Below are 57671 nucleotides of genomic sequence, written 5' to 3'. Positions count from 1 at the left end.
TTATTTGATATTTAAAAGTTGGTTCTAGATTTAATTGAAGATGTCTAGAAAAATTGTAATATAATCCAACACCGAAGTTAGTAGAGAAACTCACAGAATTTAAATTATTAGCTTCTCCTATTTTAGTTTGATCTCCTTCAAATTCAGATATTAACTCGTTATCGTCTAAAAAGAAAGAACTAACGCCACCAATAATATTTAAACTAATTTTTTTATTTATTAAATTATATTCTACTTCTAAAGGAACTTCGAAATAAGATATACGTTGACTTAAAGAAACATTTCTAACAAAACCTATATTTGGTACTTGTAAAAAAGATTCGCTTCCGCTAATAACGTTTATATCTAAGTTGTTAATTTTATTTAATCTAACGTTTCTCATAACTTTAGGGTTGTTACTTACGTTTTGATAAACAATTACATCATCGGTATCATAACTTAAATTTAGTTTATTAATACCTGTTCTAATTTTAACTTTATCGTTAATAGCGTAACCAAACTTAAGTCCGTAAGCAGCATTTATTTCGCCGGTTTTATTATTACCCATAAATTGCTCATCTATAGAAGACCCATTACCAAAACTATTATAATAAACAGGTGCAGCATTAGCATAGATACTCCACCTGTTAAAATCTTCTTCTTTTTCATTATTTGATTCTTCGTTTTCTGCAATTGCAGTTTCAATTGCGTTTTCTTTTTGGTCTTCTTTTTCTTCTTTATTTAAATTATTTTTTTCTAAGCTGTTTTCTGCTAAAGCCTTACTGCTATCAAGTTTTAAATTATTGTTTTGTATGCCTTTAAGATTATTTGATGGCACTTTGCTATTATTAGTATTGTTAGAAGATTTTGCAATACCAGTTTGATCTAATTTATCTTCTAAAACAGCTTTTTTATTATTAGAAGTACTTTGTTTTTTTGTAGACGTTGTCTCAGAGTTATTTATTGCTGTTACAGCAGATTTTACACTAGAAGTAGTTAAGTTATTTGTGTTTTGGTTATTTAATGGTTCTTTTTTATTAAAAGATTCTGTTTTGTGTAAGTTAGATTCTGTAACAGAGTTCTTATTTTTTACTGTAGTAGTAATATTAGTTTCTTTATTGTTTAGCTCTGATTTAGGCTTTTTAGTTGTTGTGTTACTCTCTGTTTTTTGTGGAGAATCTACAATTATAGGTTGATTTTCTATATTAGTATTAAATAAAGAGTTGCCTAAAAACAACATTAATAATATAGAAACAGCAACACCAGAAAGTTTTAACCATAGTGGAATGATTAATACTGGCTTGTCGTTTTTTTCTTCTTCAAGTTGTTTTTTAATGTTTTGCCAAACATGTTTATCTGGCTTAGCATCAAAATCTTTAAACTTTTCTTGAAATAGTCTATCTAAATTCTTTTTACTCATCTATAAACTTTGCGAATTGTTACCGCTAGTATATGTTGTTATTTTTTCTTTTAATATTAGCCTAGCTCTTGCTAGGTTAGATTTGCTAGTACCTGTATTTATGTCTAGCATTTGTGATATTTCTTTATGAGAATAACCATCTAAAACGTATAAGTTAAAAACTAGCCTGTATCTATCTGGTAACTCTTGTATACAGTTTAATAAAAACTCAAGGCTTACGTTATTTTCATCTATATCTACTTCTTCTTCCTCTTCAATTGCATCCTCGTTAACAATGTCAAATACTTTTTGTTGCCTGTAACGCTGTAATGCAGTGTTAATTGTTATTCTTTTAAGCCAACCTTCAAAACTTCCTTTATTTTTATACTGTTTTATTTTGTTAAATATGGTAATAAAACTGTCTTGTAAATTATCTTCTGCTTCTGCGTAATTACGAGAATACTTTAAGCAGATTGAGAATAATTTACCTGAAAAAAGTTCATATAATTCACTTTGTGCTTTTGTGTCATTTTTTTGACAATTATATATGAGCTGGTCTAAACTCAATGCATATTTTTATTAATTAAAAAAAAATTATTGCTCAACAGGTACTTCAACGGTTAAGTAAATATCTTCTCCGCTATCATCAACACCTTGCCAAAACTTAAAAATATAGTTTTCTAATTGAGTTGCTTTAACTGTAAATGTTTTTTCTTCTATGCTTTGTAAGTCTACACAATTTACTACGTTATCCCATACTGTGGTCATTACTGCAACATTTCTTACATTATTGTTTTTTAAGAAATATATGTCATTAAATTCGTAACAAGTGCTAGGTCTAATATAGCTAACCGTAATTTCATGATCTTCTCCATATGTAAAAGATTCTGGCACAGTAGCAGACTCAACAGGTAGTATTTCTATATGATAATTTTCTGTTGGTGTATCATCCTCTACACTACAAGAAGTAATCATAAAGCTAAAGCTTATCAGTAATAATATTAATTTTTTCATCTATGTTTATTGCTATTAAGTACTTAATAGATGCATTAGTTGTAAAAAGGTTGCGTATAAAAATAAAAAATCCCGAATTAATCGGGATTTTATTTTATTGTTCTTCTTTTATTGCGGTTTTTATTTTGCCTTCTAGTTCTTCAAACAATTCTGGATTATCTTTTATAACTAGTTTTACAGCATCTCTACCTTGTCCTAATTTAGTGTCTTCGTAGCTAAACCAAGATCCGCTTTTCTTTACAATGCCTTTATCTACAGCTACGTCTAAAATTTCTCCAACTTTACTAACACCTTCACCGTACATAATATCAAATTCTGCTGTTTTAAATGGCGGTGCTACTTTGTTTTTAACCACTTTAACTCTTGTTTTGTTACCCATAACATCTCCGTTAGAGTCTTTAATTTGTGTAGATCTTCTAATATCTAATCTAACAGAAGCATAAAATTTAAGAGCGTTACCACCAGTAGTAGTTTCTGGGTTACCAAACATAACTCCAATTTTTTCACGTAATTGGTTAATAAATATTACGGTACAATTGGTTTTGCTAATAGATGCAGTTAACTTTCTTAATGCTTGAGACATTAAACGTGCGTGTAATCCCATTTTAGAATCACCCATTTCTCCTTCAATTTCACTTTTTGGAGTTAATGCAGCAACCGAATCGACTACAACAATATCTATAGCTCCAGAACGTATTAAATTATCTGCAATTTCTAAAGCTTGCTCACCATTATCTGGTTGAGAAATAATTAAATTATCAATATCTACATTTAGTTTTTCAGCATAAAAACGGTCAAAAGCATGTTCTGCATCAATAAATGCTGCAATACCACCTGCTTTTTGTGCTTCAGCAATTGCATGTAAGGTTAATGTGGTTTTACCAGAACTTTCTGGTCCATATATTTCTATAACTCTTCCTCTTGGGTAACCACCAACACCTAAAGCGATATCTAAACCTAAAGATCCAGAAGGTATAGCATCTACATCTACAACAGCAGCATCACTCATTTTCATTACTGTTCCTTTTCCGTAGGCTTTATCTAGCTTGTCTAGTGTTAGTTGTAAAGCTTTTAATTTTGCTTCGTTTTCTTTGCTCATTTTCAGTTCTTTTTATAAAATTTCAATGCTAAAATACTACTTTTTTAACCATTTTTATTTTTCTCACGCAACCTTTTTAAACTTTTTGCATCTACTTAACAAAAGAGGGAAAAAATAGCTATGAAAAAGAAAAAAATTTATTCCTCTTTATAGATATTAATTCTAAACTGCTAAGGAATGAAATATTTAAAAAAAATAATCTTGATTAATGCATTAGGCGTTTCAATCTCTATTTTCTTAAATAGCAGTTGTAAAGCCGATGGAGGTTAACTCGTAACATTTTTTAATAAAAAAATTAAAAAATTATTAACGAGTTAGTCTGTTAAAAGTCCTTTGTAAAACACAAAGGACTTTTTTCTTTTTATAGGTTAACTGTTTGTTTTTCATTAAAATAACATCAAAATGCAACCTTTAATCTTGCAATACTAATTTTAAATTCTACCTTTGCACCTCATTTATTAACTCTTAAAACGAAAGTATAGCATGCAACTGTACAACAAATTAAGTGCTAATGAACGTGCCGAACTTATTGAAAAAGCAGGTAAAGAACGTCTTACTCTGTCTTTTTACAAATATGCGCGCATTAGCAATCCACAAGAATTTAGAGACCAACTGTTTATTAAATGGAACAGTTTAGATGTTTTAGGTCGAATTTACGTCGCTACCGAAGGTATCAATGCCCAATTATCACTTCCAGCAGATAATTTTGAAAACTTCAAAACGCATTTAGACAGTATTGACTTTTTAGAAAATGTAAGACTTAACATTGCTGTAGAGCAAGACAACATGTCTTTTTTAAAGCTGAAAGTTAAGGTACGTGATAAGATTGTTGCAGATGGATTAAACGACGAAACTTTTGATGTTACCAACAAAGGAATACACGTTAATGCCGAAAAGTTTAACGAATTAATAGAAGACGAAAACACGGTATTAGTAGATATGCGTAACCACTACGAAAGCGAAATAGGTCACTTTAAAAACGCCGTAACACCAGATGTAGATACTTTTAGAGAATCTTTAGATATTATTGAAGACGATTTAAAAGCACACAAAGAAGACAAAAAATTAGTAATGTATTGTACTGGTGGTATCCGTTGTGAAAAAGCTAGTGCTTATTTTAAACACAAAGGGTTTAAAAACGTCTATCAACTTGATGGAGGAATTATAGAATACACAAGACAGGTCAACGAAAAAGCTTTAGAAAATAAGTTTATAGGAAAGAATTTTGTGTTTGACGAAAGAAGAGCAGAAAAAATTAGTGACGATGTAATTGCACAATGCCACCAATGTGGTAAGCCTTGTGATACGCACGTAAACTGTGCAAATGATGCTTGTCATTTATTATTTATCCAGTGTGAAGATTGTAAAGCTGAAATGGACAATTGCTGTTCATCAACGTGTAAAGATATAAACGCATTGCCTTACGAAGAGCAAAAAGCACTACGTAAAGGACAAGGTAACAGTAATGACATCTTCAAAAAAGGACGTGCAGACCATTTGCCGTATAAAAAAGACTTGCGTAATATTTTTGAAACTTTAAAAAGTAAACAAGACTAGTGCGATGCAAAAGATAGAATTAATGGCGCCTGCAGGAAATTTTGAATCCTTGCAAGCTGCTTTAGATAATGGCGCAGACTCGGTTTATTTTGGTGTAGAGCAACTTAACATGCGTGCTCGTGCGTCTATTAATTTCACTTTAGACGATTTAGAAGAAATCTCTAAACGTTGTCAAGCAAAAAATGTAAGAACTTACTTAACTCTTAATACTATTATTTACGATCACGATTTATCTATCGTAAAAACATTAGTAAAAAGAGCTAAAGAAGCTAATATTACTGCAGTAATCGCAATGGATCAAGCGGTAATTGCTGTAGCTAGAGAGTTGGGTATGGAAGTTCATATTTCAACACAAATTAATATCACAAACATAGAAACGGTTAAGTTTTACGCCATGTTTGCAGATACAATGGTGTTAAGTCGCGAGCTTAGTTTACGTCAAGTAAAACATATAACAGAGCAAATTGAAAAAGAACAAATTAAAGGACCATCAGGTCGTTTAGTAGAGATCGAAATTTTTGGTCATGGTGCATTGTGTATGGCGGTTTCAGGTAAGTGTTATATGAGTTTACACTCGCATAACTCATCTGCAAATCGTGGTGCTTGCAAACAAAATTGCCGAAAAAAATATACCGTTATCGACCAAGAAACTGGTTTTGAAATGGAATTGGATAACGAGTATATCATGTCTCCAAAAGATCTTTGTACTATCGATTTTTTAGACCAAGTAGCAGATGCAGGTATTAAAGTTTTAAAAATTGAAGGTCGTGGTCGTGCACCAGAATATGTTGCTAGAGTAATTAAATGTTACCGAGACGCAATTGATAGTGTAGAAAACGGCACTTACGATAAAGACAAAGTTATTGGTTGGATGCAAGAGCTAGAAAAAGTCTATAATCGTGGATTTTGGAGTGGTTATTATTTAGGACAAAAATTAGGCGAATGGAGTAAAGGTTCAGGATCTCATGCAACGCAAAAGAAAGTGTATATTGGTAAAGGCGTTCATTTTTATCCAAAAGCTAAAATTGGCGAATTTAAAATTGAGGCTTACGATTTGTCATTAGGTGATACTTTGCTAATTACCGGTCCAACAACAGGCGCTAAAGAGTTTGAGCTTAAAGAAATGTTGGTTAATGACCAAGCGTTAGAAAAAGGAACAAAAGGAGACTCAATCACTATTCCATTAGAGTTTAGAGTAAGACCATCAGACAAACTTTATAAAATTGTAGAAAATAAAGTAGAAGCCTAATGGTTGTTATTACCTTACAAAGAAACAAGTGTATTGGTTGTAATTACTGTGTAGAGTTGGCACCAAACCAGTTTAGGATGTCAAAAAAAGACGGTAAAACTGTATTATTACATTCAACCGATAGGAAAGGTTTTTTTACACTAAAATCTAACGATTACGAGATTTTAGAACCATGTACAGAAGCTTCAAAAGCATGTCCGGTAAATATAATTTCGGTTAAAGACGTGTAAAAACACCTAAATTTTATTATTTTAAAGTCATAAGAATAATCTTATCTTTACAAATTGAAGTGGCTCATTTTCCGCGAAAGCGAAAAGTCACAAATTATTAATCGTCATCTAAAGCTAACTCCTTTAGATTCAATATATACATAAAATAGTATGGCTTGTCAAAGTTGCGCTACAGGAAAGGATGGACAGCCTAAAGGTTGTAAAAATAACGGAACGTGTGGTACAGATAGTTGCAATAAATTAACGGTTTTTGATTGGTTAGCAAACATGTCTTTGCCTAACGGAGAAGAACCTTTTGATTGGGTAGAAGTACGTTTTAAAAACGGACGTAAACACTACTATAAAAATACCGAAAAATTAACACTTAGTATTGGAGATATTGTAGCTACTCAAGCTCAATCTGGTCACGATATTGGTATGGTTACCCTTACGGGCGAATTAGTGCGTGTACAAATAAAACGCAAGAAAGTAGATACCAAAAACGATGTCTTAAAAATATACCGTAAAGCATCACAAAAAGATATAGATATTTGGAGCGAAGCAAGAGACCGTGAAGAACCAATGAAGGTTAAAGCACGTCAATTTGCTATAGATTTAAATCTTAAGATGAAAATCTCTGATATCGAGTTTCAAGGTGATGCAAGCAAAGCAACCTTTTATTACACTGCTGAAGAACGTGTAGATTTTAGAGAGCTAATTAAAGTATACGCTAAAGAGTTTAGAATAAGAATTGAGATGAAACAAGTTGGCTTTCGTCAAGAAGCGTCAAGACTTGGTGGTATTGGTTCTTGTGGTCGTGAGCTATGCTGCTCTACCTGGTTAACAGATTTTAGATCGGTAAGCACAAGTGCAGCACGTTACCAACAATTATCACTTAATCCACTTAAATTAGCTGGTCAATGTGGTAAATTAAAATGTTGTTTAAATTACGAGCTTGATGCGTATTTAGATGCTTTAAAATCGTTTCCTAAAACAGACACTAAATTATATACCGAAAAAGGTACTGCAGTATGCCAAAAAACAGACATTTTTAAAGGACATATGTGGTACGCTTATGAAGGCGAATGGATGAATTGGCACTTAATTACCACAGAACAAGCCAACGAAATTATAGAAATTAATAAACAAAAAAAGAAAGTTGCTAGTTTAGAAGAATACGCAGCAGACCTTACTGTAGATACTAAAACCGAGTTTGAAAACGTTGTTGGTCAAGATAGTTTAACACGCTTTGATAAACCAAAACACAATAAGAAACGTAAAACTAATAAAAACCGAAAGCGTAATAGACCAAGTAAAGTAGAAGCTAAAAGTAATACAAACACTAATAGCAACTCAAACAATCAAAAAAGAAGACCTAAAAAACGTCGACCAAACAAAAACAAACCAAACAACAACAATGAAAACAAATAATATAATTGTTATATTACTATTTGTTTTAGCAATGTCTTGTGACTCTAAAGCTGTTTATGACGAGTATAAAAGTGTGTCTACAGCTTGGAATAAAGAAGATGTAGTAAGTTTTAAAATAAATCCACCAGATTCTATAAAACCTTACAACCTGTTTGTTAATTTAAGAAACACCAATGCTTATAAATTCAGTAATTTATATTTAATTGTTGAAATGAAATTTCCTCACGGAAAAGCAATAACAGACACTTTACAATACGCAATGACAAAACCAAATGGCGAGTGGCTAGGCGAAGGGTTATCTTCTGTAAAAGAAAATAAGTTGTGGTATAAAGAAGGTGTAATTTTTAAAGAAAAAGGAGAATATAAAGTAAACATACAGCACGCAATGCGCCAAAACGGAAATGTAAATGGCGTAGTAAATTTAGAAGGTATTACAGACGTAGGTTTTAGGATAGAAAAAACAGAATAAATTGGCATAGATGGCAAAAACTAAAAAACAAGAAACTACAGGTTTCGAAAAATACATCAGATGGTTTTGGATGCTTTTTTTAGGAGGCATTCTTTTAATCGTTTTAATATTCTTTTTAGCATCTGTTGGTGCTTTTGGTGAAATGCCAGACCATACACAATTAGAAAACCCAGAAACCAATTTAGCTACCGAAATTATTTCTTCAGACGGTAAAACATTAGCTAAATTTTATTTAAACGATAATCGTACTCCAGTTCGTTACGAAGACTTACCTCAAAATTTGATAGATGCTTTAGTAGCAACAGAAGATGCTAGATATTATGACCATTCTGGTATTGATGCAAGAGGTTTATTACGTGCAGTCTTAAAACCAGGAAGTGGAGGAGCAAGTACCATTTCACAACAGTTAGCTAAACAGTTATTTCATGGTGAAGGATCAAAAAATATCGCAGAGCGTTTAATACAAAAAATTAAAGAGTGGATTATTGCAGTTCGTTTAGAACGTCAGTATACAAAAGAAGAAATCATTGCTCAGTATTTCAACATATACGATTTTGGTAACAATGCAGACGGCATTAGATCTGCAGCAAGAATTTACTTTGGTAAAGAGCCAAAAGAGCTAACCGTAAAAGAATCTGCCATGTTGGTAGGTATGTTTAAAAATTCGTCGTTATACAATCCAAGACCAGATAAAAACCCAGTAGGTGTTAAAAATAGACGTAATGTTGTCCTTGCACAAATGACCAAATATGGTGTTTTAGATCAAAAAATTAAAGATTCACTTCAAAAAACAGAGTTGGATTTAAATTTTAATCCAGAATCTCATAACGATGGTACAGCTACCTATTTTAGAGAATACCTTAGAGCATTTTTAAAAGACTGGGCAAACGATAAGAAAAATTATAAAGCAGACGGTTCTAAATATAATATATATCAAGATGGATTAAAAGTGTATACAACTATAGATTCGCGTATGCAAAAATATGCAGAAGATGCAGTTGTAAAGCACATGAAAAAATTACAAGCAGAATTTTTTCATCAAAACACACCAGACCGTAACCCAACAGCGCCATTTTTAGATTTAGATAAAGATGAAATAGAAAGTCTTATGCAACGTTCTATGCGTCAATCAGAACGTTGGAGACACATGAAGTACGATTTGAAAAAATCTGAAAAAGAAATTATAGCATCTTTTAATAAGCCAACAGAAATGACCATTTTCTCTTGGGAAAGAGGAGAAATAGATACCATTATGAAACCAATGGATTCTATGCGTTACTACAAACACTTTTTACAACCAGGTTTAATGAGTATGGATCCACAAACCGGACATGTTAAAGCTTGGGTTGGAGGTATGAATTATAAACACTTTAAATACGATCACGTAAAACAAGGTAAGCGCCAAGTAGGGTCTACATTTAAGCCATTTGTTTATGCAACAGCAATTAATCAATTGCACATGTCGCCATGTGATAAATTACCTAAAGCACCATACACTATTGAAGCTGGTAAATTTGGAAACCAAAAAGCTTGGGCACCAAAAAACTCAAATGGAGATTATAGTGGAGAAATGACCTTAAAGGCAGCATTAGCCAACTCGGTTAACACCATTACAGCTAGGTTAATGGATAAAGTAGGTCCAGAACCAGTATCTAAACTGGCAAGAGATTTAGGAGTAGAATCAGAAATACCAGCAGTACCATCTATAGCATTAGGAACACCAGATATTAGTTTATATGAAATGGTAGGCGCATATTCTGCATTTGCAAATCAAGGTGTTTATACAAAACCAGTAATGGTTACTACTATTGTAGATAAAAATGATACTGTTTTATACCAATTTGTACCAGAAACTAGAGATGTTTTAAGTGAAGAAGCTGCCTATGTTACAGTTAAGCTTATGGAAGGAGTAACCACAGAAGGATCTGGAGCCAGACTACGTCGTACTTGGATGCCAAATAGTGGTGTTTATAAAGAAATTATCACAGGTTATCCATATGGATTTACAAACCCAATAGCAGGAAAAACAGGAACTACACAAAACCAATCAGACGGTTGGTTTATGGGTATGGTACCAAATCTAGTAACTGGCGTTTGGGTTGGTGCAGAAGATAGAGCAGCTCACTTTAAATCGATTACATATGGTCAAGGTGCATCTATGGCGTTACCAATTTGGGGTATGTACATGAAAAGTTGTTATGAAGATAAAGAATTAGATGTATCAAAAGATCAATTTGAAAAACCTAAAGACCTTTCTATTATTGTAGATTGCGATAAGTATGAGGAAGGAAATAATTCAAATTCAGGCGATTTAGATATGCCAGAAGAAGACGTTCCTGATGAATTAGAATTCTAAAATATTTCAACGATAAATTTTAAAAGCCATTCTTTTCAGAATGGTTTTTTTTATTCTTAAATTTAAACCACTAAAAAACTAAATGATGATAAAAAAAACCGTTAATACAGTTCAGGAAGCTTTAGATGGTGTCGAAGATAACATGACTTTTATGTTAGGTGGTTTTGGATTAAGCGGAATTCCTGAAAATGCAATAGCAGAATTGGTAAAACGAAACGTAAAAAACGTAACATGTATTTCTAATAATGCAGGAGTAGACGATTTTGGCTTAGGGCTATTACTTCAAAAAAAGCAAATTAAAAAAATGGTATCTTCTTACGTAGGAGAAAACGACGAATTTGAAAGACAAATGTTGTCTGGAGAATTAGACGTAGAACTTATTCCACAAGGGACATTAGCCGAAAGATGCCGAGCAGCTCAAGCTGGTTTTCCTGCTATTTATACACCAGCAGGTTATGGTACCGAAGTTGCAGAAGGTAAAGAAACCAGAGAATTTGATGGTAAAATGTATGTCTTAGAACATGCCTTTAAAGCAGACTTTGCTTTTATAAAAGCTTGGAAAGGTGACGAAGCAGGAAACCTAATATTTAAAGGGACAGCACGTAATTTTAATCCAGTAATGTGTGGCGCAGCAAAAATTACCGTAGCTGAGGTAGAAGAATTAGTACCGGCAGGAGAATTAGATCCTAATCAAATACATATACCAGGTATTTTTGTGCAACGTATCTTTAAAGGAGAAACTTTTGAAAAGCGTATAGAGCAACGTACAGTAAGACCAAAAAATTAAATGTTTATAAGGCTTATAGTTTTATAAACCACAACCTTAAACTAAATAAAATGTTAGATAAAAACGGAATAGCAAAACGCATTGCAAAAGAAGTTAAAGATGGTTATTACGTTAACCTTGGTATTGGTATACCAACTTTAGTGGCTAATTTTGTAAGAGACGATATTGAGGTAGAATTTCAAAGTGAAAACGGAGTGCTTGGTATGGGACCATTTCCTTTTGAAGGTGAAGAAGATGCAGACATAATCAATGCAGGAAAACAAACCATAACAACCTTACCAGGAGCTAGTTTTTTTGATAGCGCCATGAGTTTTTCTATGATTCGTGGTCAACACGTACACTTAACGATTTTAGGCGCAATGGAAGTGGCGGAAAATGGAGATATTGCAAACTGGAAAATACCGGGAAAAATGGTAAAAGGTATGGGAGGAGCAATGGATCTTGTAGCTAGTGCAGAAAATATTATTGTTGCTATGATGCATACCAATAGAGCAGGAGAATCTAAACTTCTTAAAAAATGCTCTTTACCATTAACAGGTGTTGGTTGCGTTAAAAAAATAGTAACTAATATGGCTGTTTTAGAAGTAACAGACCAAGGGTTTAAACTATTAGAACGTGCTCCAGGAGTTTCAGTTGAAGATATTAAAAATGCTACAGAAGGCACATTAATAATTAATGGCGATATACCAGAAATGGTTATTTAATTAATATTTTATTGTAAGAAAATCAACACGAATATTTATAAAATTTTGATGAAATGTTAAAAAATAGCGCATTTCATCGAATTTTTGTGTTTTTAAACTGATTCGATTAAAATAAATCTCATATTAGCAATCCCAAATTATACCAAATAGATATCCCAAATCTACCATAAACTTTTGCTTATGTATTATGCTTCAAACCTTCCTGAACAACCTACAAATTATATAGGCAAAGTTTATGTTGGTTTAAAAAATACATTTAGATTAGCTAAAAATCTTTTAGTACTTACAAAAAAGCTATTTATGCTATAATCCTTTAGGGATAGCTTCTATTAATTTTTTTGTGTATTCTTTCTTAGGAGATTCATAAATGGCATCTGCATCATCTAGTTCTTCAATTTTACCTTTATTCATAACTAATAATTGATCACTCATGTATTTAACAACTGCTAAATCATGAGAAATAAAAATATAGGTAAAGCCAAAGTTTTCTTTTAGTTCATTAAGAAGATTTAAAACTTGTGCTTGTACAGAAATATCTAATGCAGAAACAGACTCGTCACAAACAATTAGTTTTGGTTGAAGCGCAACTGTACGTGCTATACCAATACGCTGGCGTTGTCCGCCAGAAAACTCATGTGGATAACGGTTAAAAGCACTTTCATCTAAGCCTACACGGTTTAAAATGTCTATTGCTTTTTCCTTTCTTTCAGATTTTGAGTTGTAAAGCTTATGTACTTGCATGGGTTCCATAATGGCTTGTCCAACGGTTAAACGCGGATTTAAAGATGCAAATGGATCTTGAAAAATAATTTGAATGTCTTTACGTAATGCTTTTTCTTCAGATTTATTAAGAATTGTAATATCCTTTCCTTTGTAAAAAATGTGACCTGATGTTGCTCTGTTAAGCAATAAAATAGCATTTCCTAAGGTAGATTTACCGCAACCAGATTCGCCTACCAAACCTAAAGTTTCACCTTCATATAATTTAAAACTAACGTTGTTAACTGCTTTAAAACTTTCAGGTTTAGAGAAAAGACCTGATTTAGAAATGTACTCTTTTTCTAAATTAACGACTTCAAGAATAGGAGCTTTACTGTAAATTTCCTTGTGTGTTTTGGCTCTCAATTCGGCAGTAATAGTTTCTTTAGAAACTGTCTTTTGCATCACATCTTTTATGGTTGGTAGACGTTTAAGCCTTTCTTTTAAAGACGGTCTAGCTTTAATCAGTGCTTTGGTGTATTCGTTTTCTGGATGTTTAAAAATAAGATCGGTTTTGTTTTGTTCTACAATTTTACCTTGATACATCACTAACACACGTTGCGCAATTTCAGAAATTAAAGACAAATCATGAGTAATAAATAAAATGCTCATTTTTGTGTCCTGCTGAAGCTCTTTCAACAATAAAATAATATCTTTTTGTACAGTAACATCTAATGCTGTTGTTGGCTCGTCTGCAATTAATAATTTAGGTTTGCAGGCAATAGCCATAGCAATCATGACACGTTGTTTTTGTCCGCCAGAAATTTCATGAGGATAGGCTGAGTAAGCACGATTTGGATCTGGTAGTTTTACTTTTTCAAAAAGAGAAATTACTTCTGCTTTAACTTCTTTTTTACTTAATGATGTGTGTTTAAATAAAATTTCTTCGACTTGTTTACCGCAACGCATAGATGGATTTAAAGAACTCATAGGTTCTTGAAAAATCATGGCAATCTCGTTACCTCTTATATTTTGAAATTGTTTGTCATTAAGAGATGTTAATTCTGTTTTATTGAAAACAATTTCTCCTGAAGTTATTTGACTTATTTTTTTAGGTAATAGTCCCATTATTGCTAAAGAAGAAACAGACTTTCCTGAACCAGATTCGCCAACAACACCAACAATTTCATTTTCAAAGATGTCGTACGAAATATTTTTAATAATTGGTTTTAATTCTTTATCAGATTTAAAGCCAATAGAGAGGTTTTTTATTTGAAGTAAATTTTTGCTCATTTAAGGTAAAAGTAATCAAATTCTTTCAATGCAATACGGTTAAAACCGTAAGTAAAGTCTTATATAATTTTTTGGTAAGTTATTTGATTATAATTTTAGTTTATTGTTGTGTATTTAATGTAATTGTTAATATATTCATAAAATATTAACTATTTTTTTAAACATTAAATATGAAAAACAAAATTACCTTAACTATTTTAGGTTTGTTTTTTGTGGCTTTCTCCTTTGCACAAAAACGTCATTGTGCAACAATGGAAAATTTAGAGTACAGAAAACAGCAAAACCCAAAACTTGAGCAAAGAATGGCTCAAATAGAGGCATTTACTAAAACAAAAGTGCAGCAAATGCAAAACAATACCAATAGGGTAGATGGTAGTGTAATAACCATACCTGTTGTAGTACATGTTTTGTATCGAAACTCTACAGAAAACATTAGTGTAGCACAAATACAATCTCAGTTAGATGTATTAAACGAAGATTTTAGAAGAACAAATCCAGATGCAGATAACACTTGGTCGCAAGCAGCAGATACCGAGATACAATTCTGTCTAGTAACTGTAGATCCTAACGGAAATGCTACAACTGGTATTACTAGAAAACAAGTAACTAGACAAGATTGGGGAACAAGTGATGATATGAAACGATCTTCTACTGGCGGAGTAGATCCTTGGAATACTAGTGAATATCTTAATATGTGGATTGTGCCAAGAATGACAAGTAATGGTAATACTATTTTAGGATACGCACAATTTCCAGGTGGTAATGCTGCAACAGATGGTGTTGTGATGGCGTATAATTATTTTGGTCGTGTAGGTAGTGTTTCTGCACCTTTTGATGGTGGTAGAACCACAACTCATGAGGTAGGTCATTACTTAAACTTAAGACACATTTGGGGAGATTCTAATTGTGGTAACGATTTTGTTAGCGACACACCAACGCATCAAACCGCTAATTATGGTTGTCCAAGTGGACAAACGTCTTGTGGATCTACAGATATGCCACAAAACTATATGGATTACTCAGACGATTCTTGTATGAACTTATTCACGCAAGGTCAAAAAAATCGTATGCGAGCTGTTTTAGAAGCTGGTGGAGTAAGAAGAAGTCTAGCTTTATCAGATAAATGTGGTGCAGCGCCACAACCAACATGTAACGATGGTGTACAAAATGGTGATGAAACTGGTGTAGACTGTGGCGGATCTTGCGCTCCTTGCCAAACAGGTCCACAATATTGTGCATCACAAGGAAATAATGTTAACGACGAATATATTTCTAGAGTACAATTAGCAACTATAGATAATGCTTCTGGAGCTCAAACGTATTCAGATTTTACAAGTATTTCTACAGATTTATCTAAAGGTTCTGGTTACACGGTAACAGTAACTCCAACTTGGACAGGAACTACTTATGCAGAAGGTTATTCTGTATGGATTGATTATAACCAAGATGGCGATTTTACAGATTCTGGTGAGCAAGTTTGGACCAATGCAGCAACACAAACTTCACCAGTTAGTGGAAGTTTTACAGTACCAGCTTCAGCTACTAACGGAGCAACAAGAATGAGAGTTTCTATGAAATATAACGGTATACCAACATCTTGTGAGGCTTTTTCTTATGGAGAAGTTGAAGATTATACGGTTAACATTATAACAGGAACACCAGATACAACGCCACCAGTAATTACATTAACTGGAGCATCTACAATTAATTTAGAAGTTGGAGACACTTATACAGAATTAGGTGCAACTGCTACAGATAATCAAGATGGAGATATTTCTTCAAACATCGTCATAACAGGAACTGTAAATACAAACGCAGCAGGAACATACACAAGATTTTATAACGTAAGTGATTCAGCAGGAAACGCTGCTTCACAAGTAACAAGAACAATAATTGTTACACAACCAACAACAGGATCTTGTTCTGGTGGTATTAGTGCTTTCCCTTATTCTGAAAGCTTTGAAAATACTTTAGGTGCTTGGACGCAATCAACTTCAGATGACTTTAACTGGACTGTTGATGCCTACGGAACGCCTTCTAGTAACACTGGACCATCTAGCGCAAGTGCTGGTACGTATTATGTGTACATGGAATCTTCTTCACCTAATTACTCGACAAAAAGAGCGATTTTAAACTCGCCATGTTTTGATTTAAGTGCAGAATCTCAAGCAACTTTTAGTTTTGATTATCATATGTACGGTGCTACTTCTATGGGAAGTTTAGCTTTACAAGCAAGTGATAATAACGGCGCAAGTTGGACTAACGTTTGGAGTCAATCAGGTAACCAAGGTAATTCTTGGCAAACTGCTACTGTAGATTTAAGTGTTTATGTTGGAGGTACTGTTCAATTGCGTTTTAATGGTGTAACAGGTACAACTTGGCAAGGCGATATGGCGGTAGATGCTATTAACCTATCTACTTCTGGTGGCGGTAATGCAGGTTGTTCTAATGTAACATTATCAATTACTTTTGATAACTATCCAGAAGAAACCGCTTGGACATTAACCAATAATTCTGGTCAAACAGTTGCGTCTGGCGGTACTTACGGTTCGCAAGCAGATGGATCAACTTTAAATATTCCTATTGGATGTTTAGATGATGGTTGTTATAACTTTACAATTACAGATGCTTACGGAGATGGTATTTGCTGTTCATACGGAAATGGTTCGTATACCTTAACAAACACAGATACTGGTGCTACATTAGCTTCTGGTGGATCATTTACTAGTAGTGAAACTACAAACTTCTGTTTAACAAATAACGTTAAAACATTTACTAGCATAGTAACTACAAAGGATGATTTTGATAAGCAGTTTAAACTATATCCAAACCCTGTTAAGCAAATACTTAACATAGATTTAGTTGGTTTTGAAGCACAAAGTTTTGAAATTAAAAATATGCTTGGACAAACAGTACTAAAAGGTAATTACAAGTCTAGTATCGACGTTTCGGAGTTTAATAGTGGAGTTTATATTTTACAATTGAATATTGGCGAAAAAACCAAAGTCAAAAGATTTATAAAAGAATAATCCCTTAACTAACCATCCAACCATTAAACTTGAAAATCCAGAGTGAAAACTCTGGATTTTTTATTTTCAGTTACCTCAAATGTAGTCTAGAGTTAAAAAGAGTTAGCTCTCGACTGCGCTCGACCTGACACTTTAATTTTGAAAGATTTTTAAACATGAAGTATTTCGTCTTCTTCTAATAAATCATCACCTCTTAATCGTAATAACACTTGTGCTACAGCAATAGTATCTTTTTCGCAATAGGTAATTATTCTGTCAATATTGTTTTCTTCGTAATACACTCTGCATACTTCGCTACCATCTATATCATCTTTTGGAGAAGGTATACCTAAAACATTAGTCAATAATTTAAGAGAAGTAAAGGTTTTATAGTCGCCAAACTTCCATAATTCTAAAGTATCTAGATGAGGTACTTCCCAAGGTTTTTTACCAAAAAGATTAAGTTTATATGGTAACTCTATATTATTTATAATCATACGTCTTGCAATGTACGGGAAGTCAAATTCCTTTCCATTATGCGCACAAAGTAAATGTTTTGCGTGACTAAAATGTGTAGTTAGTAGGTTTTTAAAGTCCTGTAACAATTGTTGTTCTTCACCATAAAAAGAGGTTGTTCTAAACACTCTTGTATCACCATGAATTTTAAAATATCCAACCGAAATACATATAATTTTACCAAACTCAGCCCAAATACCTGCACGTTCATAAAATTCTTCTGCGGTAAAATCGTCTTTACGTTGGTATTGCGATTTGTGTTCCCAAAGTGCTTGCTTTGTAGGATCTAAATCAGAAAAATGCTGCGTTTCTGGAACGGTTTCAATATCTAAAAATAATATGTGTTCTAGGTTTAGTTTGCTAATCATTACTAAGGTTATTAATTAGTTTTCATTTAGCATTTTATAAGCTTCTTCTATATATGTTGAAATATCTGGTGTAAAAGTAGCTACAGCATCACCAGGTCCTTTACTATGTCCAAGTCTAACAATGATTACGTTGTCTTCTGGCTCTACAATTACATATTGTCCTAAATGACCACGCATCATAAAAAAGGATTTGTCTCCTACCTTTTTTAACCACCAACCGTAACCGTATTCTGGACTTTCTTTAAATCTAGGTGTTATCGATTTTGCAATAAATGCCGAATCTAAAACTTGTTGCCCGTTCCATTTACCGTGATCTTTGTATAGTTTTCCTAAACGTGCAAAATCTTTAGCATTGCTTGCAATACAGCAATAGGCTTTTACTAAATCATGTGCTTCGCTGTCTAATTGCCAAAGGGTTTGGTTTTCGCTACCTAAAGGTTTCCAAAAGCTTTCTTCTAAATAGTTGTATAGTTTTTTACCTGTTGCTTTTTCAATAACCATAGCTAGCATTTGAGTGTCGCCACTTGCGTATTTAAAGGCTTGTCCTGGTTGATTAACAACCTTTAAACCATTAATTACTTTTGCTAAATCGTCATCAAAATAAGCACGCGTAGTGATGGATAAAGGCGAGTAGTAAGCTTCATCCCAATTGGTTCCAGAACTCATTGAAGATAAATCCCCAACCGTCATTTGTGCTGCTTTACCATCGCAAAAAGCTGGTAAAAAATCACAAACTGGTTGATCTAGACTTTTTATATGACCTTCCATAATAGCTTTACCTAACATAGCAGACACATAGCTTTTTGCCATAGAGAATGAGTTAGATTTTGAGTTTTCATCATAACCATCATAGTACTTCTCAAACCAAATACTATCATTTTTTATAATAACATAAGCTATAGTTTGATTTTGTTTGTTTATTTCCTCAAGCTTTTTGGTGGGTTTAACTGTATTATAGTCTTTATGGTTAGTCCATGGTTGAGGTTGGCTAATATCTATTGTTGCATTATCAAAACGCTTATAATCATCTAAAAATGCAGTAGTGTAACCACGTAGATAGATGGTACGTACTGCTTTTATTAAATAGTCTGTATCGGTAATGTAAAGGGTTGCAATTATTAGTGCAAAAAGTATGATTATTACTTTTAAAGTTTTTTTTAAGATTCTCATTTTAGAAAGTTAGTTTAGATAAATTAAATATAAAGAAATTCTAGTTAGTTTTTTTCTTTGCGTTTCTAGACGCAATTTTTTCTTTGTAGAAAGTCTTAGTAGCGATGTAAAGAGTTTTATCAAATTCGGCAATCGCTTCTCCTTTATCATTCACTAATTGCATGGTTTTTATAATGTCTATTTGAGGTGTTTGTTGTAGTTGTGATTTTAAATCAAGGATTTCATTTTTATCAAAAATAAATTCGCCATAAATTGTCCCTTTTCCTGGTCGTTTATATCGTGCAGTAACAGCTTTATCCCAAACAACGTAATCGTTACCAAGTATTTGAATTAGTTGAATCATATAAATTGGATCAGTTGCTGCAAGCATGCTTCCTCCAAATATAGAACCAGCATAATTTCGGTTTTTCCAATTTAAAGACATTTTGATTTTTACGTAATGTAAATTATCACTTACAGAAATTATTTTTGCTGTAGTGCGTCTATACATTGGCGACCAATTAAAACCATATTTGTAAATGGTTGAAGGTTTTAAAAAACGGGTTAAAAACTGTGTCGCTGTTTTATACATTAAAATAAAGTTTGTTGTTTGTACGGACTTTCGTGCTCTAACAGCCATTGTTTGCGGTGCAATCCGCCAGCATAACCTGTTAAACTTCCATCACTGCCAATAACACGATGACACGGAATAACAATCCATAGCGGATTTTTACCATTGGCGTTAGCAACAGCTCTAATAGCTTTTACATCGCCCAATTGTTGTGATAATTTAAGGTAAGTTGTTGTTGTTCCGTAAGGAATAGTTTGCAAAGCTTTCCAAACTTTTTGTTGAAAATCTGTGCCTTGCGGATTTAATTTTAAGCTGAAGGTTTGTCGTTTACCCTCAAAATACTCGTTAAGTTGATAAACGCAGTCTTGTAAGACTTCTGGAATGATATCGGTTAGTTTTTCATTAGAGTTTAATACCGAAATAGACATTATACCATCTACATCACCTTCGATTTTAATGACTCCTAAAGGCGAATTGATGTAGCAAGTTTCCATTAATTTTCGTTTTCTATAATACCTAGTTTTTTAGCACGTGCTTCCCAACTTTTTCTAGCTAAATGTTGAAGATCTGAAACGTTATCACTTTCGTCCATAATTTCAAGTCCTAAAAGCGTTTCTATAACGTCCTCCATAGTTACTAAACCACTAACACTTCCGTATTCGTCAACTACTAATGCCATATGGTTTCTGGTTTCTACTAGTTTTTCAAAAAGTGTTGGTATTGGTAAATTTCTTTGAACAATTATAATATCTCTTCTTAAATCTGCTAGCTTTTTTGTGCCATTACCTAAAGCCATTTCTTTAAAGATTTCGTCTTTTAAAACTAATCCTTTAATGTTATCTTCTGCATCGGTATAAATAGGAATTCTTGAAAAACGAAGGTTTAGGTTTTTCTTAAAAAAGTCTTCTACAGATGTAGCATCGCTTTCAGTTTTTATAACTGTTCTTGGCGTCATGACATCTTTAGCCATTACATCTTTAAAAGTTAAAAGATTTTTTATGATTTTACTTTCGTTTTCTTGAAATACACCCTCTTCGTGAGCCATATCTGTCATCGCATGAAAATCTTCACGACTTAGTACGCTACCATGATGACCTTTACCGCCAATTAACTTTGTTGTAAGTTGTAAAATCCATAAAATACCTGTCCATTTTAGTGGAAATATTAAAATATGAAGTGCTTTTGTAGTAAAGTTAGCTAACTTTTTCCAATACGTTGCGCCTATGGTTTTTGGGATAATCTCTGATGCAACTAATATTAAAACCGTCATAATAGAAGAAACAACACCAACCATTAAATCTTCTGTAAAACTTACACCTAAAATAGTTTTTGTTTCGGTACCATAAAGTTCTGCATATGCTGCTTTTGCTTGTACACCAACTAATATTGCTCCAACTGTATGAGCAATAGTGTTAAGTGTTAAAATGGCTATTAATGGACGATCTACGTCTTTTTTTAATGATTCTAAATCTTCAGCATAATGTTTACCTTCTTGTTTTTTTACATTAATAAATGTTGGCGTAATACTAAGTAAAACAGCTTCTAAAATAGAGCATAAAAACGAAAAGAAAATAGATATAAAAGCGTAAAATAGGAGTAATCCCATAGGTTGTTTTTGTTTTAGTTTATGCTAAGTTAATGAAATAGAAATTAGCATTAAAATATTAATCTTTACTATTAATTTTCTACTTCTATACCAAAATTAAACGATTGGATTTTTTCTTTACTGTAGAAAGGCTCAGTCCATTTATATTCACCAAAATATTTATAGTAATTTAATTGTCTGAATTTTGAATTTTTTCTTAGTTGAATAATGCCAAAAGACGGTTTATTGATAAAACCATTATCTAAGTAGTAAGTTTCATCATAAAGAGATACGACAACATATATACCATTTTTAGGAAAAGGGATTTCTTTGATTTTGTCTAAATTAATTTCAACTATCGGCTGATTTTCAAATTTTCCTACAACTAAATCCTCTTTAAAAATAGGTTTATCTGGAATATTATTAATAGTATCGCAGGTCATTAAATTAACTTTAAAAGGAATAAATTTACTATTAGTAATAGCCTTTTTATTTTTTGATTTCAAAACAATTTTTTTGATGAAAAAATTGTTTTTTTCTTCATTTGGGACATAAACAGCTATTTTAAAACCGTAAGGAAATGTCAGGTCTTTATTACCATAATTTAACTCTCTTATAGATTTTTTTGGTAATAAAACTTTAGTTACTTTTTTAACTTTACTTACAAATACTTCATCTAGAACATTAGAGTTTTCTTGTAAATAAATTGTATCATTTTTGAAAATATCACCAAACAAAAGGTTTTTTGTTCTAAATTCAAGATGAGATATACTTAGGGTATCAATCTTGGTGTCAAGGTTTAGTTCAAATTTCCCATTTTGATTTGAATAGGTTTTTAATTTTCCATTAATAATTATGTGAGCATATTCAATTGAAGTTGAATCTACTTCACTTAAAAGTTGAATTTCTTTTATTATAGACTGTGAGTAGCTATAATTAAAAACAAAAAAGGTTATATAAATTATCTTTTTTAACATTAAAGTAATTTTACAACATCTTTAGCAAAGTAACTTGCAATGATGTCTGCGCCAGCGCGTTTTATAGCAGTAACTTGTTCTAGCATTACTGCATCGTGATCTAGCCAGCCTTTTTCGGCAGCAGCTTTAAGCATGGCATACTCACCAGAGACTTGATATACAGCTACAGGAACATCAACTTCGTTTTTAATTTCTCTTACAATATCTAAGTAACATAATCCTGGTTTTACCATAACAATATCTGCACCTTCGTCTATATCCATTTCGGTTTCTCTTATGGCTTCAAAACGGTTTGCATAATCCATTTGGTACGTTTTTTTGTCCTTTGGTACATCAACCATATCTACAGGAGCAGAGTCTAACGCATCACGAAATGGTCCATAAAAAGCAGATGCGTATTTAGCAGAATAACTCATAATACCTGTGTTGATAAAACCTTCGTCTTCCAAAGCTTCACGAATGGTTAAAATACGACCATCCATCATATCGCTTGGCGCAACAAAATCTGCTCCAGCTTCTGCGTGAGAGACGCTCATTTCTGCTAAAACTTCAGCAGTATCATCATTTATAATTTGTCCATTGTCTACAATACCATCATGCCCGTAAGACGAAAATGGATCTAAAGCCACATCTGTCATCACTAACATTTCTGGACAGGCATTTTTTACCGTTTTGATAGCGCGTTGCATTAATCCGTCTGGATTTAAAGCTTCGGTTCCTTTATTATCTTTTAAGTTATCAGGTACTTTTACAAATAGTAATACCGATTTTAAGCCTAACTTCCATAGTTCTTTGACTTCATTTTCTAATAAATCTAAACTGTAGCGATAATAGTTTGGCATAGATGCAATTTCTTCTTTTACGCCTTTACCTTCTACCACAAAAAGCGGTGCTAAAAAATCGTTTGGAGATATGATGGTTTCTCTAACCAAGCTTCTTATAGCTTCGTTAGTTCTTAGTCTTCTGTTTCTTTTTAAAGGATACATGTAATTGTGTTTTTTAAGTATTTAACTTAAGTGATTTATTTTGCAAAACCTAGATAATACCAACGGTTATTTTCTTTTACAAATTTAGAATTTTCATGGATAACATCTGGTTTTCCGTTTTCAAAAAAGAAAGCATTAAATTTTACCTTATCTATTGTAGTTTCTAATACTTCTAATTTTAACCATTGAACAGATTTTGCCCATTTTTCGATATTTTTCTTGTCTTTTATAGGTCTTGTACTTTTATGATGTGTTTGCATTAGATAATCGCCATTTGCTAATACAAAAGCAGAGTATCTTGAGCGCATTAGTTGCTCTGCAGTTTCTGTTTTACCTCCATTTTTATGAAAGATTTCGCAGCACTCTTTATAAGGTTTTTGTGATCCGCAATAGCAATCCATAAGTTACACCCAGTTTTTAGGGTTTTTTAAAACGTCTAACAATTTAGCTTCGTCACTACCTTCTACTGGATTATGGTCGTAAACCCATTGTACATGTGGCGGAAGACTCATTAAAATGCTTTCTATACGTCCGTTAGTTTTTAAACCAAACAAGGTGCCTTTATCATGTACTAAATTGAATTCGACATAACGACCACGACGTATTTCTTGCCAATCGCGTTGTGCTTTTGTGTATGGTAATTCTTTACGTTTTTCTACTATAGGAAGATAGGCTTCAAGGAAACTATTACCAACTTCGGTTACAAAATCGTACCAATTTTCCATGCTCATCTCATCTGTTGCCTTGCAATAGTCAAAGAATAATCCACCGATACCTCGTGCTTCGTTACGATGTGTGTTATGAAAATACTCGTCACAACGGGCTTTGTATTTTGGATAAAATTCTGGATTGTGTTTATCGCAAGCGGTTTTACACACTTGATGAAAATGTGTTGCGTCTTCTTCAAAAAGGTAATAAGGCGTCAAATCTTGTCCGCCGCCAAACCATTGGTCTACAATATTTCCGTTTTGGTCATACATTTCAAAATAGCGCCAATTAGCATGTACCGTTGGCACCATTGGACTTTTTGGGTGAATAACTAGACTTAATCCGCATGCAAAAAAATCGGCATCTTCTACGCCAAAATACTTTTGCATACTATCTGGTAATTTACCGTGAACACCAGAAATATTTACACCGCCTTTTTCAAACACATTTCCGTTTTGGATCACGCGTGTACGTCCGCCGCCACCTTCTGGTCTAACCCAAATATCTTCTTCAAATTTGGCTTTTCCGTCTATAGCCTCTAAGCCAGCAGTAATTGTGTTTTGTAAATCTTGTATGTATTGGTAAAATTTATGTTTCATTATATAATTCGTATAATTCCATGTCTAATGGCTTTTCGCCATTTGGAGTAAATTCGTTTTTTAAGGTTTTAATCCATTTAAAATTAGTATTCTCAGCGACTTTTACGCTTCCAATATTATCTTTATGAACTATAATTTGTAAGGTGTTTAAACGTAATTGGGTAAATGCAAATTCGCTTAAGCATTTAACTGCTTTAGAGGTAATGTTTTTTCCTTCAAAAGGATAACCAATGCAGTAGGCAAATTCCCCTTGTTTTATGTCCCAATTTAGCTCTTTTATATAGACTACACCTGCTAATTCTCTTGACTCAGATTGTTTTATTGTAAATAGAAATTCTTCTTTATTATTAAACTGTTTTACTTTTTTATCGACAAATAATTGAGATAACGTTGGAGTTAAATTTTGAGCTAATGTTTTAGGAAAATAGCGTTTTAGTCTATCTTGATTTGCAACCATAAAATCGCATAATTTCCAAGCGTCTTTGCTATGGATAGGATTGATTTCAAAATTGTCAAATTGCAAGTTCATTTTTTAATTTATATCTGCTTTAATCAGTTGTACCGTTTTTAAAGACGCCGCAGTTACAGATAATGGTAATACTAAAATAACGCCAATAACAGGAATAAGTAAAAATAGCATAAAAACAATTCCATTACCTATAGCAACGCCACGATAGCGTCTTACAAAGTCTATACTTTCGCGGTATTTAAAATGACGCTCTAAGGTATAATCCATATTACCAAAACCAGCGTAATAGGCTTGTGTTAAAAACAGCAAAAAGCTAGAAATGATGCCTACAAAAGGTATAAAACTTAGGATTAATATAGGAATGGTTAGTAGTAATTCTCTAGTTAAATTTCTAAGGTTTATTCTAATACCTCTTGATAATTGCTCTGAAAACGAAGTGTTACGATGTTGGTGTTGTTGAATACTGGTTAAATGTGCTTCAATTTTTTCTGAAACAGGACTCATAAAAGGCGCAGAAAGCGCCATGATAATATGCTTATAAAGTATTAAGCCTAAAGCAACGACTACAAAACCACCTATAAAAGATGAAATGGTTGTAAAGGTCTCTTTTCCCCAATCCCAAAACCAAACTTTAGCGATAAAATTACCAATATTATCTGATAATCCGTAAGCTGAAATACTAATAATTACTGCTGTTACAAAGCTAATGATGATGGGAATGAAAAAATATTTCCAGAGTTTTAATTTTGAAATTAAGCCAAAAGCTCCTGCATAACCTTGTAACCCTTGTAGTATGTGTTTTATCATAACTTTAGTTTAAAAAGTTGTGCTTTGACTACGCTCTCCTTGACACGTTAGCGATTGAACGGTTTGTTTGAGCTCCTCGCAGAGAGCGAGTAGTGAAAGCGCGACCTACTTTTTTACGTCTATTAGTTGAAATTTATGACTAAATGTTACTAAAAAAGTAGGTAACGCCTTAAAAATTTTAAGCTTTATAGTTTTTTACAGCATCTATAAATGCTTTTGCGTTTTCTAAAGGTATATCTGGTAAAATACCATGACCTAAATTAACGATGTATTTATCTTTACCAAATTGATTAATCATATCTGTCACCATAGTTTTAATTTTTTCTGGTGAAGAATATAATCGTGTTGGATCAAAATTACCTTGTAAAGTAATGTTATTGCCAGTTAAATAACGCGCGTTTCTTGGTGAACAAGTCCAATCTACACCTAAAGCAGATGCGCCAGATTTTGCCATAACGTCTAACGCAAACCAACAACCTTTACCAAATGCAATTACTGGAGCATCGTCTTTTAAGGCATCTATAATTTGCTGAATGTATTTCCATGAAAATTCTTGATAATCTTCAGGAGAAAGCATTCCGCCCCAAGAATCAAATACTTGCACAGCGTTACAACCTGCTTTTACTTTTTCTTTTAAGTAGGCAATGGTTGTGTCGGTTATCTTTTGAAGCATTTGATGCGCTGCAACTGGATTTGTAAAACAGAATTTTTTGGCTTTGTCAAAGTTTTTACTGCCTTGTCCTTGTACACAGTAGCATAAAATTGTCCATGGTGAACCTGCAAAACCTATTAACGGAATCTCGTCATTAAGTTTTTCTTTGGTAGCTTTTATGGCTTGGTAAACGTAGTCTAAAGCTTCTGTAACATCTGGTACAATTACATTGTCTACATCTTGTTGTGTGCGTATTGGATTTGGTAAATAGGGACCAAAATTAGGTTTCATTTGTACCTCAATATTCATGGCTTGAGGAATTACCAAAATATCACTAAATAAAATAGCTGCATCCATACCGTAACGACGTATAGGTTGTACGGTAATTTCGCTTGCTAATTCTGGTGTTTGACAACGTGTAAAGAAATCGTATTTGGCTTTAATTTCCATAAATTCTGGAAGGTAACGACCTGCTTGACGCATCATCCAAACTGGTGGACGTTCTACGGTTTCTCCTTTTAATGCTCTTAAAAATAAATCGTTCTTAATCATATTTTTGTCATTCCTGCGAAAGCAGGAATCTATTTAATTAATATTTCTTCTTATGGATTCCTGACTATGCAGGAATGACATCTATCTTAATTTAATTATTAAGATTCCTGCTTTCGCAGGAAGTAATCGTTTACTAATTCTATAACGCTTTCTACAGTTGGTACTTTGGCAATACGTACATCTTTAAAATGTTTACTTGCTTCTTTTGCTGTAGTATCGCCAATACAAAATGCAATACCATTAGCAATGTTTTCTTTTTTATAACTCTGTACTGTAGAAGGACTATAAAACATAACTCCTTCTACAGATTCAGGTACTTTTAAACTATCGTATTTTGTTTGGTAGGCTTCAATTTCGTTTACCTTAATATTGTTGTTTTCTAAAATGCTAGGTAAGTCGTCTAAGCGTAAGTTGCTACAGAAATAAGTTACTTCTGTACCTTCCATATATTCAACCAAATAATTGGCTAGTTTTTTTGCGTTTTTTTCGCTGTGTTTAACCTTGCCAATTCTTTTTTCTATTAGTTTTTTGGTACGTCTTCCAACGCAATAGATGTTTTTAAATTTAAGCTCGATAGGAGAGAAGCTTGTCAATAAAGCTTCGACAGCATTTTTACTAGTAATAACTACGTTTTCAATCTCGTTTTTTACAAATCTTGGATGAATGCGGTTAAGGCTTATTTTAATGAAGTCGCTACTTTCTGGCGTTACTTTTTCGTTGAATAAGAAGCGTTGATCTTCTGTAAATGATTTTGTAGAGTAGATATTAACCTGTTTATCTTCATCTTTTAACTGGTCCATTAAACGTTTTCCACCACGTTCAATGATGTATTCTGCAGCCCATTCGGCTAAATCATAATGTTCACCAACAGGTTTTGTGCGCTTAACTTCAATTTTTTTAGTGCCATCTTTACTTAGTAATACACCATGGAAGTGAATTTCGTCATTTTTAATGTAAGCAGATCCACCTATTGGCGCACTACAACCACCTTCTAATTTATTTAAAAATGTACGTTCTATAGTTGTGCAGATCTCAGTTTCTTCGTGATTAATTTCAGAGATGATGTTTTTAGTTTCTTCGTCTTCATCTAAAACTGCAACCATAATAGCGCCTTGTGCTGGTGCCGGTACCATCCATTCTAAATTTATAGAGTTTTCTGGTCTTAAATTTAGACGACCTATTCCTGCTGCTGCAAAAATGGCGCCGTCCCAATCGTTATCTTCAAGCTTTTGTAAACGTGTGTTTACATTTCCTCTTAAATCTACAACGTTATGGGTTGGATAGCGGTTTAACCATTGTGCACGTCTACGTAAGCTACCAGTTGCAATGGTTCCGTTTTTTGAAGCTAAAAACTCTTCATTTTTTTTAAACACCAATGTATCACGGATGTTGCCACGTTTTAATACAGCTCCTTGCACAATGCCTTTTGGTAATATTGTAGGAACATCTTTTAAAGAGTGTACTGCAATATCTATATCGTGATTAAGCATTGCAATATCTAGTGTTCTGGTAAAAATTCCGGTAATACCAAGCTCATAAAGTGGTTTGTTTAAAACAATATCTCCTGTAGATTTTAAAGGTACTAATATGGTTTTATGACCTTTTTCTTCTAATAATTTTTGTACTACTTTGGCTTGATAAAGAGCTAGCTCGCTATCGCGAGTTCCTATTCTAATGGTTTTAGACATTGGTGGTTGTTGTGTTTTCTAATTGAAACACTTTTTTTATAAGTTCTAGACTATCGTCTGTTGAGGTTAAATCGTCTTTTAAATGGTGTGCAAAATGATTAGTAATTTTTTGAATGATATTATTACTAATTAATTCGGCTTGTTCTTCGTTAAAGTTAGCCATTTTTTTGCGTTGCGTATCTAATTCAGCAGCTTTAAAGTCTAATAGTTTATCTTTTAATGCTTTAATTGTAGGTGCAAATTTGCGTGTAGTTAACCAAGCATCAAAATCTGTTTTAATATCTTCTATAATAGACTCTGCTACAGGAATATGTTTTTTTCTACGTTCTAGAGTCTCATCGGTAATTTGTGATAAATCATCTAAATGTACCAGCTTTACATTTTTTAAGTCGGTTACATTTTCGTTGACATTTTTAGGTATAGATAAGTCTAAAATTAATAAGCCTTTTTTGGATTGGATAAGATGCTTGTCTACTGTTGGGTTTTGTGCACCAGTAGCAACAATTAAAATATCGGTTTTATTAATCTCTTCTTGCAGGTTGGCATAATCTTTTACAATAAGATTAAATTTTCCTGCAATAGCTTCGGCTTTATCTTTTGTACGGTTTATTAATGTGATGTGCGAATTTTTAGAGTGTTTTACTAAATTCTCACAGGTGTTACGACCAATTTTTCCTGTTCCGAATAGTAAAATATTTTTTTCTGAAACATTATCTACATTATTTAGAATGTAGTGTACCGATGCAAATGAAACGCTTGTTGCGCCCGTAGAAATATCTGTTTCTGTTTTTATACGTTTACTAGCTTGTATGACCGAGTTAAGTAAACGTTCTAAAAAAGGGTTTAATAAATTATATTTTTTTGATTCTGAAGCACTCTTTTTAAGTTGTCCAATAATTTCAAAATCACCTAAAATTTGACTATCTAAACCAGATCCTACCTTAAATAAATGTGAGACTGCATCATTACCTTTGTAGATATAAGCGTATTTTTGAAACTCTTCTACATTACCTTTAGAATTATCACAAAGTAATTGAATTAGTTGATATGGATGTTGTGCAAAACCGTAAATTTCGGTTCTGTTACATGTTGATGTGACTACTAAACTCTCTATTCCGTTGGCTTTAGCTTGTTGCAATAACGTATTTTTAGAGGTTTCATCTAAACTAAAATGACCTCTAATTTCTGCGTCTGCTTTTTTATAACTTAAACCTAAGGCATAGAAATAAGTGCCTAAAGACTTTTGATAATGCTCCATGTTTACCTGACTGGGACTTTATTACGATACAAATTTATATAGTAAGCTAAATAAAAAATAACGCTAAAGGAACTTTTAATACCGATTAGCGTTTTTTATGCATGTTTTTTTCAAAACAATGACAATTATCATATTTTTGTAGTAATCACAATGGTTTTAAGTGTTTTTGTTTAGAATCATTCTAAATAAAAGATAAATATGTCACTTTCAGTAGTTAAAAAAAATAACGCTAAAGGTTCTTTTAATGAAACCCAAGTTGATGATGAGGTTTTTGTTTTAACTTATCAAAATGAAACCTCTGAAAATCAAGTTATTGAACGTTTTATAGATAGTAGTTTTATACAGTTTCATTTTTGTTTAAAAGGTGAAAGTACTTTTGTTTTTAATAATGGAACTTATCGTTTGGACATTAAGGAAGAATCTTCTTTATTGCTTTACAATCCAGAAAGAGATTTACCGATACATCTAGAGGTAAACCCAAATTGTTGGTTGGTGACGTTATTGATTTCGATAGAAAAATTTCACGGTTTATTTTCTCAAGAAGCAAATTATATAACCTTTTTAAGTGAAGATAATCGTGATAAAAAATATTATAAGGATGGAAAAATTTCGCCATCTATGGCTATTACATTAAATCAAATTGTGAATTATAATTTGAATTCGTCTATCAAAAATCTATACTTTAAAGGAAAAGCTTATGAGCTTTTAAGTCTTTATTTTAATAAAGGTGAAGATGCAGATATAGAGCAATGTCCATTTTTAGTAGACGAAAGCAATGTTGCAAAAATAAAAAAAGCTAAAGATGTTATAATTACAAGGATGTCAGAACCACCAACTTTGCAAGAGCTTTCTGACGAAATAGGTTTGCCTTTAAAAAAATTAAAAGAAGGTTTTAAGCAAATTTACGGAGATTCTGTATTTAGTTTTTTATTTGATTATAAAATGGAAGTTGCTAGAAAACTATTAGAGTCTGGAGCGCATAATGTGAATGAAGTTGGGTTAAGGGTTGGTTACAGTACAGCAAGTCATTTTATAGCTGCTTTTAAGAAAAAGTATGGCATAACACCAAAAAAATATATTTTATCAAAATAAAAGAGGCGCTTTTTAGCGCCTCTTTTATTATTAATCATTAAGTCGTTTTCTGTCTTTGTATTTGACTTGATCTAGGACGTCTTCAATAAGTTTATCGTCTTCTTTATTGTCGTCAATATAATCACCGCTATAACCAGATTTGTAGAATACTTTTGTTTGTAGTTTTTTAGGGTCTTCTGGCTTTAAAAATGCAGCGTAGTAGAAGCGTTTATCTTCATCTTTTTCACGTTTTTTAATAAACATGTAAAAGTAAATTTCACCTTCTTTATTGTTGTCTGTTGTAAATTCTCTTTTGCCTATAAATTGAATAGAATCACGTTCTTCTTGAATTGTTTTATTTTCAAAAAGGGTAGATTTTGCATACATCTCTTGAGTTATTTTTTCTTTTAAGTATGGCTTAAATAACTTGTGGCGATACATTTTATCTACTAATATGGCTTGATTTTTAAATTCTTCTATGGTTTTTTTCTTAAGCTTTTCTGGGATATCTTCTTTAGCTTTTTCTAACAATACGTAATAGGTTGTTAGTGCTTGGTTGTTGTCACTGTCTAAGAGTTTTTCAAAAAAGATTTTTACGTTTTGTTCGTTTCTATAAGGAAATAGTAGTTTTACATACTGTGGTAAGATACTATTATAGGATTTGTAACCATAATTGTTACCGTTGCTTAAGCTACGTTTTATCTCGATTTTACCGTCTGTTAAGATCTGTTTCTTATATTTTTTGTAAATCTTATTTTTTACTACATTACTATCTTTTAGCCTAGTTAAAAGTTTGTATACAGGTCCTTTGTATTCTTTTATTGTAGTGTATTGCATGATGTTAGGAAACAGCATCTTTTTTAATTCTAAAGAATCTTGATAGCTGTAAAACATGTAATTGATAGATTTATCTAGAGGTAAATCTTTACTTAGTAATTCTAAAAACTGACTATAAGACTTTTTAGTCTTTTTATTAATTAAAGATTTTAAAATGGTTGTTTGTATGTCTGGCTCTGAGTAGGAATCTAAGTATAATTGTCTTAGAAAATCATCGGTACGAGGATCTTCTAAATCATTTAATTCTGAAATTAAAAAGGTTTTTAAATCTTCTTTATTCTGTGGGAATTCGAAGTTTTTAATCAAATCTATCATTGTGCCAGCATTTGCTTTGCTAAACTTAATTTTAGATTCTGCATTTAAGACAATGCTGTCATTATTCTTTAATGCTTCAAAGAATAGAAAGGTTTTATCGTTAAAAACCGATTTACCTAAAAGTGTATCTAACGGTTCAAAGGTATCGTAAAATTTAGTGATAAATTCTGAAGGTTCAGAAATAGAATCTGTTAAAGTTTTAAGTTCAAAAAGAGCACCTTTTTTAAGGATGTTTTTTACCAAGATTTCTTTAGCGCTTAGCGAGTCTTTTATGGTGAAATCATAGTAATATTTATCATCTTTTTGATACTTTTTCTTATCTGTTATTATATATTTTTTATAACCACTATCGTAGTCTTTATAATCCTTAAAAGGGTTTAATTTATTATCAATCTCGTCCCATAAACTATCAATGTTTTTGTACATCTGCAAGTCATGAAATTTGGTTTTAGTGATGTTTATTTGCTCGTTAGCTCTAGAGAAATAAGTAGTGCTTTTTGTTTTTTCTTCATAGTCTTTTTTCTTGCTGCTGTAACCGTAGTAATTATCAAAAGATGGTGCTTTTGTGTTTGTAATTACCGAAAAATATAGTGTTGTATCTATAGTTTTTTTAAATCCGTGATGTTTTGTAACTTTAAATTTAAACGAATCGAAAAATGCTTTAGCTTTTTGGGTATCCTCACCAACGTAACCTAACAGATAATAACTACCATCTTTTATAATGCTTTTAAGATGAATATTTTCTGCGTTGGTCGAATCTTTTTTTGCAATACCGGTATAACTGTAATATGGTTTTTTATCGAAGCTACCTGTATGGTCGTCAATATCTAAATCTTTAAAAAAGTTAGTGACAATAAATTTAGCTTCAAACTTATCTTCTTCAATGTAAAAAGTATCATTAAAAGCGCCTTCTTTTAAGAAGTAGTAGTTATTGTCAACTTTACCTTGTATAAGTTTTTGTCCTGCATTTTCAAGGTTTTCTGTGATCATATATTCAGGAAAGTCAACTTCATATTTATTATAGTTTGATGTGAAATTTTTAAACTCTGAAGTCTGTGTTTTAAAAGTAATAGAGTCAAAAATATCTGCCTCTTGATTTAAAACATAATTTTTTGGACCAGCTAATTTTATAATAATTATCTCTAAAGGTGTTTTGTAGATATGGTATTTTTGATAATCGCCTTTTTTGGTTTTATTTAAAATACTTATGCCAGGATAAGGTGATGTTATTTTTTCCTTTTTAATGATGTCTCCAGGAATGTCTTCAAATAAAAAGTCATTTAAACGTTCTAAAGTAATGTCTTTTTCATGAGGTAAATAGTTAAAAGAATTAAAGCGATTAATGGTTAAATATGCACCATTAGTCATATCTGGAGAGATGTAATATTTTTGACTTCCGTAAGCAAACTCATATAATTTGGTAAAAGTATTCAGGCTTATAAAATGATCAGGTGTACTATTTAAAGTTGTTTTTTCTGGTAAGATGTAATCTTCAATTGCATCTTTTTTAGCCTTGCCAACCTCGGTTTGTTTAGATAATAATGGTTTTACCGTGTATCCTTTGTTTCTAAACATTTCTAGCATGCCTTTAGAGCCAGGTAAATGTGCGGCACCAACACCTGCAAATACGGTTTTAGATTGCATTAAACTATCCATAACATGCACCATATTTGCATTACGCTTGTATAGCATGTGTTCTCTAAAAAACTCGGTATTTGTAGCTTCTCCAATAGAGTCTAAAAGCTTTAGGTTTCTGTCTCTGTAAGTGTTTTCTTGAAGCAAATACGGACTTTCTTTTTCGTAGATTTTTTGTAACCACGGATCTATTTTTGGTTTTGTGGCATTGTGTTGAGCTTTACCAACTAAAAATCGAGATTCTTCTAAATCTTCTAAACTATAGACATCTTTCCCTTTTTTCTTACCAGCTTGGTAAATAAACATATCTAGGTAAGTTTCTTCTTCAAAGTTGTCAGAATATCCATCTTTACGATACAAATAACCGTTAATCATACGATTATCTGCTCTTATACTTCCTCTAATTTCTACTTCTTCAGGATGTTCAATTCCCATTAAATTAGAGTAAAAGTTTTTGTCATAATTTCTGTAACTATAATTTTGAGGAGAAAGTGTAAGGGTTTGGTAATTAAAAGGTAACCAAGAAGACGGATCAGACTCTAAAGCTACAATTTCACTTTTATCTAAAGCTTCAAAAAAAACATCGTCTAGTCTAAAAGCTACTTTTTTACTAACGTGCATTGTTCCATAAATATAGGACGGTTTGGTTAGACCATTACCTGATATTTCCCATAATAAACTTTGATTTTTTTCTTGAGCAATTGATGTAAGCGAAATTGCGCAGAAAAGCGCAATGATATATTTTTTCATATGTTAATGTAATAGCAGTAAGGTAAATATATTAAACTAAATTTGATAATAAAGGTTTTATTTATGTAATCATAGACTTTAAGTATGTATAACTAAAAGAAATAAAATGGTATTATAAAATTAGAGTTGTATTTTTACACTCTTAAATTTTTGCAAATGAAAAAAGGAGTACTTCTAGTTAATTTGGGCTCTCCTGATAGCCCTAACCCGAAAGATGTAAAAAAATATTTAGGAGAATTTTTGATGGATCCACGTGTTATTGATGTGCCAAAATGGGCAAGAACCCTTTTAGTTAAAGGGATTATTCTTAACACAAGACCAAAACAAAGCGCTAAAGCGTACCAAAAAATTTGGTGGGAAAACGGATCGCCTTTAATTGTTATTAGTGAAGAATTACAACAAAAAGTACAAGAGCAAGTAGAGTATCCTGTAGCGCTAGCAATGCGTTATGGAAGTATGACCATAAAAAAAGGATTGCAAGAGTTAGTAGATAAAGGTGTAGAAGACGTATATTTAATACCGCTTTATCCTCAATTTGCTATGGCAACTACCGAGACTATTTTGGTTTTAGCTGAAGAAATTAGGCAGCAACATTTCCCTAATTTAAAGATTGAAAGCCTGCCAGCGTTTTATAACAAACCAGAGTATATAAAGACGCTTTCAGAATCAATAAAATCTCATTTACAAGGTAAAAATTACGACCATTTATTGTTTTCTTATCATGGTGTTCCAGAACGCCATATTAGAAAAAGTGACATTACAAACGGACATTGTAAACCAAGTGATATTATAGATTGTGCATGTTGTAAAACCGAAAGTAAAGCACATGAATTTTGTTACAAACATCAATGTAAAGAAGTAACACGATTAGTTGCAGAATATTTAAATTTAGAAGAAGGAACCTACTCAACATCTTTTCAGTCTAGGTTAGGGTTTGATCCATGGTTACAACCTTATACAGATCGTACTATAGAGCGTTTAGGTCAAAGTGGTATAGAAAATATGGCAATAGTAACGCCAGCTTTTGTTAGTGATTGTTTAGAGACTTTAGAAGAAATTGCTATGGAAGGTGAAGAGATTTTTCATGAAGTTGGCGGTAAAGATTTTACCACTGTACCATGCTTAAATACCGATCAAAATTGGGTAAATAATTTAGCAAAATGGATTGAAGAATGGGCAAAAACACCTGCAACAATCTAAATGAAAAATAGCAACTCATCTAATTTAGGGACTGAAACCATTAGTAAATTATTGGTTAAACAAGCAGTTCCGGCATCCATAGGTATACTAGTAATGTCTTTAAACATTTTAGTAGATACCATTTTTGTGGGTAATTGGATTGGATCTGTTGCTATTGCGGCAATTAATGTAGTACTTCCTGTGTCTTTTTTTATTGCTGCTTTAGGGATGAGTATTGGTGTAGGAGGATCTTCTATTATATCTCGTGCTTTAGGTGAAAATAATTACAAAAAAGCATTACGTGTTTTTGGTAATCAAATTACGTTAACTCTATTATTCACAATAACTTTTGTGATATTTGGATTGCTATTTGTAGATAATATCATTCCCGCTTTTGGCGGAAAAGGTGATATTTTTGAGCCAGCAAAAGTCTATTATACAATAGTGCTTTATGGTGTTCCGTTTTTGGCACTTTGTATGATGGGTAATACAGTAATAAGAGCTGAAGGTAACCCAAAATTTGCAATGTACGCAATGTTAATACCGTCTATTGGTAACCTTATGCTTGATGTTGTTTTTATCAAGTTTTTAGATTTAGGAATGGCAGGCGCTGCTTGGGCAACAACAGGATCTTACTTATGTTGTTTTATGTATATTTTATGGTATTTCTACTCAAAATATTCAACTTTAAAAATTCAAACTAATCAATTTAGGTTAGATACTCCAATAGTAAAAGAAATAGCTAGTCTTGGATTTGTTACTTTATCTAGGCAAGCTGTGGTTAGTGTTACCTATTTATTTTTAAATAATATTTTATACAAATTAGGAGGAGAAACATCGGTTACAGCTTACGCTATTGTAGGTCGTATGTTAATGTTTGCTCTATTTCCTGTGTATGGTATAACACAAGGGTTTTTGCCAATAGCTGGTTTTAATTACGGTGCAAAAAACTATGAAAGGGTCAAAGAAACCATTTTAACAGCCATTAAATACGCTGTTATTTTAGGGACATTAGTGTTTGTTTTATTAATGGTTTTTCCAGAGTTTATCACAAAACTATTTACTTCAGATACCGAAGTTTTAAAAGAAACACCAAGCGCCATGCGTTGGGTTTTTGCAGTAACACCAATTATAGCTATACAACTTATTGGTGCCGCTTATTTCCAAGCAATTGGTAAAGCTACACCTGCATTATTACTTACTTTAACAAGACAAGGTTTTATTTTTATACCGTTGTTGTTGGTATTACCAAATATGTTTGGAGAACTTGGTGTCTGGATTAGCTTTCCAATTGCAGATGTCCTATCTACTATAATTACCGCTTATTTTTTATATCGTGAAGTTAAAACTAACTTAGTACCGAAAGACTAATGGAATATTATAATTACATAAAAGCGTTACACCTTATTTTTGTTGTTACTTGGTTTGCGGGTTTATTCTACATTCCGCGATTATTTGTATACCAAATAGAAGCGTATCATAAACCATCTCCAGATAAAGAAATTTTAGGAGAACAATTAAAGTTAATGGCAAAACGCTTATGGTTTATCATTACTTGGCCAAGCGCAATTTTAGCAACTATTTTTGCAATTTGGTTGCTTATTTTGCAGCCTGTTTGGTTAAAACAACCATGGATGCATGTTAAATTAACCTTTGTAGTTTTATTATATATTTACCATTACATGACCCATGTTTACTACAAACAATTACAAAAAGATGATGTTAAAAAGACTTCAAACTTTATGCGACTTTGGAATGAAGGAGCAACATTTATACTCTTTGCAGTTGTGTTTTTAGTAATTTTAAAAAGCGCCATAAACTGGGTATTTGGTGTTATAGGTATTGTAGTTTTAGGAGTGTTATTAATGCTTGGATTTAAGATCTATAAACGCATTCGCGAAAAAAATCCTAACGCTTAAATCTTAATCTAATATTTTGGTTTGATTATTGCTATATTTAAGAAATGAAATTCGGAAAACTTTCTTTACGATTACGCATATTTATAGCAATGATTTCTTTAGTGCTATTAGCTTCTATATTAATAGCATTAGTAGCTGCATATCAATATAGAGAAGAAACACAAGACTACCACAAACAACGTTTAGAACGTAAAGAAACTAGTATAAAACGTCACATAAATTTTGTGATAAGAGAAACATCTTTTGAGGTTGTTCCCGATAAAATTCCCTTCATCTTTAAAGAAGAAATCTATAAAATAGCAGACGTACATGGTCTTCAAGTTAATCTGTATGATTTAGAAGGCACTTTATTAATTTCGTCTAAAGCAGCATTACCACAAGATGTCAAAGAAAAATGCTTAAATGCAGAGGTACTTAATATTTTAAATTCGACTGTTGATCATAGATATGTGCAAAAACGTGATGTAAAAGGACAAAGCTTTAGGTCGTCTTATACCTACATTACAGATCAAAAATTTAAGCCTTTAGCAATTTTAAATTTACCATATTTAGAAAATGACGATTTTCTATCACGAGAGTTAAATGAGTTTTTTGAGCGTTTAGGATATGCTTATTTACTGATGTTAATCATAGCAGTGTTTTTAGCATTTTTAATTTCAAAATATATTACAAAATCCTTAAAAACAATTAGTGAAAAGATTAAGCAGATTAGACTTGAAAAACGTAATGAAAAAATTGTTATAAAATCGTCTTCTTCTGAAATTGATACACTTGTAAAATCTTACAATAGTATGATTGACGAGTTAGAAGAAAGTGCTGTTAAATTAGCAAGAAGTGAGCGTGAGCAAGCTTGGCGAGAAATGGCAAAACAAGTAGCGCACGAGATTAAAAATCCTTTAACGCCAATGCGTTTGACGGTACAAAGTTTTCAAAGAAAATTTGATCCACAAGATCCCGATATTATCAAAAAGTTAGACGAATATAGTAAAACACTTATTCAGCAAATTGACACTATGAGTTCTATTGCAAGTGCATTTTCAAACTTTGCAAAAATGCCTGCACAGCAAAACGAAATGCTTAACGTAGTTAAAATTATAGATTTAGCACTAGATATTTTTAACGAAGATTATATAGAGTTTTTACCTGAAAAAGAAGAAATTATTGCCAAGTTTGATCGCACTCAGTTAATACGTGTAGTTACTAACTTGGTTAAAAACGGAATACAAGCCATACCAGACACTAAACAACCAAAAATTGTAGTGCAGGTATTAGATTTAGATACAGAAGTGAAAATTAATATTTCTGATAACGGTGTAGGTATTTCAAAAGAAAATTTACACAAAGTTTTTGAACCTAAATTTACAACAAAATCAAGCGGAATGGGACTTGGACTAGCTATGGTTAAAAACATTGTAGAAACTTACAAAGGAACCATTACCTTTGTAACTCAAGAAAACACAGGAACTACTTTTACGGTTTCATTTCCTAAATAACTAAAACATTTCTATTATGAATTTTGAAAATATTTTAAGTACATCCAATCAAGGTGTGGCAACAATTACAATTAACAGACCATCAAAGTTAAATGCTTTAAACAAAGCAACTATTGAAGAGCTTCATCAAGCTTTTAAAGCGGCAGATCAAGATAAAGATATAAAAGTGATTGTTGTTACAGGTAGTGGCGAAAAAGCTTTTGTTGCAGGTGCAGATATTAGTGAGTTTGCTAATTTTGATGTAGAAAACGGTGGTAAATTAGCAGCAAAAGGACAAGAAATTTTATTTGACTTTGTACAAAATTTAAACACACCAGTAATTGCTGCTGTCAATGGGTTTGCGCTTGGTGGCGGATTAGAATTAGCAATGTCGGCTCATTTTAGAATTGCAAGTGATAATGCAAAAATGGGCCTACCAGAAGTTAGTTTAGGTGTCATACCAGGTTATGGTGGTACACAACGTTTGCCACAATTAATTGGTAAAGGTCGTGCTATGGAAATGATTATGACTGCAGGAATGATAGATGCACAAACCGCATTAAACTATGGTTTAGTAAATCATGTGGTAACTCAAGACGAATTATTGCCATTAGCAGAAAAAATTGCTGGAAAAATTATGAAAAATTCTAGCGTAGCTATTGGTAAAGCAATACAAGCGGTTAATGCAAATTACAAAGATGGCGTTAATGGTTTTGAAGTAGAAATTGAACAATTTGGTGCTTGTTTTGGTACCGAAGATTTTAAAGAAGGTACTACTGCGTTTTTAGAAAAAAGAAAAGCAGATTTTCCTGGTAAATAATCTATTAAAAATATGATTTTATATAGGTGAGCTAAATATGGCTCACCTTTTTTATATAATATGTTTTGATGAGTACTATTATTTATTAAAAATTAAAACATAAACATGATATTGTTTTGTAATTTTACAAAAATTATAAAATATGTTGAATAGTTCGATGAAAAAAGGACGTGGCGCGCAGCAAAACATAAACAATCGTTTTGTTGAATTATCTCACGAAGTAAGAGACGATTTTTTAGAATATTGTGAAAAAGAAGGCGAACTAGCAGATAATGACAAAACACAATATTTAGAAGTCTATCCAAAAACTATTGTAAATAAAGTAAATTCTCCAGATGTTGGTATGTCATATTCTATGAATATGTATCAAGGTTGCGAGCATGGGTGCATTTATTGTTATGCAAGAAATAGTCACGAATATTGGGGCTATAGTGCAGGTTTAGATTTTGAAAGACGTATACTAGCAAAAAAAAATGCGCCACAACTTTTAGAAGATTTCTTAAAGAAGAAATCATGGAAAGCACATCCAATTGTTATGTCTGGTAATACAGATTGCTACCAACCAGCTGAAAAGCAATTTGAAATAACCAGAAAATGTTTAGAGCTATTTTTAAAATACAAACATCCAGTTTCAATAATTACTAAAAATGCGTTGATTTTAAGAGATTTAGATCTTTTAAAAGCATTGCAAAAAGACCAGTTAATTAGTGTAAATATTTCAATTACATCTTTATCAGAACAGACAAGGCGTATACTAGAGCCAAGAACAGCTACCATAAAAAAACGACTTGAAACCGTAAAAATCTTAAGCGAAAATAATATACCTGTTAATGTCATGTTAGCGCCAATAATACCATCTATAAACAGTCATGAAATTCTATCTTTAGCAAAAGCAGTAAGTGAAGCTGGAGCATTAAGTATTGCGCATACCATAGTAAGGCTTAACGGTGCAATTGGGCAAGTATTTACAGATTGGATACAGAAAAAAATGCCAGATAGAGCAGAAAAAGTACTTAATCAAATTAAAGATTGTCACAACGGAAATTTAAACGATTCTAGATTTGCAACACGCATGAAAGGTGAAGGTAATATTGCAAAACAAGTTTCAGATTTAATGCAACTGGCTAGACTTAAATATTTTAAAGATAAAGCAATGCCGACCTTAAATACAACCTTATATGAGAGTTTTAAGGATGGACAGTTAAAGTTGTTTTAGTATTAATTTGTTAGTCATTTCGAACGTAGAGAGAAATCGCATAACGCACAAAAGATGGTGTGTTTTACTTTTTTTATTTCACTTCGACTTCGCTCAGCGAACAAGATTAGGAATAATATTTTAAACTACTTCTCACCATGCCACTCAGCATAAAACTGCTTTAAAAAATCGACCATATAATTATGTCTTTCTTCAGCAATTTTACGACCAGTTTTGGTATTCATTTTGTCTTTTAACAATAATAATTTTTCGTAAAAATGATTTATAGTTGGTGCAGTAGACTTTTTGTATTCGTCTTTTGTAAGGTTTAAATTGGGTTTAATATCAGGATTGTAAAGTGCTCTATTTTTAAATCCACCATAATTAAATGTACGTGCAATACCAATAGCACCAAGCGCATCCAAACGATCTGCATCTTGTATCACTTCTAATTCTTTAGATTTAAATGCAGAAGCATTATCTATATTTGAACTAAAAGACACGTTTTCAATAATTTTAATAACGTGATTAATTACTTTGGTAGATACGTTTTGTTTCATTAAAAACGCTCCAGCTATTTTAGGTCCAATAGTATCGTCACCATCATTAAATTTACTGTCTGCAATGTCGTGTAATAAAGCACCAAGTGCAACAACTAATTCGTCTACCGTTTCACCTTTACTAATTAATAACGAATTGTTGTAAACACGTTCTGTATGAAACCAATCGTGTCCACCTTCGGCATCTTTTAAAGTCGTTTTTACAAAGGTTTTAGTAGCTTCAATAATTTGATTATTTTTCAAAAGTGATGGCGTTTTTAATGGTGCTTTCTGTAGTTTCTATAAGTGTTTGTGTATCGTAATCACTAATTTTTAAAGGTTTATGTACGGTATATTTTAGGCGGTAACCAATGCCCATAGGAAATTTTCCGTAAATTAATGTTTTCCAAGAATTATTTATCGTAACAGGAAAAATATAAGCATTAGGCGCATGCTCGATTAAAGTAGCTAAACCACGTGTTTGAAATGGTTTTGGTTGCCCATCACGACTACGTGTTCCTTCAGGAAAAATAACAACGCTTCTGTTATTTTTTTCAATGTAAGCAGCCATTTCTTTAATCTTGCTAAGTGCTTGCTTGGCATCTTTACGATCTATTAAAACCGATCCACCATGACGTAAATTATAAGAAACACTTGGCAAGCCTTTACCTAATTCCTTTTTGCTAATAAACTTGACATGAAAACGTCGCATAAACCAGATTATTGGCGGAATATCATTCATGCTTTGGTGATTAGCCACAATAATTACTGGAACATTTTTAGGTAAATCGTTTGGCACTTTAAACTGATAGCTACAGCCTAAAAAATGCAAGCAACGTGTCAAGCAAAAATTAAGATAATCTACACTTTTTTTATGTGCTTGATAGCCAAACACATTAAAGCAAAACCATTGTATTGGATGAAAAACAAGTAAGCTTAACCCAAAAAATAGGAAGTAAATACAAGTTAACGGATAAGCTAAAAGTTTTCTCATTAGTAGTGATTTTTTAAGTTTCAAAAATAAAAAAACCACGATAAAAAATCGTGGCTTTTAAATAATACTTTAATCCTGTTAAGGCTTAGCAATGCTCATTATAAGCATCCATAAGGTTTTGTGCAATAAGTTCTGCAGGTCTACCTTCAATATGATGTCTTTCTAACATGTGTACTAATTCGCCATTTTTAAAAAGCGCCATACTTGGTGAGCTTGGAGGAAACGGTACCATGTGCTGTCTAGCAACATCAGTAGCTTCTTTATCTACACCTGCAAAAACCGTAACCGCATGATCAGGTTTTTTAGGATTGTTTAAACTCATTTTTGCTCCTGGACGTGCGTTAGCAGCAGCACAACCACAAACCGAATTTACAACTACTAACGTTGTACCTTCTTTTGCTAATGCAGCTTCTACAGCTTCAGGTGTATGTAATTCTTCAAAACCAACGTTTGTTAAGTCTTCGCGCATTGGTTTTACTAATTCTGCTGGATACATATTTATGTAATTTTTGTATTTATAAATCTATTCTTTGCAAAGATAAGCAAAAACCATGCAAAAGTTATTTTGGCGTTACCTTATAACACTTATGGTGTCATAAGGTCAGGCTATCGGCAGTCGAGCTTTGCAAGGCGCTCCAACAAAGCCTCTATCCTTAACGCAGTTACCAGCCAAAACCAGTAACAAAACCAGCAAAAAGTATACTTACAAAGTATTATATTTACAACAAAAACAAATTAATGAGCGCATTAAAATGGATTGGTGCCACTTTAGGTTGGTCTTTAGGTGGACCAATTGGTGCAATAATAGGATTAGCCTTAGGTAGTTTAGGAGACGCATTTGCAGATGGTAAAGGGACTTTGTTAGGTGACGGACAACCAAAACAGCAAAGACCAAGATACAGATCACGACCAGATTACCGTACACAACAACAAAAAAGAGCACAAACCACATCAGGAGATTTTGAAGTTAGTTTACTAATCTTAGCTTCTGTAGTGATTAAAGCAGATGGTAGTCAAGACCAACGTGAGCTTGATTATGTTCGTATGAAGTTTGTGGAAATGTATGGCAAAGACAGAGCTAACAAAGCCTTTAGATTATTTAAACAAATTAATAATCAGCATATTAATACGCGTCAGGTTTGTTTGCAAATCAAAACTATGATGGATCATGCAGCGCGTTTACAACTACTTCATTTTTTATTTGGTATCGCACAAGCAGATGAGATTGTTGTAGATGAAGAAGAGCGTCAAATCTATACCATTGCAGGTTATTTAGGAATTAGCAGTCGTGATTATAATAGTATTAAAGCCATGTTTTATAATCAATCTGACAATGCTTATAAAATTTTAGAAATAGATAAAACTGCAACTGTAGACCAAATAAAAAGAGCGTATCGTAAAATGGTGATGAAATATCATCCAGATCGTGTAGAGCATCTTGGCGAAGAACACAAACAAGGCGCAGAAGCGAAGTTTAGACAAGTACAAAAAGCTTACGAACAGTTACAGAAAGAACGTGGGTTTTAATTTGACTTTCAGTGATTAATACAGAAGTCAACTTTTCAATTGTTTTAATATGAAATATAGCATAGCTCTTTTATTTTTTATTTGGAGTGTTTCAAGCACAGCGCAAGATATTTCTGGTGTATACCTTTTGCATACAAATTCTGAACAATTTGAATTAAAGCGTACCTTAACGTTACATAAAGACGGAACTTTCAGCTTTCATAATTATAAAAGAGATGAAAACGGAATACCTAAAGAAACCAACAATTACGGTAAAGGACATTGGCAAATAGATAAAAAGGTTGTTTCTTTTTCATCTACATTTTTAGACGATACTTTCAACTTAAATTTTAATGAAACTAAAGCAAGGTACATATCTAAATCACCAAGAGATACATCGGATAGAGTTATTAAAACAGCCTTACGTTTTTATCAATCTAACTTGTTTTGGGTAAAAGGTATTACTTTAGAAAAACAATAGAGTTACTTTAAAGTATAACGCATCCCTAAAAACACTCTAATTCCTTGGTTTGGTGCGTAGACATAAGAAGGATCAAAAGTTAATGCGTAAGGATTATCTGGTGTCGCAACAACATTACCATTATTATCAAATTGAACATTCTCGTCAAAAGGATCGTTTGCTCTAGCAATGATAAAAGGGTTGCCTTTATTTGGTGTCCAGTCTAGTAAGTTTTTTACGCCACCATAAATGTCAAGGTTTTTAAACTTATCGTAGGTTAATTGTATGTTTTGTATGCTCCAAGTAGGCGAGTAGTCTTGTCTTGGATCTAAATCGCCTAAAGTTGGTAAACGCATTGGTCCATAAACATTACCCGTATAATCAATGGTTAAATGCGTAGGATAATGTTTATACGATATTCCCCAAGTACCTGTAAAACGTTCGGTTAAAATTTGTTGTGTCTTTATGTTGTTTTCAGTTTGGGTAACATCTTGTACTGTCGCTCCAATATTAGCTTTAAAACCTGTTGCAAAAATAGCATCAAAGTTTAAGCTTAACCCTTTAGAAACCGAATGTCCATCTAAATTATCGTATATAATTTGATTAGGATTAGTATCGTAATCTGGTAAAATTGCATTAGTAAAATAAGTATACCAAGCCGAAGCATCTAAAGTGAAAATCATACCTTTTTTAGTGTAAAATTTCTTTAGATAGTTAAGGTTAATATTGTACGATTGTTCTGGATCTAATGTCTCTTCAATTATTACATCTCTTGCTCCAGTTAGTGCAGCATGATCTTCGGTAAAAAGGTTTACAACTCTAAAACCTGTTCCTGCATTTAGTCTAATAATATCGTCTTCAGTTGGTTTGTATTTGTAAGCAATACGAGGTGTTAGGATTGATCCATGTCGGTTATCATAATCATATCGTAATCCTAATAATAAATTTTGTTTATCGTTTAGCTTAATTTCATCTTGAACAAAAAGAGAAGGTATGGTAACTTCATCTGCATTTATAGTTGCAGTTGTATTATCGTTATAATAGTTGTATCGTAACGCTGCACCAAATAATAAATCGTGATTTTTTAAAGGTTTATCCCAAACCAATTGCGTAAAACCAATACGTTGTTTTGCTAAGTATGGCATATCTCCATACACAGAGTTTTGGTCATGATCAGAATATGAAAATTGCAGATTGATATGCTCATTAACCGGTAATTGATACTTACCTAAAATTTCAAATCGACTAGTGTAAATGCTTTCGCCATAAACTTCGTTTCCGCCACGAAAATTTTTATTCCATTGTAATTCTCCTCCCCAACGATCTTCATAAAAATAACGTCCAGCAATAGAAAATATGCGGTTATCTTGTCGTTTAAAATCCCATTTATTAAAAATTGAAATTCGATCTTGAAGCGTTAAATCGGTAAAATTATCGTTGTTATTATCTATTGGATTATCATATTTAAAGTAGTTAGTTCCAAACAGCAACGTTGCTTTTTCACCAACTTTTGCTTTAAAACCAGCGTCAACATTAAGTTCTCCCCAAGAATTTATAAAACTATCTGCAAAAACCGTTGGCGCATTGTCTGGACTTTTTGTGATAATATTTATTAATCCACCAACTGCTTCGCTACCGTACAAAGAGGATGCAGGACCTTTAACAATTTCGACTTGTTCTATTAAAGAATTTGGAATACCTGATAAGCCATAAACAGTAGATAAACCACTAACTATGGGCATACCATCTATCATTACTAAGGTGTACGGACCTTCAAGTCCGTTAATGTGTATATCGCCAGTATTACACACATTACAATTAAGTTGAGGTCTTACACCGTTTACGTTTTGCAACGCTTCAAAAATATTTGGTGTTGGGTTTTTTTTGAAAAATGTTGGCGTATACACTTCTACTGGAACAGCACTTTCTAATCGGTTTACAGCTTTTAATGTTCCAGAAACTACGACTTCATCTAAAGATTGGTCATTTATAAGTTGAAATGATAGGTTTTTAAAGTTTTTATCAACTATAATTTCTTTCTTTTCAGTTTTAAAACCAACGTAAGATGCAACAATTGTATAATTACCACTTGCGATGTTTTTAATTTCAAAATAACCGTTTTCATTAGTTGTAGTCCCAATTTTGGTGTTTTCTAAATAAACGTTAGCGTAAGGTATACTTGCGTTTTCTGAAGAAACTGTACCAGAAATTGTATATGTGTTTTGCGCAATACATATTACAGAAAACATAGATATTAAGAGTGAAACTATCTTCATTAGTCAATTATTTTTATGCAAATATAAACATATTTTTAGACAAGTCTAAAAATATGTTTTTGAATATAAAAATTTGTATCTTTGTTTATCTAAAAATGAACTAGTGACTTTATCTGAAGAGAATTATTTAAAAGCAATTTATCATCTTGGTAAGTATGGTACAACAGCAGTAAGCACCAATGCGATTGCAGAGCAAATGGAGACTAAAGCGTCTTCTGTAACCGATATGGTTAAAAAATTAGCCGAAAAAAAATTGGTAAATTACGTAAAATATCAAGGTGTTAGCCTAACAAAAGATGGTAAAATTGTAGCGACTTCAATTATTAGAAAACATAGACTTTGGGAAGTGTTTTTAGTGCAAAAGCTAAATTTTACTTGGGACGAAGTGCACGATGTAGCAGAACAATTAGAGCATATTAAATCTGATAAATTAGTTAATCAATTGGATGCGTTTTTAGAGTTTCCTACGCATGATCCACATGGTGATCCAATTCCGGATAAAAACGGAAATATGGTTACTAGAGAAAAAACAATTTTATCTAAAGTAAACATTAACAGTGTTGGTGTTTGTGTTGGTGTAAACGATTCTTCATCAGATTTTTTAAAATATCTAAGTAAACATAATATAGCTTTAGGAACATCTATTGAAGTGGTTGGAAAAGAAAAGTTTGATGACTCAATGACCATAAAAATTGAAGACAAAACACTTCAAATTTCTAAATTAATTTCAAATAACATTTACATAAAACTATTATAAAATGGATAGCATTATTCAATATTTTGAAAGTATAGATCCTATATTAGGTGCATTGTACGCCTCATTATTCACATGGATTTTAACAGCATCTGGTGCTGCACTAGTATTTTTATTTAAGGGAATGAATAGAGCCTTGTTAGATGGTATGCTAGGTTTTACAGGTGGCGTTATGGTTGCTGCCAGTTTTTGGAGCTTATTAGCACCAGGAATAGAAATGAGTCCAGGCGAAGGATTTGTAAAAGTGATTCCTGCTGCAGTAGGATTTGCTTTAGGTGCATTATTTATTTTTGGATTAGATAAAGTATTACCGCATTTACACATTAATTTTAAAGAAAGCGAAAAAGAAGGCGTAAAATCACCTTGGCACAGAACAACCTTATTAGTATTAGCAATTGCGCTTCATAATATTCCAGAAGGTTTAGCAGTTGGTGTCCTTTTTGGAGGCGTTGCTGCAGGAATACCAGAAGCTAGTATTGGTGGCGCAGTTGCTTTGGCATTGGGAATTGGTATACAAAATTTTCCAGAAGGTTTAGCTGTTTCTATGCCATTAAGACGTCAAGGCGTAAGTAAATTTAAAAGCTTTTGGTATGGACAAATGAGTGCAATTGTCGAGCCTATTTTTGCTGTTATTGGTGCTGTTGCAGTCACCTTTTTTATTCCAATTTTACCTTATGCATTAGCTTTTGCAGCAGGTGCTATGATTTTTGTAGTTGTTGAAGAAGTCGTACCAGAAACCCAACGAGATAAATATACAGACATAGCCACACTTGGATTTATTGGTGGATTTATAGTCATGATGACCTTGGATGTGGCTTTGGGTTAGAGCTAATTACATCCACAATTATCGGTTCCGCAAGCTTTTTTCGATTTCTTTTTGTAGAAGAATTTTTTGATTAAAAATGAAAGTGCTAAACCAAAGGTTAAAAAAACTAATATGTTTTGAAAAGTGTTCATTTTATTTTAAAAATTGAAATGCCATTAAAGCAGTAATATAAGCAATTGAGGTCATAATTACAAGCTGTAAAATTGGCCATTTCCAGCTGTTTGTTTCTCGTTTTACAATTGCCAACGTACTCATACATTGCATTGCAAACGCATAGAATAATAATAATGAAATACCAGATGCAAAATTAAATAAAGGTCCGCCAAGTATTGGATTTACTTCTCCTGCCATTCGGTTTTTTATAGTGTCTTCATCATCATTACCAACGCTATAAATGGTTGCTAATGTACCAACAAACACCTCGCGAGCAGCAAAACTACTTACAATTGCAATGCCTATTTTCCAGTCGTAACCTAAAGGTCGTATTACAGGTTCGATTGCGCGACCTGTTAATCCTATAAAAGAATGTTCTAATTTATGAGATGCTATTTTTTGGCTTAATTCGTCTTCACTTAAATTTTGTGAAGCGTATTCGGTTTTAATAATGTCTTCAGCATTATTAAAATTTTCTCCAGGACCATAAGACGCTAAAACCCAAAGAATAATCGAGATCGCTAAAATGATTTTACCAGCACCAAAAACAAATGACTTTGTCTTTTCTAATACTGTTAATCCAACATTTTTAAATAATGGTAATTTGTAGTTTGGCATTTCTACTACAAAAAACGTTTTACTTTTAATTTTTAGCACCTTATTTAAAATGTATGCCGAAATAATCGCAGTACCAAAACCTAGTAAATACAACAACATTAAAGTTAATGCTTGGTAACTTAACCCTAAAAATCGTCCTTCTGGAATTACTAAAGAAATGATAATTAAATAGACAGGCAGTCTAGCCGAACAAGTTGTAAAAGGCGTTACTAAAATGGTGATTAGACGTTCTTTCCAACTTTCTATATTACGAGTTGCCATAATTGCAGGAATGGCACATGCAGTTCCAGAAATTAGTGGAACAACACTTTTACCGCTTAATCCAAATCGTCTCATTATACGATCCATTAAGAAAACTACACGACTCATGTAACCACTTTCTTCTAGTATAGCTATGAAGAGAAATAAAAATGCGATTTGCGGAATAAAAATTACAATACCGCCAAGTCCAGATATTATTCCTTCTGCTAATAAATTAGTAAATGCGCCTTCTGGTAATGTATTTTTAACCCAATCACTTAGATTAGCAAAAGCATTATCGATAAAATCCATAGGAACTGAAGACCAGTCGTAGATAGCTTGAAAAATTAGAAGTAAAATGATAAAAAAGATGGCGTATCCCCAAACTTTATGGGTTAAAATACGGTCAAATTTTGTACGCAAATCTTTAGCTTGACTAACATCTATGGTTTGTCCAACTTTTAAGGTATTGTTTATAAATTGATAGCGCTTAATAGTTTCTTTTTGCTGTAGTCGTTTTAAATCGCTTTTAGATTTGGTTTTAAAACTAGCAATAGCTTCAATTTCATTTCTATCTGTTTTACCAAAGTTAACATCTTGTGTAATTACCAACCAAAGTTTATAAAGGAGTTGGTTAGGAAAGGCTTTACGTAGTTTGTTAAAATAATCTGGATCAATCTCAGATGCGTGTAAACACGGTTCTGTAGACAATTCTCTAAAATTAGAAATTAAATCTTTTAAACCTTCGATACCTTGTTTTTTTCTTGTGCTTATTAAGGCGATTTTAGTATTTAGCTCTTCTTCTAAATAAGGAATATCTAAAGAAATTCCCTTGTAACTCATCCTATCTGCCATATTAATCACAAGGATGGTTGGAATTTCTAAATCTTTTATTTGTGTGAAAAGTAAAAGATTTCGTTTTAAATTTTCTACATCACTTACTACTACAGCAACGTCAGGAAAATCTTTGTCGTTTTTATTTAAAAGAAGTTCGATAACTACATTTTCGTCTAACGAAGATGCATTAAGACTGTAAGTTCCTGGTAAATCAATGATGTGCGCTTTAACACCTCTAGGTAATTTACAGATACCTTCTTTTTTTTCAACAGTAATTCCTGGATAGTTTCCAACTTTTTGATTTAAACCTGTTAAGGCATTAAAAACAGAAGTTTTTCCAGTATTAGGATTACCTATTAAAGCGACATTAATTTGCTTACTCATACCGTTTCTTTTTCAATTAAAATATGAATAGCAGTTTCTTTTCTAATTGCCAGATGACTACCGTTAATGTTTAAATACATTGGATCTGCAAAAGGCGCTAATTGAACCAATTGAACACTATTACCGGGCAAACATCCCATTTCTAGAAGTTTTAGAGGTATATGTTTTGAAGAAACATCTATTATAGTTGCGATTTCTCCTTTTTTTAATGTGTCTAGTGTATTGTTCAAGCTTATTTAGATTGATTTTAAAGAAGCAAAAGTAATAGAAAATTTTAGCCTAAAAAAATTGAAAGCTAAAAACTAATCTTCATATTCTTTTTTTAAAGTTTTTAAATCTTGTAAAAGACGTTTAATTTCATCTTTTTTAGTACCATCGTAATAGCCTCTAATTTGTCTCTTTTTGTCTATTAGCATAAAATTTTCGGTGTGTACCATGCCATAATCGTCTGGCATTCCATCGTCTTTAACAGCTAAATAACTTTTTCTGGCTAATCGGTAAATTTCGCCTTTATCTCCGGTAACTAAATTCCATTTACTATCAATAACGCCTTTTTTAATGGCGTAGCGTTTTAGCTGTGCAACACTGTCAATTTTTGGTGTAACAGAGTGAGAAAGTAGCATGACCTCGTCATCATTTTTAATCTCTTTTTGAATATCTGCCATGTTATCTGTCATAATGGGACAAATGGTTTGGCAGGTTGTAAAAAAGAAATCGGCAACGTAAATTTTATCTTTATAAGTCTCTTGGGTAATTGTATCTCCGTTTTGGTTGATTAAACTAAAATCTGCTATTTTATGATATTTTATTTTATGTTGAATGGTGCTATCAACCAACTCAGTACTTACATCTGCAGGTTGATAAATTGGTAAAGGTTTGTCTACCTTCAAAATGTTGTAAAAAATAGAAATAATTATAATTGAAATAATAGCAAATACGATAGCAAATTTTTTATAAGCTTTAAAAAAGTTAAGCATACCAAGTTAATTTAAATTCGGAATACAAAAATACGAGTAAAAAGAGGATTAACTACATGATATAGCTCATAAAATTTGTTAATTATACTTAAGCATAAGGTATTAAGTTTTTTATACTAAGCTTAAATACTTACTTTTGCCGACTATTATTGAATAACAATACTAAATGGAATTTATCATAAAAATTGGACAGTTTTTATTAAGTCTGTCATTACTAATTGTCTTACATGAATTAGGACATTTTATCCCAGCAAAAGCATTTAAAACCAGAGTCGAAAAGTTTTATCTTTTTTTTGATGTAAAATACTCTCTTTTTAAGAAGAAAATAGGTGAAACGGTTTACGGTATAGGATGGTTGCCATTAGGAGGTTATGTGAAAATCTCTGGTATGATTGACGAAAGTATGGATACAGAGCAAATGGCGCAAGAACCACAACCTTGGGAGTTTAGGTCTAAACCAGCATGGCAACGCTTAATAATAATGTTAGGTGGTGTTTTTGTAAATTTCTTATTAGCATTAGTTATTTATATTGTAGCATCTTTTGTGTACGGAGATACAGATATTTCTGCTTCAAGCTTAAAAGATGGCTTTGTAATAGAAAATCCAATTTTAACTAAAATAGGTTTTAAGACAGGAGATAAAATTATTAAGGTTGATGGAGAACCTGTTATATATGAATCTGATATTAGGCGAAATATTATTGGTGCTAATAATGTTACTATAAAAAGAGGAGAAGAAGAAAAAACAATAGAATTACCAATAGATTTTTTAGGGCAATTATCTTCAAGTGATGATAGATCTTTATTTGATTTGCGTCAACCTTTTATAGTCGAAAAAATAATGGATACCTCTTTAAATAAATCTGTTGATCTACAAAAAGGAGATATTTTTAAATCCATTAATGGTAAACCAGCAGAATACTTTGATCAAGTAGCTCCGATTTTAGAAGATACAAAAGAACAGACTATTAATGTAACTATACAAAGAGGTAGCACTACAATTAATAGAGATTTAAAAGTTGATCAGTATGCCAAACTTGATGTTGTAACAACAAGAAGTTTAAAAACTTTTGAAGAATTAGGTTATTTAAAAATTATAACAAAAAATTATTCTTTTGGAGAAAGTTTTGGCGTTGGATTTAAAAAGTTTACCAGTCAAATCACCTCATATTTTGGACAATTAAAAGCAATTTTTAATCCTAAAACAGGTGCGTATAAAGGTGTTGGTGGTTTTAAAGCTATTTACGACATATTTCCAAGTACTTGGAGCTGGCAAGCCTTTTGGGGTTTAACAGCATTTTTGTCTATAATGTTAGGTGTTTTAAATTTATTGCCAATACCAGCATTAGATGGTGGTCATGTAATGTTTTTATTATACGAAATGATATCTGGACGTAAGCCTGGAGAGAAGTTTTTAGAAAAAGCTCAAATGGTTGGTTTCTTCATTTTAATAGCTTTAGTGCTGTTTGCAAATGGTAATGATATAGTAAAAGCAATTTTTAATTAAATTTTTTAAAATTATTATTTGTAGTATTTAAAAAAACATATATATTTGCGCTCGCAACAGCGAAAATAAACACTCCTCCTTAGCTCAGTTGGTTAGAGCATCTGACTGTTAATCAGAGGGTCCTTGGTTCGAGCCCAAGAGGGGGAGCAAAAATTAACCCGATACTAGAATGTATCGGGTTTTTTTGTGATCAATTATTAATGTTTTCTTGTTTAAAGTTGAATTTTTTAAAGACCAAGTTTATTGGCTACAAAATGACCAACAGATTTACCTTGATCTAAACCATTATCAATAGCAGCCCTATAATGAATACCACCATAAAGTCTACTTAAAGCTGCTTCTGCTGATGCATCATAAAAAGATTTAAAATTTCTTGGCGGTAAACCGTAAGGAATTTCTGAAGTATCGTTAAAAGCAAAGTTATCACCAAATAGTTTAGTCAAAACTACCGATGCGGATCCAGAAACTACTGAATGGCCACTAACATACTCTGGAAAAGGTGGTGTTTGTAAAATAGGTAGCCAATCTGGGTCAATGTGTTGGTTTATTACTGTTTCTGGACGAATAAGGTTACTTCTATATTTTTCGTCCCAACAACTAATAAAAGCATCTGCTATTGCGATAGATGTTTTTGTATATGTGTTTACTGTCTCCTCAAAACTAGACTTTGTTTTTTTAGAGGCAATTTGAGAAATTAAAATCCAATGTGCGCCTGGAGATATTTTTTTTGTAGCAAACATAAAATGACCTCTAGTTACAGATACGAAAGGATTACAGTCCCAAAACTGTGCGATTTCAATTTCTTCAGTATTATCTCCTTTTTTTGTTATTTCTTGACTAACGTTATAAACCTCTAATAGTTCTTGGTAAAATTTTGAATCTTTTTTAAGTGAAAACTCTGGAGGAGGAATAGGTTTAAATTGTGATGCAGAGTCTAATATAAAAGGTCTTATTTTGTTCCAATGTGGTTCTATTCCATCCATATAACTAGGTGGTGTTGGTTGCCATCTTGATGGGTCTTCCATATCTACAGTAAACTTTGGCATAGTCCTAGTTTCCTTGTAATTGTCGTTATTCATCCACTCAGTAATATGACCAATTACTTTATCAGAATAGTTTTTTGTAATAGTAAATTCTTCTTTATTAATTTTTTTCCACTCTGTGTACAAGCTATCTTTATAATGATCTAATTTATCTTCAGAAAAAATTAGCTTTTTACTAATTTCAAGATGAGCTATTAGTGCTGCTAATTTTAAGTTTACACCTTCTGTATTGTTAACCTTTGGAATTGTTGTAAATTGATTAAGCTTTTTATCTAAAGATAAAAGTTTAGGGTGGTCTTGTGCTAAAATTTCATAAGCTGCAATATTTGGATAAGCAAAAACTCTACTTGCTACAGGAGGAGAAAAGATATCATGTATCATAATATCTATTATTTTATTTACAGAAGCATGGTATTGTTCTGGTGTAATAATTATCTGTTTGTTGCTTTTTGTTTTACAGCTACATAAGAATAAAGTTATACTAACTGTTATTAAAATTTTCAGAGAATATTTCATTAAAATGGCTATTTAATTTTTAGCGTTAAGCAAAATAAATGAAATATATGTTTCTTACAATTTTTATTAAAAAAATTGTTTTATTGCTGACTTTTTTGAGTTTGTTTGGTTTTAAATAAAAATGTTAACATTTTTATTGCGGTTATATAATTAGTGAGAAATTTTTGATTGTTATAACAAAATAAAAAAGCTTCTTGAATTTACTCAAGAAGCTTTTTATTGTCTCTGTAAAATATTATAAAGTATTAAAGAGTTTTATTACTTTAATTGATTAACTAGTCTTGTTTTTTTCTTTAAGATTAGTTAGCATCTCTTTTGTAATAGCATCTAGATCAAACTTATGTTTCCAATTCCAGTCTTGTTGTGCTTCGGTGTCGTCTATACTACTTGGCCAAGTATCTGCAATTGATTGTCTAAAATCAGGTTGGTAAGATATTTTGAAATTTGGAATTTCTTTTCTTATTGAATTAGCAATTTCATCAGGAGTAAAACTAATTCCCGCTAGGTTATAAGAGGATCTAATTTTTACATCTTCTTCTTTAGCAGTCATTAATTTAACCGTTGCATCGATAGCATCATCCATATACATCATAGGTAGTGCTGTTTTTTCACTTAAAAAACATTCATAAGATTCTTTTTTTAATGCTTCATGATAGATTTCTACTGCATAATCTGTTGTACCGCCTCCAGGTAAGGTTTTCCAACTTATCAAACCTGGGTATCTTATACTTCTAACATCTACATTATACTTTTCGTGATAATATTCGCACCAACGTTCTCCTACTTGTTTTGTAATACCATAAACAGTTGTTGGTTCCATTACGGTTCTTTGTGGAGTGTTATTTTTAGGAGTAGTAGGTCCAAAAACGGCAATACTTGAAGGCCAAAAGATTTTTTTTATGGCTTTGCCTTTTGCAAGATTTAAAACATGAAAAAGAGATTGCATATTTAAATCCCAAGCTTTCATAGGGTATTTTTCTCCTGTTGCACTTAAAATAGCAGCCATTAAGTAAACGGTGTCTATGTTGTGTTTTTCGCAACAAATTTTAAGTGATGCATAATCCATAGCATCAATAATTTCAAAAGTACCAGAATTAACTAACTCTACATTATTGTAATTAATGTCACTAGCAATAACGTTTTTATTGCCATAAATTTCTCTCAGTTTATAAGTTAGCTCAGATCCTATTTGGCCACAAGCCCCGATAATTAATATTTTTTCGCTCATTTATTAAAGGATTATGCAAATTTCAGCTCAAAAGTAAGAACAATTTTAAAGATATTTCAATAAATAAATGCTAAAAGTTAGAATAAAAGATTAGTTAAAAATTAAGGTTTAAAACTAGTATCTTATATATTTGTTTTAAGATATATTTTAAGTTATGAAACATCTATTTATCATCTTGCTTTTGTGTGCTTTATCTTTTAGTTGTAAAAATAAAACAGATCAATCTTTAGTCGCAGAACAAAGTCAACAATCTGACTCTTTAAATATAAAAAAAGAAGATATTAATAAAATAAATTATGTTGATATTGGATTAGACGCTAAAACAAATTCAATAATGCCCACATGGCAAGCTTATCAAACTTTATCGGATGCTGTTCAAAGTTTAAAGCTAGCAGATTATTCTTTTTTTAATACAGATATTGAAGTTTTTTCAACAGCAATAAAAGATTTAGAACAAACTATTCCACCAAGTATTAAAACAGAGTCTATAGAAGCAAGAGTTTTAGCTTTTAAAACAAAATTGTTAAATCTAAAAGATGTAAATAGTCTTGATTTTATAGATAAAAAGGATGTTCTTTTTGCAACAAAAGAAGTTCTTGTTGCTTTTTCTAACCTTAACTTACAGATTAATAAAAAGCTAGAAAAAGATAGTCAAAATATAGAAAGACCTTATTAGTTATGAAAAATTATGCTCTAATATTTTTGATGTTAATGTCATGCACATTAATAAGCCAAAACGATACCAAAACAAAAAAATTAATTTATGAAACAATAGATGCTTGGCATGAAGCAGCTGCAAATGCAGATTTTGATTCTTATTTTAATTTAATGACAGAAGATGCTGTATTTATTGGTACAGACGCTACTGAAAATTGGCAGTTAGAAAAATTTAAAGAGTTTTCTAAACCTTATTTTGATAAAGGAAAGGCTTGGAGCTTTACTTCTTTAGAACGTAATATTTATTTAAATAGTAATAAAAATCTAGCTTGGTTTGACGAAATTTTAGATACACAAATGGGGCTATGCAGAGGATCTGGTGTTGTTGTGTTAACTGAAAATGGATGGAAAATAAAGCATTATGTTTTATCTATTACAATTCCAAACCCAAAAGTAAAAAATGTCGTAAATATCAAAAAAGACACAGATAGTTTGTTGAAACAAAAGCTTAAACCAAAAACCGAATAAAAAATCATTTTTTGGTTTTTAGCTTATTTTTTTATCTGTTTGTCAGGTTTTTAAATAAAATCTTATATTTTTGTTTTAAAAATAAGTTAAATGAAAAGAATATTACTTTTTGTATTTGCATTATTACTTTCAGTTTCTATCCAAGCACAATTTAATGAAAGCGCACCTTGGATGAAAATGTTAAATACATCCAACAGATCAAGTGACAATCCTTTAAAATTTCAACAAATTGTAGATGCTTTCAATAATTATTGGTTAACACACGATAAAGACCAAAAAGGAAGTGGTTATAAACCA

The 57671-nt window shown here is 32.0% G+C and carries 53 protein-coding genes and 1 tRNA gene (2 of these 54 only partly in view); 25 read left to right on the top strand and 29 right to left on the bottom strand.

The window, feature by feature from the left end:
* The 4 genes from INR78_RS05030 to recA form a co-directional block, all read right to left on the bottom strand.
* On the bottom strand, nt 1-1399 hold the 5' portion of the coding sequence (locus INR78_RS05030) for a hypothetical protein (RefSeq protein WP_223077733.1). It extends 77 nt beyond the left edge of the window; the window shows 1399 of its 1476 coding nt (coding positions 1-1399); it begins with the start codon at nt 1397-1399; its stop codon lies off the left edge, out of view.
* Nucleotides 1400-1945 carry an RNA polymerase sigma factor gene (locus tag INR78_RS05025; protein WP_223077732.1) on the bottom strand — a complete coding sequence of 182 codons (546 nt, stop codon included), beginning with the start codon at nt 1943-1945 and terminating at the stop codon, nt 1400-1402.
* A gap of 27 nt (nt 1946-1972) precedes the next feature.
* Complete coding sequence (locus INR78_RS05020) at nt 1973-2392, bottom strand: hypothetical protein (protein WP_106680632.1); 420 nt, start codon at nt 2390-2392, stop codon at nt 1973-1975.
* Between the two features lie 94 nt (nt 2393-2486).
* Nucleotides 2487-3491, bottom strand: coding sequence for a recombinase RecA (recA, locus tag INR78_RS05015; RefSeq protein ID WP_027879226.1), 1005 nt, complete (start codon nt 3489-3491; stop codon nt 2487-2489).
* Nucleotides 3492-3974: 483 nt separating this feature from the next.
* Between recA and INR78_RS05010 the strand changes: the two genes are divergently transcribed.
* From INR78_RS05010 to INR78_RS04975, 8 genes are all read left to right on the top strand, one after another.
* Nucleotides 3975-5048, top strand: coding sequence for a rhodanese-related sulfurtransferase (locus tag INR78_RS05010; protein WP_223077731.1), 1074 nt, complete (start codon nt 3975-3977; stop codon nt 5046-5048).
* 4 nt (nt 5049-5052) lie between these two features.
* Entirely contained in the window at nt 5053-6297 is a 1245-nt protein-coding gene (locus INR78_RS05005) for a peptidase U32 family protein (RefSeq protein WP_027879224.1), read from the top strand.
* Complete coding sequence (locus tag INR78_RS05000; protein ID WP_027879223.1) at nt 6297-6527, top strand: ferredoxin; 231 nt, start codon at nt 6297-6299, stop codon at nt 6525-6527. Before INR78_RS05005 ends, INR78_RS05000 begins: the two co-directional genes overlap by 1 nt.
* A 150-nt stretch (nt 6528-6677) precedes the next feature.
* Complete coding sequence (locus INR78_RS04995) at nt 6678-7937, top strand: regulatory iron-sulfur-containing complex subunit RicT (protein WP_223077730.1); 1260 nt, start codon at nt 6678-6680, stop codon at nt 7935-7937.
* Nucleotides 7924-8406: a gliding motility lipoprotein GldH gene (locus tag INR78_RS04990; RefSeq protein WP_223077729.1), complete on the top strand. Its 483-nt coding sequence runs from the start codon at nt 7924-7926 to the stop codon at nt 8404-8406. The genes INR78_RS04995 and INR78_RS04990 overlap by 14 nt, the downstream gene beginning before the upstream one ends.
* Nucleotides 8407-8416: 10 nt before the next feature.
* Nucleotides 8417-10762 carry a penicillin-binding protein 1A gene (locus INR78_RS04985; RefSeq protein ID WP_223077728.1) on the top strand — a complete coding sequence of 782 codons (2346 nt, stop codon included), beginning with the start codon at nt 8417-8419 and terminating at the stop codon, nt 10760-10762.
* 85 nt (nt 10763-10847) lie between these two features.
* Entirely contained in the window at nt 10848-11549 is a 702-nt protein-coding gene (locus INR78_RS04980; RefSeq protein ID WP_106680617.1) for a CoA transferase subunit A, read from the top strand.
* 50 nt (nt 11550-11599) lie between these two features.
* A complete protein-coding gene (locus INR78_RS04975; protein ID WP_223077727.1) occupies nt 11600-12253 on the top strand; it encodes a 3-oxoacid CoA-transferase subunit B in 654 nt (217 codons plus the stop codon).
* Between the two features lie 303 nt (nt 12254-12556).
* Here INR78_RS04975 and INR78_RS04970 read toward each other — a convergent pair whose 3' ends face one another.
* Complete coding sequence (locus INR78_RS04970; RefSeq protein WP_223077726.1) at nt 12557-14245, bottom strand: ABC transporter ATP-binding protein; 1689 nt, start codon at nt 14243-14245, stop codon at nt 12557-12559.
* Nucleotides 14246-14415: 170 nt separating this feature from the next.
* On the opposite strand from INR78_RS04970, the gene INR78_RS13630 reads away from it, so the two are divergent.
* Nucleotides 14416-17274 (top strand): GEVED domain-containing protein, encoded by a 2859-nt coding sequence (locus INR78_RS13630; RefSeq protein WP_255593121.1) that lies wholly within the window; start codon nt 14416-14418, stop codon nt 17272-17274.
* A gap of 149 nt (nt 17275-17423) precedes the next feature.
* Here the strand turns inward: INR78_RS13630 and INR78_RS04955 are convergent, their stop codons facing one another.
* From INR78_RS04955 to hemA, 14 genes are all read right to left on the bottom strand, one after another.
* The gene (locus INR78_RS04955; RefSeq protein WP_223077725.1) at nt 17424-18137 is read right to left on the bottom strand and encodes a 3'-5' exonuclease; all 714 of its coding nucleotides are present in this window, start codon (nt 18135-18137) and stop codon (nt 17424-17426) included.
* A 15-nt stretch (nt 18138-18152) separates the two neighbouring features.
* Nucleotides 18153-19307, bottom strand: coding sequence for a serine hydrolase (locus INR78_RS04950; protein WP_223077724.1), 1155 nt, complete (start codon nt 19305-19307; stop codon nt 18153-18155).
* Between the two features lie 40 nt (nt 19308-19347).
* Nucleotides 19348-19878 (bottom strand): DUF4442 domain-containing protein, encoded by a 531-nt coding sequence (locus INR78_RS04945; RefSeq protein ID WP_223077723.1) that lies wholly within the window; start codon nt 19876-19878, stop codon nt 19348-19350.
* Nucleotides 19878-20351, bottom strand: coding sequence for a methylated-DNA--[protein]-cysteine S-methyltransferase (locus INR78_RS04940; protein WP_223077722.1), 474 nt, complete (start codon nt 20349-20351; stop codon nt 19878-19880). Before INR78_RS04940 ends, INR78_RS04945 begins: the two co-directional genes overlap by 1 nt.
* Nucleotides 20351-21463, bottom strand: a complete 1113-nt coding sequence (locus INR78_RS04935) for a CNNM domain-containing protein (protein ID WP_223077721.1) — start codon at nt 21461-21463, stop codon at nt 20351-20353. The genes INR78_RS04940 and INR78_RS04935 overlap by 1 nt, the downstream gene beginning before the upstream one ends.
* 71 nt (nt 21464-21534) lie before the next feature.
* Nucleotides 21535-22419 carry a hypothetical protein gene (locus INR78_RS04930; protein ID WP_223077720.1) on the bottom strand — a complete coding sequence of 295 codons (885 nt, stop codon included), beginning with the start codon at nt 22417-22419 and terminating at the stop codon, nt 21535-21537.
* Complete coding sequence (gene hemB / locus INR78_RS04925; protein ID WP_223077719.1) at nt 22419-23405, bottom strand: porphobilinogen synthase; 987 nt, start codon at nt 23403-23405, stop codon at nt 22419-22421. Before hemB ends, INR78_RS04930 begins: the two co-directional genes overlap by 1 nt.
* A gap of 35 nt (nt 23406-23440) precedes the next feature.
* Nucleotides 23441-23806 carry a YchJ family protein gene (locus tag INR78_RS04920; RefSeq protein ID WP_223077718.1) on the bottom strand — a complete coding sequence of 122 codons (366 nt, stop codon included), beginning with the start codon at nt 23804-23806 and terminating at the stop codon, nt 23441-23443.
* Nucleotides 23807-23809: 3 nt separating this feature from the next.
* Nucleotides 23810-24712: an oxygen-dependent coproporphyrinogen oxidase gene (gene hemF, locus INR78_RS04915; protein ID WP_223077717.1), complete on the bottom strand. Its 903-nt coding sequence runs from the start codon at nt 24710-24712 to the stop codon at nt 23810-23812.
* Nucleotides 24702-25241 carry a GNAT family N-acetyltransferase gene (locus INR78_RS04910; RefSeq protein ID WP_223077716.1) on the bottom strand — a complete coding sequence of 180 codons (540 nt, stop codon included), beginning with the start codon at nt 25239-25241 and terminating at the stop codon, nt 24702-24704. The genes hemF and INR78_RS04910 overlap by 11 nt, the downstream gene beginning before the upstream one ends.
* Before the next feature lie 3 nt (nt 25242-25244).
* Nucleotides 25245-25988 (bottom strand): EI24 domain-containing protein, encoded by a 744-nt coding sequence (locus INR78_RS04905; RefSeq protein ID WP_223077715.1) that lies wholly within the window; start codon nt 25986-25988, stop codon nt 25245-25247.
* A 178-nt stretch (nt 25989-26166) separates the two neighbouring features.
* Entirely contained in the window at nt 26167-27192 is a 1026-nt protein-coding gene (hemE, locus tag INR78_RS04900; RefSeq protein WP_027879207.1) for a uroporphyrinogen decarboxylase, read from the bottom strand.
* 98 nt (nt 27193-27290) lie between these two features.
* Nucleotides 27291-28880, bottom strand: coding sequence for a hydroxymethylbilane synthase (gene hemC, locus INR78_RS04895; RefSeq protein ID WP_223077714.1), 1590 nt, complete (start codon nt 28878-28880; stop codon nt 27291-27293).
* The gene (hemA, locus tag INR78_RS04890) at nt 28873-30138 is read right to left on the bottom strand and encodes a glutamyl-tRNA reductase (protein WP_223077713.1); all 1266 of its coding nucleotides are present in this window, start codon (nt 30136-30138) and stop codon (nt 28873-28875) included. Before hemA ends, hemC begins: the two co-directional genes overlap by 8 nt.
* 198 nt (nt 30139-30336) lie before the next feature.
* Here hemA and INR78_RS04885 point away from each other — a divergent pair, with 198 nt between their 5' ends.
* Nucleotides 30337-31230: an AraC family transcriptional regulator gene (locus tag INR78_RS04885; protein WP_223077712.1), complete on the top strand. Its 894-nt coding sequence runs from the start codon at nt 30337-30339 to the stop codon at nt 31228-31230.
* 30 nt (nt 31231-31260) lie between these two features.
* Here the strand turns inward: INR78_RS04885 and INR78_RS04880 are convergent, their stop codons facing one another.
* On the bottom strand, nt 31261-34746 hold the full coding sequence (locus tag INR78_RS04880; RefSeq protein WP_223077711.1) for a TraB/GumN family protein: 3486 nt from the start codon (nt 34744-34746) through the stop codon (nt 31261-31263).
* A 156-nt stretch (nt 34747-34902) separates the two neighbouring features.
* Between INR78_RS04880 and hemH the strand changes: the two genes are divergently transcribed.
* The 6 genes from hemH to INR78_RS04850 all read left to right on the top strand — a co-directional run bounded on the left by hemH (nt 34903) and on the right by INR78_RS04850 (nt 41352).
* Nucleotides 34903-35946, top strand: coding sequence for a ferrochelatase (gene hemH / locus INR78_RS04875; RefSeq protein ID WP_223077710.1), 1044 nt, complete (start codon nt 34903-34905; stop codon nt 35944-35946).
* The gene (locus INR78_RS04870; RefSeq protein WP_223077709.1) at nt 35947-37296 is read left to right on the top strand and encodes an MATE family efflux transporter; all 1350 of its coding nucleotides are present in this window, start codon (nt 35947-35949) and stop codon (nt 37294-37296) included.
* On the top strand, nt 37296-37844 hold the full coding sequence (locus INR78_RS04865; protein WP_223077708.1) for a CopD family protein: 549 nt from the start codon (nt 37296-37298) through the stop codon (nt 37842-37844). Before INR78_RS04870 ends, INR78_RS04865 begins: the two co-directional genes overlap by 1 nt.
* A 44-nt stretch (nt 37845-37888) precedes the next feature.
* A complete protein-coding gene (locus INR78_RS04860; protein WP_223077707.1) occupies nt 37889-39337 on the top strand; it encodes an ATP-binding protein in 1449 nt (482 codons plus the stop codon).
* A 16-nt stretch (nt 39338-39353) separates the two neighbouring features.
* The gene (locus INR78_RS04855; RefSeq protein ID WP_223077706.1) at nt 39354-40136 is read left to right on the top strand and encodes an enoyl-CoA hydratase/isomerase family protein; all 783 of its coding nucleotides are present in this window, start codon (nt 39354-39356) and stop codon (nt 40134-40136) included.
* A 142-nt stretch (nt 40137-40278) separates the two neighbouring features.
* On the top strand, nt 40279-41352 hold the full coding sequence (locus INR78_RS04850; RefSeq protein ID WP_223077705.1) for a PA0069 family radical SAM protein: 1074 nt from the start codon (nt 40279-40281) through the stop codon (nt 41350-41352).
* Nucleotides 41353-41477: 125 nt separating this feature from the next.
* Here the strand turns inward: INR78_RS04850 and INR78_RS04845 are convergent, their stop codons facing one another.
* The 3 genes from INR78_RS04845 to INR78_RS04835 form a co-directional block, all read right to left on the bottom strand.
* Nucleotides 41478-42134, bottom strand: coding sequence for an HD domain-containing protein (locus INR78_RS04845; protein ID WP_223077704.1), 657 nt, complete (start codon nt 42132-42134; stop codon nt 41478-41480).
* On the bottom strand, nt 42124-42864 hold the full coding sequence (locus INR78_RS04840; RefSeq protein ID WP_223077703.1) for a 1-acyl-sn-glycerol-3-phosphate acyltransferase: 741 nt from the start codon (nt 42862-42864) through the stop codon (nt 42124-42126). The genes INR78_RS04845 and INR78_RS04840 overlap by 11 nt, the downstream gene beginning before the upstream one ends.
* Nucleotides 42865-42949: 85 nt before the next feature.
* On the bottom strand, nt 42950-43360 hold the full coding sequence (locus INR78_RS04835; RefSeq protein WP_223077702.1) for a BrxA/BrxB family bacilliredoxin: 411 nt from the start codon (nt 43358-43360) through the stop codon (nt 42950-42952).
* Nucleotides 43361-43602: 242 nt separating this feature from the next.
* Here INR78_RS04835 and INR78_RS04830 point away from each other — a divergent pair, with 242 nt between their 5' ends.
* Both INR78_RS04830 and INR78_RS04825 read left to right on the top strand, forming a co-directional pair.
* Nucleotides 43603-44391, top strand: a complete 789-nt coding sequence (locus INR78_RS04830) for a DnaJ domain-containing protein (RefSeq protein WP_223077701.1) — start codon at nt 43603-43605, stop codon at nt 44389-44391.
* A 49-nt stretch (nt 44392-44440) separates the two neighbouring features.
* A complete protein-coding gene (locus tag INR78_RS04825; RefSeq protein ID WP_223077700.1) occupies nt 44441-44851 on the top strand; it encodes a hypothetical protein in 411 nt (136 codons plus the stop codon).
* Between the two features lie 2 nt (nt 44852-44853).
* On the opposite strand, the gene INR78_RS04820 is transcribed toward INR78_RS04825, so the two are convergent.
* Nucleotides 44854-47106, bottom strand: a complete 2253-nt coding sequence (locus INR78_RS04820) for a TonB-dependent receptor (RefSeq protein ID WP_223077699.1) — start codon at nt 47104-47106, stop codon at nt 44854-44856.
* 103 nt (nt 47107-47209) lie between these two features.
* On the opposite strand from INR78_RS04820, the gene INR78_RS04815 reads away from it, so the two are divergent.
* A complete protein-coding gene (locus INR78_RS04815) occupies nt 47210-47863 on the top strand; it encodes a metal-dependent transcriptional regulator (protein ID WP_223077698.1) in 654 nt (217 codons plus the stop codon).
* Between the two features lies 1 nt (nt 47864).
* The gene (locus INR78_RS04810) at nt 47865-48686 is read left to right on the top strand and encodes a ZIP family metal transporter (RefSeq protein ID WP_027879189.1); all 822 of its coding nucleotides are present in this window, start codon (nt 47865-47867) and stop codon (nt 48684-48686) included.
* Nucleotides 48687-48818: 132 nt separating this feature from the next.
* Here INR78_RS04810 and feoB read toward each other — a convergent pair whose 3' ends face one another.
* From feoB to INR78_RS04795, 3 genes are all read right to left on the bottom strand, one after another.
* The gene (gene feoB / locus INR78_RS04805) at nt 48819-50918 is read right to left on the bottom strand and encodes a ferrous iron transport protein B (RefSeq protein WP_223077697.1); all 2100 of its coding nucleotides are present in this window, start codon (nt 50916-50918) and stop codon (nt 48819-48821) included.
* Nucleotides 50915-51148 (bottom strand): FeoA family protein, encoded by a 234-nt coding sequence (locus INR78_RS04800; RefSeq protein WP_027879187.1) that lies wholly within the window; start codon nt 51146-51148, stop codon nt 50915-50917. Before INR78_RS04800 ends, feoB begins: the two co-directional genes overlap by 4 nt.
* A 72-nt stretch (nt 51149-51220) precedes the next feature.
* On the bottom strand, nt 51221-51895 hold the full coding sequence (locus tag INR78_RS04795) for an SCO family protein (RefSeq protein WP_223077696.1): 675 nt from the start codon (nt 51893-51895) through the stop codon (nt 51221-51223).
* A 166-nt stretch (nt 51896-52061) separates the two neighbouring features.
* On the opposite strand from INR78_RS04795, the gene rseP reads away from it, so the two are divergent.
* Nucleotides 52062-53402 carry an RIP metalloprotease RseP gene (rseP, locus tag INR78_RS04790; RefSeq protein ID WP_223077695.1) on the top strand — a complete coding sequence of 447 codons (1341 nt, stop codon included), beginning with the start codon at nt 52062-52064 and terminating at the stop codon, nt 53400-53402.
* 73 nt (nt 53403-53475) lie between these two features.
* Nucleotides 53476-53549: transfer RNA gene (locus INR78_RS04785), tRNA-Asn, on the top strand.
* Nucleotides 53550-53629: 80 nt separating this feature from the next.
* Here the strand turns inward: INR78_RS04785 and INR78_RS04780 are convergent.
* Together INR78_RS04780 and INR78_RS04775 are read right to left on the bottom strand one after the other, a co-directional pair.
* Nucleotides 53630-54961: a vanadium-dependent haloperoxidase gene (locus INR78_RS04780; protein ID WP_223077694.1), complete on the bottom strand. Its 1332-nt coding sequence runs from the start codon at nt 54959-54961 to the stop codon at nt 53630-53632.
* A gap of 271 nt (nt 54962-55232) precedes the next feature.
* Nucleotides 55233-56189: an NAD-dependent epimerase/dehydratase family protein gene (locus INR78_RS04775; protein WP_223077693.1), complete on the bottom strand. Its 957-nt coding sequence runs from the start codon at nt 56187-56189 to the stop codon at nt 55233-55235.
* Nucleotides 56190-56343: 154 nt separating this feature from the next.
* Between INR78_RS04775 and INR78_RS04770 the strand changes: the two genes are divergently transcribed.
* The 3 genes from INR78_RS04770 to INR78_RS04760 form a co-directional block, all read left to right on the top strand.
* Nucleotides 56344-56865, top strand: coding sequence for a hypothetical protein (locus tag INR78_RS04770; protein ID WP_223077692.1), 522 nt, complete (start codon nt 56344-56346; stop codon nt 56863-56865).
* Nucleotides 56866-56900: 35 nt separating this feature from the next.
* Entirely contained in the window at nt 56901-57374 is a 474-nt protein-coding gene (locus tag INR78_RS04765; RefSeq protein ID WP_255593120.1) for a nuclear transport factor 2 family protein, read from the top strand.
* Between the two features lie 90 nt (nt 57375-57464).
* A protein-coding gene (locus INR78_RS04760) for a T9SS type A sorting domain-containing protein (RefSeq protein WP_223077690.1) crosses the window boundary here: on the top strand, nt 57465-57671 show its start. The gene runs 3234 nt beyond the window's last position; the window shows 207 of its 3441 coding nt (coding positions 1-207); the start codon lies at nt 57465-57467; its stop codon lies beyond the right edge, outside the window.

This window comes from Mesoflavibacter sp. SCSIO 43206 (genome assembly GCF_019904215.1).
Classification (GTDB): Bacteria; Bacteroidota; Bacteroidia; order Flavobacteriales; family Flavobacteriaceae; genus Mesoflavibacter; species Mesoflavibacter zeaxanthinifaciens.
This window is presented reverse-complemented; position numbering and strand designations above follow the sequence as displayed.

Coding starts and splice junctions, on each gene's coding strand:
- INR78_RS05020 (WP_106680632.1), bottom strand. CDS start 2,392: ATGAAAAAATTAATATTATTACTGATAAGCTTTAGCTTTATGATTACT.
- recA (WP_027879226.1), bottom strand. CDS start 3,491: ATGAGCAAAGAAAACGAAGCAAAATTAAAAGCTTTACAACTAACACTA.
- INR78_RS05010 (WP_223077731.1), top strand. CDS start 3,975: ATGCAACTGTACAACAAATTAAGTGCTAATGAACGTGCCGAACTTATT.
- INR78_RS05005 (WP_027879224.1), top strand. CDS start 5,053: ATGCAAAAGATAGAATTAATGGCGCCTGCAGGAAATTTTGAATCCTTG.
- INR78_RS05000 (WP_027879223.1), top strand. CDS start 6,297: ATGGTTGTTATTACCTTACAAAGAAACAAGTGTATTGGTTGTAATTAC.
- INR78_RS04995 (WP_223077730.1), top strand. CDS start 6,678: ATGGCTTGTCAAAGTTGCGCTACAGGAAAGGATGGACAGCCTAAAGGT.
- INR78_RS04990 (WP_223077729.1), top strand. CDS start 7,924: ATGAAAACAAATAATATAATTGTTATATTACTATTTGTTTTAGCAATG.
- INR78_RS04985 (WP_223077728.1), top strand. CDS start 8,417: ATGGCAAAAACTAAAAAACAAGAAACTACAGGTTTCGAAAAATACATC.
- INR78_RS04980 (WP_106680617.1), top strand. CDS start 10,848: ATGATAAAAAAAACCGTTAATACAGTTCAGGAAGCTTTAGATGGTGTC.
- INR78_RS04975 (WP_223077727.1), top strand. CDS start 11,600: ATGTTAGATAAAAACGGAATAGCAAAACGCATTGCAAAAGAAGTTAAA.
- INR78_RS04970 (WP_223077726.1), bottom strand. CDS start 14,245: ATGAGCAAAAATTTACTTCAAATAAAAAACCTCTCTATTGGCTTTAAA.
- INR78_RS13630 (WP_255593121.1), top strand. CDS start 14,416: ATGAAAAACAAAATTACCTTAACTATTTTAGGTTTGTTTTTTGTGGCT.
- INR78_RS04955 (WP_223077725.1), bottom strand. CDS start 18,137: ATGATTAGCAAACTAAACCTAGAACACATATTATTTTTAGATATTGAA.
- INR78_RS04950 (WP_223077724.1), bottom strand. CDS start 19,307: ATGAGAATCTTAAAAAAAACTTTAAAAGTAATAATCATACTTTTTGCA.
- INR78_RS04945 (WP_223077723.1), bottom strand. CDS start 19,878: ATGTATAAAACAGCGACACAGTTTTTAACCCGTTTTTTAAAACCTTCA.
- INR78_RS04940 (WP_223077722.1), bottom strand. CDS start 20,351: ATGGAAACTTGCTACATCAATTCGCCTTTAGGAGTCATTAAAATCGAA.
- INR78_RS04935 (WP_223077721.1), bottom strand. CDS start 21,463: ATGGGATTACTCCTATTTTACGCTTTTATATCTATTTTCTTTTCGTTT.
- INR78_RS04930 (WP_223077720.1), bottom strand. CDS start 22,419: ATGTTAAAAAAGATAATTTATATAACCTTTTTTGTTTTTAATTATAGC.
- hemB (WP_223077719.1), bottom strand. CDS start 23,405: ATGTATCCTTTAAAAAGAAACAGAAGACTAAGAACTAACGAAGCTATA.
- INR78_RS04920 (WP_223077718.1), bottom strand. CDS start 23,806: ATGGATTGCTATTGCGGATCACAAAAACCTTATAAAGAGTGCTGCGAA.
- hemF (WP_223077717.1), bottom strand. CDS start 24,712: ATGAAACATAAATTTTACCAATACATACAAGATTTACAAAACACAATT.
- INR78_RS04910 (WP_223077716.1), bottom strand. CDS start 25,241: ATGAACTTGCAATTTGACAATTTTGAAATCAATCCTATCCATAGCAAA.
- INR78_RS04905 (WP_223077715.1), bottom strand. CDS start 25,988: ATGATAAAACACATACTACAAGGGTTACAAGGTTATGCAGGAGCTTTT.
- hemE (WP_027879207.1), bottom strand. CDS start 27,192: ATGATTAAGAACGATTTATTTTTAAGAGCATTAAAAGGAGAAACCGTA.
- hemC (WP_223077714.1), bottom strand. CDS start 28,880: ATGTCTAAAACCATTAGAATAGGAACTCGCGATAGCGAGCTAGCTCTT.
- hemA (WP_223077713.1), bottom strand. CDS start 30,138: ATGGAGCATTATCAAAAGTCTTTAGGCACTTATTTCTATGCCTTAGGT.
- INR78_RS04885 (WP_223077712.1), top strand. CDS start 30,337: ATGTCACTTTCAGTAGTTAAAAAAAATAACGCTAAAGGTTCTTTTAAT.
- INR78_RS04880 (WP_223077711.1), bottom strand. CDS start 34,746: ATGAAAAAATATATCATTGCGCTTTTCTGCGCAATTTCGCTTACATCA.
- hemH (WP_223077710.1), top strand. CDS start 34,903: ATGAAAAAAGGAGTACTTCTAGTTAATTTGGGCTCTCCTGATAGCCCT.
- INR78_RS04870 (WP_223077709.1), top strand. CDS start 35,947: ATGAAAAATAGCAACTCATCTAATTTAGGGACTGAAACCATTAGTAAA.
- INR78_RS04865 (WP_223077708.1), top strand. CDS start 37,296: ATGGAATATTATAATTACATAAAAGCGTTACACCTTATTTTTGTTGTT.
- INR78_RS04860 (WP_223077707.1), top strand. CDS start 37,889: ATGAAATTCGGAAAACTTTCTTTACGATTACGCATATTTATAGCAATG.
- INR78_RS04855 (WP_223077706.1), top strand. CDS start 39,354: ATGAATTTTGAAAATATTTTAAGTACATCCAATCAAGGTGTGGCAACA.
- INR78_RS04850 (WP_223077705.1), top strand. CDS start 40,279: ATGTTGAATAGTTCGATGAAAAAAGGACGTGGCGCGCAGCAAAACATA.
- INR78_RS04840 (WP_223077703.1), bottom strand. CDS start 42,864: ATGAGAAAACTTTTAGCTTATCCGTTAACTTGTATTTACTTCCTATTT.
- INR78_RS04835 (WP_223077702.1), bottom strand. CDS start 43,360: ATGTATCCAGCAGAATTAGTAAAACCAATGCGCGAAGACTTAACAAAC.
- INR78_RS04830 (WP_223077701.1), top strand. CDS start 43,603: ATGAGCGCATTAAAATGGATTGGTGCCACTTTAGGTTGGTCTTTAGGT.
- INR78_RS04825 (WP_223077700.1), top strand. CDS start 44,441: ATGAAATATAGCATAGCTCTTTTATTTTTTATTTGGAGTGTTTCAAGC.
- INR78_RS04820 (WP_223077699.1), bottom strand. CDS start 47,106: ATGAAGATAGTTTCACTCTTAATATCTATGTTTTCTGTAATATGTATT.
- INR78_RS04810 (WP_027879189.1), top strand. CDS start 47,865: ATGGATAGCATTATTCAATATTTTGAAAGTATAGATCCTATATTAGGT.
- feoB (WP_223077697.1), bottom strand. CDS start 50,918: ATGAGTAAGCAAATTAATGTCGCTTTAATAGGTAATCCTAATACTGGA.
- INR78_RS04795 (WP_223077696.1), bottom strand. CDS start 51,895: ATGCTTAACTTTTTTAAAGCTTATAAAAAATTTGCTATCGTATTTGCT.
- rseP (WP_223077695.1), top strand. CDS start 52,062: ATGGAATTTATCATAAAAATTGGACAGTTTTTATTAAGTCTGTCATTA.
- INR78_RS04780 (WP_223077694.1), bottom strand. CDS start 54,961: ATGAAATATTCTCTGAAAATTTTAATAACAGTTAGTATAACTTTATTC.
- INR78_RS04775 (WP_223077693.1), bottom strand. CDS start 56,189: ATGAGCGAAAAAATATTAATTATCGGGGCTTGTGGCCAAATAGGATCT.
- INR78_RS04770 (WP_223077692.1), top strand. CDS start 56,344: ATGAAACATCTATTTATCATCTTGCTTTTGTGTGCTTTATCTTTTAGT.
- INR78_RS04765 (WP_255593120.1), top strand. CDS start 56,901: ATGTCATGCACATTAATAAGCCAAAACGATACCAAAACAAAAAAATTA.